Genomic DNA, 56,458 nt, shown 5'->3' on the forward strand with positions numbered 1-56,458 from the left:
GCCCTATGTCGCCCGCCGCGCCTGGGACTCGGCCGTCTGGCTCGCCGAGGGCGTGCTGCGCCGCTCCGTGCCCCTGCCCGGCACCATGCGGCTGCGCCCGCGTGCGCAGGGATAATCCGCGCCGATCCGACGGTCCCCTCACCAAGAAAGTGTTTCCGCGATGAAGAAGATCCTCGTCCTGAACGGCCCGAACCTGAACCTGCTGGGCACCCGCGAGCCGCAGATCTACGGCGCCGACACGCTGGCCGACGTCGAGCGCGGCCTGATCGAGCAAGGCGCACGCCAGGGCGCCGAGGTGAGCTGCTTCCAGAGCAACCACGAAGGCGCGCTGATCGACCGCATCCACGCCGCGCGCCTGGACGGCACGCACTGGATCATCATCAATCCGGGTGGCCTGACCCACACCAGCGTGGCGCTGCGCGACGCGCTGGCCGGCGTGGCCATTCCGGTGGTGGAGGTGCACATCAGCAACATCCACAAGCGCGAGGAGTTCCGCCACCACTCCTTCATCACCGCCATCGCCGAGGGCATGATCTGCGGCCTGGGCGTGAAGGGCTACAAGGCGGCGCTGAACTGGATTCTCGAGCGCGGCTGATCTGCGGCGGCCTCCAGCCGCCGCACAGATCGACCTCGAACATCGACCTCGAAAAAAGGCCGCCGGTCGCGAGACCGGCGGCCAATCCTTTTCCAGGAAGCAACGAAAAGGAATCCGGCCGAGGCCGGATCAGCAACTCAGACGTTCAGGAGTTCAGACGTTCAGGCATTCAGCTGCTGCTCGAGCTGGTGCAGCACCTGATAGCAGGGCAGCACCTGGGCCAGGCTGCTGTTGGGCTGGCGGCCTTCCTTGATGGCGGCGAAGAACTCGCGGTCCTGCAGCTCGATGCCGTTCATCGACACATCCACCTTCGACACGTCGATCTTCTCCTCCTTGCCGTTGACCAGGTCGTCATAGCGGGCAATAAAGGTGCCGGTGTCGCCGATGTAGCGGAAGAAGGTGCCCAGCGGGCCGTCGTTGTTGAACGAGAGCGACAGCGTGCAGATCGCGCCGTTGGCGGCCTTGAGCTGGATGCTCATGTCCATCGCGATGCCCAGGGTCGGGTGGATCGGGCCCTGGATAGCGTTGGCCTTGACGATCGGCGAGCCACATTGGTAGGCGAACAGATCGACCGTGTGCGCGGCGTGGTGCCACAGCAGGTGGTCGGTCCACGAGCGCGGCTGGCCCAGCGCGTTCATGTTGGTGCGGCGGAAGAAGTAGGTCTGCACATCCATCTGCTGGATGTTGAACTCGCCGGCCTCGATCTTCTTGTGCACGTACTGGTGGCTGGGGTTGAAGCGGCGGGTGTGGCCGCACATGGCGACCAGGCCGCTCTTCTCGGCCAGCGCCACGGCTTCCTCGCCGTCGGCCAGCACGTCGCACAGCGGGATCTCGACCTGCACATGCTTGCCGGCCTTCAGGCAGGCCAGCGTCTGGCTGGCGTGCATCTGCGTGGGCGTGCACAGGATGACCGCGTCGACTTCCGGCATCGCCAGGCTGTCGGCCAGATCGGTGGTGACGTGTTTGACGCCGTACTTGGCGGCGACCTCGCGGGTCTTCTCCAGATCGCGGCTGATCAGCGAGACGACCTCGACGCCGTCGATGTTCTTGATGCCGTCCAGGTGCTTGATGCCGAAGGCACCGGCGCCGGCCAGCGCCACCTTGATGGTCTTGCTCATGGGGATAGTCCTGTCGTGTGGGGGGGCGAGCCGCGGGGGCTCAGCTCGGGTTCTCGAGAATCGCGTGGCCGACAGCGGTGTTGCTCGCCGGCACGTGATAGAAGCGGTGCGCCAGACGCGGCTTCGGTCCGACCGGCGCCCCTTCGGGCGCGCCGAAGGCCGGCACGTCGGCCATCGCGCCGCGCGCGATCAGCCACATCACCAGCTCGATGCCTTCGCTGCCGGCTTCGCGCACATAGTCGATGTGCGGCGTGGCGGCGGCGGCCTCGGGGTCGTCGATCATCTTGTCGAGCCAGGCGTTGTCCCACTCGCGGTTGATCAGGCCCGCGCGCGCGCCCTGCAGCTGGTGGCTCATGCCGCCGGTGCCCCAGATCTGCACGTTCAGGTCAGCGTCGAAGCTCTCGACCGCCTTGCGGATCGCGCGACCCAGGTTGAAGCAGCGCCGCCCCGACGGCACCGGGTACTGCACCACGTTGACCGCGAACGGGATCACCGGGCAGGGCCAGGCGTCGGGCTGGCCGCACATCAGGCTCAGCGGCACCGTCAGGCCGTGGTCGACGTCCATTCGGTTGACGATGGTGAGGTCGAAGTCATCCTGGATCACCGACTGCGCGATGTGCGAGGCCAGCTCCGGGTGGCCGATCACCTGGGGCACCGGGCGCGGCCCCCAGCCCTCGTCGGCCGGGTTGAAGGCGGCGGCGGTGCCGATGGCGAAGGTCGGGGTCAGGTCCAGGCTGAACGCGGTCGCGTGGTCGTTGTAGACCAGGAAGATCACGTCGGGCTTGTTGTCCTTCATCCACTGCTTGGACGGCTCGTAGCCCTTGAACAGCGGCTGCCAGTAGGGCTCGTGGGTCTTGCCCAGGTCGATCGCCGCGCCGATGGCCGGCACGTGCGAGGTGTAGACGGAGGCGGAAATGCGGGCCATGGTCAGGCGTCCTTCTTCTGGTGCGATTGGCCCTGAGGCTGGCGGTGCGCCTGGGCGTCGCCGTCCTCGCCGATGACGCGATTGCCCTCGGCCGAGCGGCCGCCCGACAGCATCATCTGCATGTATTCCTCCTGCGTCATGCCGGTCATCGTCGCGGCCATGTACTGGAAGCTCTTGCCATCGGTGGCGCCGATCTTGGCCAGGAAGTAGATGTTGCCGCCGGTGCGCATGCACCAGTTCAGGTCGCGCGCCAGCACGGCCTGCTTCTGCTCCTCGGTCATCGCCCACTCGTCGAGATAAGCGCGCTCGTCGGCCTTGAAGCGCTCGCGGTTCTCGGCCTTCATCAGGCTCATGCAGAACTGGTTGAGCCAGTAGCCGCGGCGGCTCTGCTCGGCGTCGAAGATGATGGTGCCAGGGATGTCCTGGTAGGGCTTGTCGAGTGCCATGGCGTCAGGCTCCTTGCCCGTGGACTTGAGCTTCTTCGGGCCAGTACAGGCGCATCGGGTTGTCGACCAGCAGCTTCTTCTGCAGCTCGGGCGTCGGCGCGATGGCGGGGATGAAGTCCACCAGCAGGCCGTCGTCGGGCATGTGGTCCTTCAGGTTGGGATGCGGCCAGTCGGTACCCCAGAGCACGCGATCCGGGAATTCCTCGACCACGCGGCGCGCGAAGGGCACCACGTCGCGGTAGGCGGCCTGCTCGCCGTCCAGCGCCTTGGGGCCGGTGGCGGAGAGGCGCTCCGGGCAGCTCACCTTGCTCCAGACGTTCGGATGCTCGCGCATGAACTTCAGGAACAGCGCGAACTCGGGGCCGTCGATGGGCTGGGTGACATCCGGGCGGCCCATGTGGTCGACGACCACGGTGGTCGGCAGCGCGGTGAAGAAGTCCCAGAGTTCCGGCAGGTCCACCGCCTCGAAATAGATGACGACATGCCAGCCGAGCTTGGCGATGCGCTCGGCGATCTCCAGCAGCTCGTCCTTGGGCGTGAAGTCCACCAGGCGCTTGACGAAGTTGAAGCGCACGCCGCGCACGCCGGCGGCGTGCATCGCCTGCAGCTCGTCATCGGTCACCGAGCGCCGCACGGTGGCCACGCCCCGCGCCTTGCCGCCGCTGGAGACGCAGGCGTCGATCATCGCGCGGTTGTCGGCGCCGTGGCAGGTAGCCTGCACGACGACGTTGCGCGCGAAGCCCAGGTGGTCGCGCAGCGCGTAGAGCTCGTGCTTGGACGCGTCGCAGGGCGTGTACTTGCGCTCGGGCGCATAGGGGAATTCGGCGCCGGGGCCGAAGACGTGGCAGTGCGCATCGACCGCACCGGCCGGCAGCTGGAACGTCGGCTTGGCAGGACCGGTGTACCAGTCCAGCCAGCCGGCGGTCTTCGTGAAGTCACCCGTGGTGGGCTTGCTCATGGGAATTCAGTCCTTGGGTTGAACCGGGAGGAAAATGCGCGAGGCTGCCGGCCTCAGTCCAGCGAAGCCTTGGCGCGCTGGATCACGCCAGCCCACTTGGTCGATTCCGACTGGATGAAGCTGCCGAACTGCTCGCGTGTCGTCGGAAAGAGGTCATAGCCGAAGGTGGCGTAGCGCTGGGCGATCTCCGGCTCGGCCAGGGCCTTCTCGAGGTCGCGCTGGATGCGATCGGCCACCGCCTTGGGCAGGCCCTTCGGCGTGGCGATGGTCGTCCAGCCCGAGACCTCGTAGCCGGCCGGTCCGCCCGACTCGGCCACCGTCGGCACGTCCGGGAAGGCCGGATGGCGCTTCAGGCCGGTGGTGCCGATGAACTTGATCTTGCCGGCGCGCTGCAGCGGCCCGGCGGTGGCCATCGTGCCCAGAGCGAAGTTCAGCTCGCCGTTGGCCACGCCGGTGTAGAGCTGCGAGGTCTCCTTGTAGACCACATGCTGCATCTCGGTGTTCGTCATCGCCTCCAGCAGCGCGGTGCCCAGATGCACCGGATTGCCGACCGACCAGGAGCCGTAGTTCAGCTTGCCGGGATTGGCGCGGGCCTCGGCCAGGATGTCGCCGACATTGCGGTACTTGCTGTTCGCCGCGGTGGTCAGGAAGAAGTTGGCGCGGAACAGCGGCAGCACCGGCTCGAAGTCCTTCGGGTCGTAGGGCAGCTTCTTGAACAGGTGCGGATAGGCGACCAGATGCACATTGTCCAGATGCATCAGGTCATGGCCGTCCTTGGCGCCCTGGCGGAAGGCATCGATGGCGATGAAGCCGTTGGCACCGGGCCGGTTCTCGACGATGACCGGCTTGCCCCAGGTCTTCTGCAGCTTTTCAGCCAGCAGGCGCACCACGCCTTCCGGGCCGGAGCCGACCGGGAAAGGCGTGATGATGCGCACCGGCTTGGTCGGCCAGTCGGTGGCGGCGGCCGCCGAGGCCGCGGTCTGGGCCTGCGTCGGCAGCGCAAAGGCGGCGCTCACGCCAGCGACGGCGGCCAGCTTCAGGAAGGCCTTGCGGCTCGGGCGGGTGAATCGATCGGTCATCGTTGTCTCCTGGAAGGGGGTGGATGGCGCGGCGGGCCGGATCTGGGTCCGTTTCGTGTCGTCGCGTCAGGGGGCGGATGGCGCCCGGCTCAGTCGATGTAGCGCAGGCCGGCCTTGGCCAGCGGCTCGCGCATCTTGTACATGTCCAGGCCGAGCACGCCGCTGGCGAGCATGTCGCGCTTCTCGCCCTCGAAGCTCTCGCGCTTGGCGGCGGCAGCAGCCACCTCGACCACGCGGGCAGCCGGCACGCAGCACACGCCGTCGTCGTCGGCGACGATCGCGTCGCCCGGGTTGACCATCATGCCGGCGCACACCACCGGGATGTTCACCGAGCCCAGCGTGGCCTTGATCGTGCCCTTGGAACTGATGGCCTTGGACCAGACCGGGAAGCCCATCTCCTTGAGCGTCTTCACGTCGCGCACGCCGGCGTCGATGATCAGCGCGCGCGCGCCCCGGGCCATGAAGCTGGTAGCCAGCAGGTCGCCGAAGTAGCCGTCGGTGCACTCGGCGGTGACGGCCGCCACCACGATGTCGCCCGGCTGGATCTGCTCGGCCGCGACATGCATCATCCAGTTGTCGCCCGGGTGCAGCAGCACGGTGACCGCGGTGCCCGAGACCTGGGTGCCGACCTGGATCGGGCGCATGCAGGGCTTGAGCAGGCCGACGCGGCCCATCGCCTCGTGCACAGTGGCCGATCCCAGCGCGGCCAGACGGTCGGTGGCCTCGCGGTCGGCACGGGTGATGTTGCGGTAGACGACGCCGAGTTCGTACATGACGGGAAAGCTCCTGAGGGCGGAATTCGTTCGGGACCAGACCGACAGGCCTGATGAGGCTGCGCCGGATTCTGGCGGCGCCCGGCCATGCCGTACAGGCAGAGAATCGACTATCAGCTATCGCACAGCAGCATCACTCATGCGGGAATTTCCCGAGATCATGCGCACCGCACAGCCAGCGTCCTGACAGGAAGACATGCGACATTGCGCGCCACGGAGACACTTCCCGCACTGTGAGAGACAATTTCACCCGGGAAAGAAAGACCCCGACAGAACTGACCCGTGCAGAGCGCGGGTCGCGCTTCATCCGAAGCCCCCACAACGGAGATAGTTGAATGACCACGAAGCAGCCGACCATCGTCTACACGCTGACCGACGAGGCCCCCTTCCTGGCGACGGCCTCGTTCCTGCCGATCGTCCGCACCTTTGCCGCCCAGGCCGGCATCGACGTGACCACCAGCGACATCTCGGTCGCCGGCCGCATCCTGGCGAACTTTCCCGAGTACCTGACCGAGGAGCAGCGCGTCGCCGATCACCTGGCCGAGCTGGGCAAGCTGACGCTGCGCCCGGACGCCAACATCATCAAGCTGCCCAACATCAGCGCCTCGATCGCCCAGCTCAAGGCCGCGATCAAGGAACTGCAGGCCAAGGGCTACGCGATTCCCGACTATCCCGAGAACCCGCAGAACGACGAGGAAAAGGCGCTGAAGGCGCGCTACTCGAAGTGCACCGGCTCGGCCGTCAACCCGGTGCTGCGCGAGGGCAACTCCGACCGCCGTGCCCCGAAGGCCGTCAAGGAATACGCGCGCAAGAACCCGCACAGCATGGGCGAGTGGAGCCCGGCTTCGCGCACCCATGTCTCGCACATGCACCACGGCGACTTCTATCACGGCGAGAAGTCGATGACGCTCGACCGCGCCCGCACCGTGCGCATGGAGCTGATCACCAAGTCGGGCCAGACCCTCGTGCTGAAGGAGAAGGTCGCGCTGCTGGACCGCGAGGTCATCGACTCGATGTTCATGAGCAAGAAGGCGCTGTGCGACTTCTACGAGGCGCAGATCGAGGACGCCCGCAAGACCGGTGTGATGTTCTCGCTGCACGTCAAGGCGACCATGATGAAGGTGTCGCACCCGATCGTGTTCGGCCACTGCGTCAAGATCTTCTACAAGGACGCCTTCGCCAAGCACGCCGAGACCTTCAAGCAGCTCGGCGTCAACGTCAACAACGGCATGGTCGATCTGTACACCAAGATCGAGAAGCTGCCGGCCTCGCAGCGCGACGAGATCAAGCGTGACCTGCACGCCTGCCACGAGCACCGCCCCGAGCTGGCGATGGTGGACTCGGCCAAGGGCATCACCAACTTCCACTCGCCCAACGACGTGATCGTGGACGCGTCGATGCCGGCGATGATCCGCGCCGGCGGCAAGATGTACGGCGCCGACGGCCGCCTGAAGGACGCCAAGGCGGTGATGCCGGAATCGACCTTCGCCCGCATCTATCAGGAGATGATCAACTTCTGCAAGTGGCATGGCAACTTCGACCCGAAGACCATGGGCACGGTGCCGAACGTGGGTCTGATGGCACAGCAGGCCGAGGAATACGGCTCGCACGACAAGACCTTCGAGATCCCCGAAGACGGCGTGGCCAACATCACCGACATCGAGACCGGCGAGGTGCTGCTGAGCCAGAACGTCGAAGAAGGCGACATCTGGCGCATGTGCCAGGTCAAGGACGCCGCGATCCGCGACTGGGTCAAGCTGGCGGTCAACCGTGCGCGCAACTCCGGCATGCCGGTCGTCTTCTGGCTCGACAGCTACCGCCCGCACGAGGCGCAGCTGATCCGCAAGGTCAAGATGTACCTGCACGAGCACGACACCACCGGCCTGGACATCCAGATCATGAGCCAGGTGCGGGCGATGCGCTACACGCTGGAGCGCGTGATCCGCGGCCTGGACACCATCAGCGCCACCGGCAACATCCTGCGCGACTACCTGACCGACCTGTTCCCGATCATGGAGCTGGGCACCTCGGCCAAGATGCTCTCCATCGTGCCGCTGATGGCCGGTGGCGGCATGTACGAGACGGGCGCCGGCGGCTCGGCCCCGAAGCATGTGCAGCAGCTGGTGGAAGAGAACCACCTGCGCTGGGATTCGCTGGGCGAGTTCCTGGCGCTGGCGGTCTCCTTCGAGGAGCTGGGCATCAAGAACAGCAATGCCCGCGCCAAGCTGCTGGCCCGGACGCTGGACGCGGCCACCGGCAAGCTGCTGGACAACCGCAAGTCGCCGAGCCCGCGCACCGGCGAGCTCGACAACCGCGGCAGCCAGTTCTACCTGTCGATGTACTGGGCGCAGGAGCTGGCCGCGCAGACCGAGGACGCCGAGCTGGCCGCGAAGTTCGCGCCGCTGGCCGCGCGCCTGAGCGCCGACGAGGCCCGGATCGTCGAGGAGCTCAACAGCGTGCAGGGCAAGCCGGTCGACATCGGCGGCTACTACAAGCCCGACATGGCCAAGACCTCGGCGGTGATGCGCCCGAGCGCGACCTTCAACAGCGCGCTGGAATCGCTCGGCGCCTGAATCCGGCCCTGAGCCGCTGAAGCCGGTGGTTCCGCCGGCTTCCTGACGGCCCCGCCTGGGTTTTCCCGGCCGGGGCTTTCTGCCGTGGGGACAAGGATTCCTGACAGGGCTGTAAGTTGCCGTGGTTAGGCTCATGACTGCACAAGTGCTGCCACGGAGAAGAGCCCATGAAATACGTCCTGATCGGAGCCGGCCCGGCCGGCGTGCGCGCCGCCGAGACCCTGCGCAAGGAAGATCCCACCAGCGAGATCACGCTGGTCGGTGGCGAGCCGGGCGCGCCCTACGCGCGCATGGCCATTCCCTATGTGCTGAACAAGTCGATCACCGAGTCGGGGGCGCTGCAGCGCAAGGCCGACCTGCACTACGACATCCAGGGCATCCGCTACCTCAACCGCAAGGCGCTGAAGGTCCATGCACGCGCCGATGGCGGCACGGTCGACCTCGACGACGGCAGCTCGCTCGACTACGACCGCCTGCTGGTGGCCACCGGCTCGTCGCCGTCGCTGCCGCCGATTCCCGGCACCGACCTGCCCGGCGTGGTCACCTGCTGGACGCTGGCGGACGCACGCGCCATCGCCGAGAAGCTCCAGCCCGGCAACCGCGTGGTGATGGTGGGCGCGGGCTTCGTCGCCGGCGTGTGCATGAAGTCGCTGGTGGGCACCGGCGTGAAGCTGTCGGTCATCGCCGGCCGCGCCGGCCAGATCCTGCGCACGATGATGGCGCCGACCGGCAGCAGCATGATGCAGCGCTGGCTGGAGGAACGCGGCGTCGACGTCATCACCACCGGCCGCACCGAGCGCATCGAAACCGGCCCGAGCGGCCCGCGCCTGGTGATGGACACCCGGGTGATCGAGGCTGACCTGATCATCCTGGCCACCGGCGTGAAGCCGAACGTCTCCTTCCTGGAGGGCACCGGCGCGCAGATCGACCAGGGCGTCGTCGTCGACCACTTCATGCGCACCACCGTGCCGCATGTCTACGCCGCCGGCGACGTGGCGCAGGGCCGCGACTTCTCCACCGGCGAATGGGTGGTGCATGCGCTGCAGCCCACCGCCACCGAGCACGGCCGCATCGCCGCGCTGAACATGGCCGGCAAGACCCTGCCCTACCGCGGCAGCCTGAGCATGAACGTGCTCGACATCGGCGGCCTGATCTCGCACACCTTCGGCCAGTGGCAAGGCGTGGAAGGCGGCGAGATGGTCGAGGAGGTCGACGAGGAGAACTTCCTCTACACCCGCCTGTGCTTCAAGGGCGAGCGCATGGTCGGCGCGATCACCATCGGCAACTGCAACCATGTCGGCGCGATCCGCGGCCTGATCCAGACCCGCCGCCCGCTTGGCGAGTGGAAGGACAAGCTGATGCACAACCCGCACAAGGTGATGGCCGCCTTCGTCGACCTGGGCCAGCACCGGGCGCTGCCCGCCACCGCGGCCGCCTGAGACCGCTCTGCGGCCTCACCGGCCTGTCGACAGCGGCGCGGCCCCCGACAGACGGCGATCGATCTCGCGGCACAGCGCCACCGGGTCCGGTGCGGGCATCGACGCGAACCGGGCCGCGATCCCGGCGCAGCAGGCACGCACCGAGGCGGATCCGGTCAGCGCCTGCAGGCGGCCCGCCAGCGTGCGCGCGCTCAGGCGCCGCGCCGGCAGGCTCTGGCCGGCACCGAGCGCCACCACCCGGTCGGCGTTGTCGAACTGGTCCCAGGCAAAAGGCGTGACCAGCTGGGGCGTGCCGGCCCGCAGCGCCTCGGCGGTGGTCCCGATGCCGCCGTGGTGCACCACCGCGGCGACCCGCGGCAGCAGCGCCGCCAGCGGCACATAGGGCTGCCACAGCACGGTCGGTGGCAGCTCGGACGGCAGCTGAGCGCGGTCAGACGTCAGCAGCACGGCGCGATGGCCAGTGCGCACCAGCGCCGCCAGCGCACTGGCAAAGAAGCCGCTCGCCTGCAGGTTGCCCGTGCCGGCGGTGAACACCAGCGGCGCCTTGCCGGCAGCGAGAAAGGCCGCCAGCTCGGGCGAGAAGGCTGCCGGCGTCGCGTCTGCGGCCTCAAAAAGCGGGAAGTCGCCCTCGATGAAGGGGCGTGGCCAGTCCGGTGGACTGGGCGCGAACCAGGACGGAAAGAGCGAGACCGTCAGGTCCGGCGCCTGGGCGATGTGCGGCAGAAAGGACGTGCCGATGCCGGGCAGCCCCTGCGCGCGGCGCACAGCGTCAAGCGGCGGACAGGCCACCGGATCGATCCAGCGCCGGTCGACGAAGCGCCAGAGCGCCTGGCGCCAGCGCATCGGCACCCAGCGTGGCACCGCCAGATCGCCCATGCGCAGCGGGTCGTGGCAGGTGCGCAGGCTCGACGGCGCCAGATGGACCGCGACGAGGGCCTGCAGCGCGCCGGTCTCGCGCGCGATCGCTGCACCCGGCACCGTGAACGGGTGCGCGATGGCGACGCGCGGCGCCGCCCCTCTCACCGTCCTCAGGGTCTGCAACGCCTGTTCCAGATCGCGCCGGTAGTCGGCCAGCAGCGCCGCGAAGCCTTTCTTCGGATCCCAGAGATCGGGATGGCGCAGCACCCGCAGATAGTCCTCGTCGGTGCCGATGCCGACCACGGGCAGCCCGGCACCCCGCACCCGGTCGCAGTGATAGGCATGCGTGAGGACCGTCACCTCGTGCCCGAGCGTCTGCAGCGCCTGGCCCAGCCACAGGAAAGGGTGCAGGTCACCGGTGCTGCCGACGGTGAGAAGAAGGTAATGCGGGGTGGACATGCACGGTTTCTATCATTTTCAGCCGGTATCCCGCCTGACAACGCTCAGCGTGCGCAGGCCTGCCGTACCGCACGCTCCCACTGCGCCATGCGCTCCTCGGCGCGCTCGCGTGGCAGCGTCGGGTGGAAGACGCGCTCGGCCTGCCACAGGGCCGAGAGCTCGGCCGGATCGCGCCAGACGCCGGCCGACAGCCCGGCCAGGAAGGCCGCGCCCAGCGCGGTCGTCTCGATCACCTTCGGACGCAGCACCGGGATGCCGAGCAGGTCGGACTGGAACTGCATCAGCAGGTCGTTGACGCAGGCGCCGCCGTCGACCCGCAGCTCGCTGACCGGCTCGCCGCCGGCGGCCACCGCGTCGCGGCTCATCGCCTGCAGCAGCGCGGCGCTCTGGAAGGCGATGCTCTCCAGCGCGGCGCGCGCGATGTGGGCCATCGTGGTGCCGCGGGTCAGGCCGACGATGGTGCCGCGCGCGTCGGCGTCCCAGTACGGCGCGCCCAGCCCGGTGAAGGCCGGCACCAGGATGACGCCGCCCGCATCGGGCACGCTGGCGGCCAGCGCCTGCACCTCGTGGCTGGACTCGATGGCGCGCAGGCCGTCGCGCAGCCACTGCACCACCGCGCCGCCGATGAAGACGCTGCCCTCCAGCGCGAACTCCGGCGCCGCCGCTCCGCCGGTGCGGCAGGCGCTGGTGGTCACCAGGCCGTTCTCGCTGGCGCGGAAGCGCTCGCCGGCGTGCATCAGCATGAAGCAGCCGGTGCCGTAGGTGTTCTTCGCCTGCCCCGGCGACAGGCAGGCCTGGCCGAAGAGCGCGCTCTGCTGGTCGCCGGCCATGCCGCCGACGGGAATGGCCGCGCCCAGCAGCTCGGGCAGCGTCTCGCCGAACACATGGCTGCTCGGGCGAACCTCGGGCAGCAGGCTGGCCGGAATGTCGAACAGGGCCAGCAGCTCGTCATCCCAGCGCTGGGTGCGGATGTCGAGCAGCAGGGTGCGCGCGGCGTTGCTGACATCGGTGGCATGCACGCGCCCGCCGGTGAGCTGCCACAGCAGCCAGCTGTCGACCGTGCCGAAGGCCAGCTCGCCGCGCTCGGCCGCCGCGCGCGCGCCCGGCACCTGGTCGAGCAGCCAGCGGATCTTGGTCGCCGAGAAGTAGGCGTCGATCACCAGCCCGGTGCGCTCGCGCACCCAGGCGGCGTGGCCGGCCTCGCGCAGCTGCGCGCACAGCGGCTCGGCGCGGCGGTCCTGCCAGACGATGGCCGGATGGATCGGCCGGCCACTGCGCCGCTCCCACACCAGCGTGGTCTCGCGCTGGTTGGTGATGCCGATGCTGCGGATGTCGCCGGCCTGCAGCCCGGCGCGCTGCAGCGCCTCGCGTGCGGTCTCGAGCTGGCTGTGCCAGATCTCTACGGGGTCGTGCTCGACCCAGCCCGGGCGCGGGTAGTGCTGGCGGAACTCGCGCTGCGCCATCGCATGGATGCGGCCGTGCTCGTCGAAGACGATGCTGCGCGAGCTCGACGTGCCCTGGTCCAGGGCCAGCAGATAGGTCATGGGAAGTCTCCTCGGAGGGTCGTTGTCGTCGGGTCGTCGGGGCGTCGCCGCGGCCTTCAGCGCGCGATGTCGAGCTGCACGCCGGCCTCGGCCAGCAGCGCCGCGTAGGGGGCGAGCGGCTCGGCGTCGGTGAACAGGCGGTCGAGCTGCGGCATGCGCGCCATCTCGACCATCGCCGGCCGGTCGAACTTGGAATGGTCGGCGGCCAGCCAGACCTCGCGGCTCTGCCGGATGATGGCCTGCGCGACCTTGACCTCGCGGTAGTCGTAGTCGCGCAGCGTGCCGTCGGGCTCGATGCCGGAGATGCCGATGATGCCGATGTCGACCCGGAACTGATGGATGAAGTCGACCGCTGCCTCGCCGACGATGCCGCGGTCGCGGTGGCGCACCACGCCGCCTGCGACGATGACCTCGCAGTCGGGGTTGTCCGCCAGGATGGCCGCGACATTCAGGTTGTTGGTGATGACGCGCAGGCCGCGGTGGCGCAGCAGCTCGCGCGCCACCGCCTCGGTGGTCGTGCCCAGGTTGATCAGCAGCGAGCAGCCCTCGGGCACCGCCGCGGCCACCGCGCGCGCGATGCGCTGCTTGGCCTCGGCATGCAGGTCCTGGCGCTGGCGGTAGGCGATGTTCTCGGTGGTCGACATCGGCAGGCGCACGCCGCCGTGGAAACGCGCCAGCAGGCCGGCCTCGGCCAGCAGCTTCACGTCGCGGCGCACCGTCTGCAGCGTCACGCCGAAGCGCTCGGCCAGCGCCTCGACCGTCATCACGCCGCGGGCGCGGACCTCGTCGAGCAGTTCGGATTGGCGGGGGTTCGGAGTCATGCGCGGGATTGTGCATGGCCCCCAGACGAAAGGAAACCGTGCCACCACTTCTTGAAAACGAACAAAGAATAATATAAAAAGAAAACAAAGGAACATTCAAAGGAGCTTCTTTGTCCCCGAATCCCACGAGTCCCGCCCTCGACGTGCTGGTCGTCGGCGGCGGCATCAATGGCGCCGGCATCGCCCGCGATCTGGCCGGCCGGGGCTGGCGGGTGCTGCTGGCCGAGGCCGAGGACCTGGCCCAGCACACCTCGTCGTCGTCGACCAAGCTGATCCACGGCGGCCTGCGCTATCTCGAGCACCGGGAATTCAGTCTGGTGCGCAAGGCGCTGCAGGAGCGCGAGGTGCTGCTGCGCAGCGCGCCGCACATCATGTGGCCGCTGCGCTTCGTGATGCCGCACGACCCGTCGATGCGCCCGGCCTGGATGATCCGCCTCGGCCTGTTCCTCTACGACCACCTGGCGCGGCGCGAGGTGCTGCCCGGCTCGAACGCGATCGACCTGCGCACGCATGCGGCCGGCGCGCCGCTGAAGGCCGGCTGCACCCGCGGCTTCGTCTACTCCGACGGCTGGGTGGACGACGCGCGCCTGGTGCTGCTCAACGCGCTGGACGCCCGCGAGCGCGGCGCCGAGGTGCTGACGCGCACCCGGGTGGTGTCGGCCCAGCGCGGCGCGCAGGGCTGGCGCGCGGTGCTGCAGCCGGCCGACGGCGGCGCGGCACGCACGGTCGAGGCCCGCATGCTGGTCAATGCCGCCGGCCCCTGGGCGGAGCGCTTTCTTCGCGGCGTGGCCCGCCCGGCCGCCGGCGAGACGCTGGCGACCAGGAGCCTGCGCCTGGTCAAGGGCTCGCACATCGTCGTGCCGCGCTGCTTCGAGCACGACCACGCCTACATCTTCCAGAACCCCGACCGGCGCATCATCTTCGCGATTCCCTACGAGCGCGACTTCACGCTGATCGGCACCACCGACCAGGAGATCGAGGGCGACCCCGCGCAGGCGCGCATCAGCGAGGGCGAGATTGCCTACCTCTGCGAGCAGGCCAGCCGCTACTTCACCCGCGCGGTCACGCCGTCCGACGTGATCTGGCACTACGCCGGCGTGCGTCCGCTGCTCGACGATGCCTCAGGGGATGCGTCGGCCGTCACCCGCGACTACCTGCTGGAGAGCCACACCGACGGCGGCGCGCCGCTCCTGAGCGTCTGGGGCGGCAAGATCACCACCTTCCGCAAGCTCGCCGAGGATGCCGCCGACGAGATCGGCCGGCTGCTCGGCCAGCGCCGCCCGGCCTGGACCGCCGCGGCGCATCTGCCCGGCGGCGACCTGAGCGCCTGGATCGGCCCGCCGCAGCGCCCCGACACCGACTTCGAGCGCTTCGTCGTGCAGCTGCGCGCGCGCCACGCCTGGCTGGAGGCGCCGCTGGCACGCCGGCTCGCGCGCGCCTACGGCAGCCGGGTCGAGGGCGTGCTGGGCACGGCCACCTCGATCGCCGGTCTGGGCGCGGAGATCGCGCCCGGCCTGCACGAGGCCGAGCTGGATTTCCTGGTCCGCCACGAGTGGGCCCGCAGCGCCGAGGACGTGCTGTGGCGGCGCAGCAAGCTCGGGCTGCACTTCAGTGCGGCCGAGCGCGAGGCGGTGGGGCGGTGGATGGCGGGGCGGACTTGAAACGCCCGCGCCATCAGCGCCCCAGATCCTTGGCAGTCTGACCGGCGATGCCCCAGTTCGTGCTGGGCACCTCCTGGATCCAGACGCGGATCGTCTCCTTGGGGGCGCCGACGGCCTCGTGCAGCGCCTGGGTGACCTTCTCGATCACCGCACGCTTCTGCTCCTCGGTACGGCCCGCGATCATGTGGATCTGGGCAAAGGGCATGGTGTTCTTCTCCTGGTGGGCGGCGCCCGATGCGGGGCACCGCAAGGTTCGGCCCGAGATTCACTCGGGCTTGATGTTGGCGCGCTTGATCACGGCGGTCCAGCGCGCGGTCTCGTCGCGGATGGTGGTGGCGAACTGCTCGGGCGTGGTCGGGTGGGTCTCGCCGCCGATCTGAGCGAAGCGCTCCACCGCGTCGGGCGTCTTCAGGCCCTCGGTCACCACGCGGTTGAGCGCGGCGACGACATCCTTGGGTGTGCCGGACGGCGCGATCAGGCCGAACCAAGTAGGTACGTCAAAGCCCGGAAAGCCTTGCTCGGCCACGGTGGGCACGTTGGGCAGCAGCGTGGCGCGCGTTCCGGATGTGACCGCAATCGCCTTGAGCTTGCCCGACTGCACATGCTGCACTGCGCTGGTCAGCGAGCTCTCCACGCTGAGCATCACGTTGCCGGCCAGCAGGTCCTGCACGGCAGCCGAGGTGCCCTTGTAGGGCACGTGCTGCAGGTCGATGCCCGCCAGCGACTGCAGGTACTCGCCCGCCAGGTGGTTGGCCGTGCCGATGCCCGAGCTGGCATAGCTGAGCTTGCCGGGATTGGCCTTGGCATAGGCGATCAGGCCCTTGAGGTCGCTGAAAGGCGCACTCGGGTTGGCGAGGATGGCGCCCTTGGCAATGCCGATCATCGTGATGGGCACCAAGTCCTTGGCCACGTTGTAGGGCAGCTTCTCGTACAGTCCCGGAGCGATGGCCAGGCTGCTGATGGCGCCCACGCCCAGCGTGTAGCCGTCGGGCGCAGCCTTGGCAACCACGTCGGTGCCGAGGTTGCCGCCCGCGCCGGCGCGGTTCTCCACCACCACGGTCTGCTTGAGCGCGTCGCCGATGATCCTGGCCACCTGGCGACCCATGATGTCGGTCGGCCCGCCGGGGGCGAAAGGCACGATGAGCTTGATGCTTCTGCTGGGGTAGGCGTCAGCGGCCAGAGCCGGGCCGGCACTCAGGGCGGCCAGACCCGTGGCCGCGATAGCGAGCAACGTGTGGCGCCGATCGGCGCGAGTCGGGTGGATCATGGATGTCGCCTCATACTGTAGTCTTGTCGTGCAGCGGCCACGGCCCTTGGACACAAGGCGTGGCGAGGCCAGGCAGGCCTTACCCTGGCAGAGAGAGCCCGCGCTGCTTGGCCAGCGTCAGCGCGGTGTCCTCGATCATGTCCTCCTGGCCGCCGACCATCTTGCGCCGGCCCAGCTCGACGAGGAGGTCGCGCGCCGGGATGCCGTACTTGGCGCTGGCGCGCTTGGCGAACAGCAGGAAGCTGCCGTAGACGCCGGCGTAGCCCAGGGTGAGCGCGTCGCGGTCGATGCGGATGGGGAAGTCCATGATCGGAACGACGAGGTCCTCGGCCACGTCCTGGATCTTCCAGACGTCCACGCCGGTCTGCACGCCCATGCGGTCGAGCACGGCCACCAGCACTTCCAGCGGCGTGTTGCCTGCGCCCGCGCCCAGGCCTGCGGCGGCCGCGTCGATGCGGGTGGCGCCGGCCTCGATGGCCGCCACCGAGTTGGCCACGCCCATGGCCAGGTTGTGGTGGCCGTGGAAGCCCAGCTCGGTCTCGGGCTTGAGCGCCTCGCGCACCGCCGAGAGCCGCGCCTTCACGCCCTCGGGCAGCAGGTGGCCGGCCGAGTCGGTGACGTAGACGCAGTGGGCGCCGTAGCCTTCCATCAGCTTGGCCTGCTCGACCAGCTTCTCCGGGCTGGCCATGTGGCTCATCATCAGGAAGCCCACGGTGTCCATGCCGAGCTGGCGCGCGGCCGTGATGTGCTGCTCCGACACGTCGGCCTCGGTGCAGTGCGTGGCCACGCGGATCGTGTGCACGCCCAGGCCGTGGGCCATCCTGAGGTGCTCGACGGTGCCGATGCCCGGCAGCAGCAGCGCCGAGACCTTGGCCTGCGTCATCAGCGGGATGACGGCGCCGAGGTATTCCTCGTCGGTGTGCGCCGGGAAGCCGTAGTTGACGCTCGATCCGCCCAGGCCGTCGCCGTGGGTGACCTCGATCAGCGGCACGCCGGCGGCGTCCAGCCCCTGCGCGATGGAGGTCATCTGATCCAGCGTCATCAGGTGGCGCTTGGGGTGCATGCCGTCACGCAGCGTCATGTCGTGCAGCGTGATCTTCTTGCCTTGCAGTGTCATGGTGCGGTCTTTCTCAAGCGATGGCGGCAGCGGCCGGGGCGACGGGCCTGAGCGTCAGCCGGCCGGCGAGCATCTCCTCGGCGAACATCTCTGCGGTGCGCGCGGCCGCGGCCGTCATGATGTCGAGGTTGCCGGCGTACCGGGGCAGGTAGTCGCCCAGGCCCTCGACCTCCAGGAAGATCGAGACGCGCCGGCCGTCGAACACCGGCCCGTTGACCAGCCGGTAGCCCGGCACGTACTTCTGCACCTCGCGGATCATGGCCTGCACGCTCTCGACGATGCCGGCCTCGTTGACCGGCCCGGCCGCCTCGTCGATCAGGCAGTGCACCGTGTCGCGCATCATCAGCGGCGGCTCGGCCGGGTTGACGATGATGATCGCCTTGCCCTTCTTCGCGCCGCCCACGCGCTCGACCGCGCCGGCGGTGGTGCGGGTGAACTCGTCGATGTTCTTGCGCGTGCCCGGCCCCACCGAGCGGCTGGCGACGGTGGCGACGATCTCGCCATACGCCACCGGCTGCACCCGGCTGACGGCCGCCACCATCGGGATGGTCGCCTGGCCGCCGCAGGTGACCATGTTGACGTTCATCTCGCCCTGGCCCACATGCGCCTTCAGGTTGACCGGCGGCACGCAGTAGGGGCCGATCGCCGCGGGCGTCAGGTCGATCATCAGCGCGCCGAGTTCATTGACCTTGCGCGAGTTCTCGGCGTGCACATAGGCGCTGGTGGCGTCGAAGACGATCTGCACGCCGTCGGCCTGCAGGTGCGGGATCAGGCCGTCCACGCCCTCGGCAGTGGTCTTCAGGCCCAGCTCGCGGGCGCGCTGCAAGCCGTCGGATTCCGGGTCGATCCCCACCATCCACACCGGCTCCAGCACGGGCGATCGCTGCAGCTTGGCCAGCAGATCGGTGCCGATGTTGCCCGGGCCGATCAGGGCACACTTGATTTTCTTGCTCATGGAACGGTTCATCGCAGATCCTCCGACTCGGTTCAGACGAAGCGCATCGACACGCTGCCCAGATCCTGGAAACGGGCGCAGACATGGTCGCCCGCCTCGACCGCGATCGCCTCGGTGACGCCGCCGGTCATGATGAAGGTGCCGGCCGGGATCTCCTGGCCGCGGGCGCCGAGGTGATTGGCCAGCATCGCCACCGCCGCGGCGGGGTGACCCAGCACGGCGGCGCCGGCGGCCATCGCGACGATGCGGCCGTTCTTCTCCAGCACCACGCCGAGCGTGCGCAGGTCCAGCGCATCGACCGGGCGGGCCTGGCCGCCGACGACGAAGCGCGCCGCCGAGGTGTTGTCGGCGATGACGCTCTTGAGGTCGAACTTGAAGTCGCGGTAGCGGCTGTCGATCACCTCGACCGCCGGCAGCACGAAGTCGATCGCCGCCATCACCGCGCCGACATGGCAGCCGGGGCCGCGCAGCGGCGCCTTGGTGACGACGCAGATCTCCGCCTCCACCTTCGGATGGATCAGGTCGGCGGTGGTGATCTCGCCGCCGTCAGGACGGGCCATGTCATCGGTGACGAAGCCGAAGACCGGCACGTCCACGCCCATCTGCTTCATCTTCGCGAAGGAGGTCAGGCCGGCCTTCAGGCCGGCGAGGCGCTGGCCACGCGCCAGCCGCAGGCGGCGGATGCCGTCCTGGATGGCATAGGCATCGTCCCAGTCCAGATCGGGATGCTCGTCGGTGATCTTGACGACATCGCGGGTCTGCTGCTCGGCGCGGTCCAGATGGGCGGCGAGCTGCTCGAGGGTGAAGGCATCGAGGGTCATGGTGCGGAGAGGTTCTGTGCTTCGGGGGCGGGGCGGGCTCAGACGAAACGCACCGAGGTGCTGCCCAGGCCGCCGACGCTGCAATGCAGGCTGTCGCCGGGGCGCACCGGCACCAGCGGGCTCTGCGAGCCCGACAGGATCACGTCGCCAGCCTTCAGGCTGATGCCGCGCCGGCCCAGCGTGTTGGCCAGCCAGGCCACCGCGTTGACCGGCGAGCCCTGCACCGAGGCGCCGCAGGAGGTGCTGACGATCTCGCCGTTCTTCTCGAGCACCATGCCGGCCAGTGCCAGGTCGAGCTGGCGCGGGCTGCGGCGCACGCCGCCGAGCGTGAAGACGCCGCAGGAGGCGTTGTCGGCGACCGTGTCCTGGATGCGGATCTTCCAGTCGCGGATGCGGCTGTCGACGATCTCGAAGCAGGGCATCACGCAGTCGGTGGCGCGCAGCACATCCGCTGCGGTCACGCCCGGGCCCGTCAGGTCCTTGGCGAGGATGAAGGCCACTTCGGCCTCGGCCTTCGGGGCAATCAGCTTCGAGGTGTCGACCGCCTCGCCCTCGCTGAACACCATGCCCGAGAGCAGGTGGCCGAAGTCGGGCTGGTCGACGCCGAGCATGTCCATGACGACCTGGCTGGTCACGCCGATCTTCTTGCCGATGACCCGCTCGCCGGCGGCGCACCGGCGCTCGATCATGCGCAGCTGGATGAGGTAGGCGTCGTCGAGCGTGATGCCGGGGTGGCGCTGGGTGAGCGGCTCGACCGCTTCGCGGGCAAGCAGGGCCTGGTACAGCTCATCGCCGAGCTGCTGGATCTGGTGGGCGTCCATGACGTTCCGATGTGTTGACCATCAGCGCGCCGGCCAACGGCGGCTGTCATGGAGCTCACGATAGGTGCGTCACTCGATACTGTCCAATACCAGAAATTCTTGCATTGATACCTTTATAGTATTGATTCACCTCAACGGGGATTCACGGCCGCCTGCTCGCGCGAGAAGTCGCGCACCACCGCGAGAAAAGCCGCCAGGATCGGGGACGGATCGTCGCGCCGATAGAGACAGCTCAGCTCGATGTCGCGCAGCACGTCGCAGCGCAGCGGCCGGTAGCTCACGCCCGGCAGCCGCAGGCTGGCGGTCGAGGCGGTCGTCACGCACAGCCCGAAGCCCGAGGCCACCAGCGCCACGCTGGTCAGCACGTCCTCGACCTCCTGCTCGACCCGCAGCCGCGCCCCTTCGGCGCGGAAGGCGGCCTCGACCTCCTGCGCCAGCCCGCGCAGCGGCGCCTTCGGATAGAGAATCAGCGGCAGATCATCCATGTCGGCGATGCGCAGCTCGTCGCGCGCGCACAGCGGATGCGATTCGGGCAGGGCCACCACCAGACGCTCGCGCAGCACCGTCTCGACCACCAGGTCGTCGGACGGCGCCACCAGCCGGTTGAAGCCAACGCTGATGCGCCGCTCGCGCAGCGCTTCCAGCTGCTGCGCCTTGCCCAGGTTCAGCAGCTCGATCTTCACCTCGGGCCGGTCGGCATGGAATCGCGCCAGCAGGCGCGGGATCACGTCGAGCACGCCCGAGCCGAAGATGCCCACCTCCAGCCGCCCGCTCAGGCCCTGCCCGGCCAGCCGGGTGCGATCGCGCGCACGCTGCGCCAGCCGCAGCAGGTTGGGCACCTCGTCGAGCAGCGTCTGGCCGGCCTCGGTCAGCTCCACCCCCTTGGGCGTGCGGATGAACAGCGGCGTGCCCAGCTCGTCTTCCAGCGCGCGGATCTGGCGCGTCAGCGGCGGCTGCGCCATGTGCAGCCGCTCGGCGGCACGGCCGAAATTGCGCTCCTCGGCCAGCGCCAGGAAGTAGCGCATCTGTCTCAGGTCCATGCGTGCAGCTCCAGCGATTCCGATACCCGAACAGTATTGTTCTTGGAATCTTCAGTATTGGACAGTATGGATTGCCCGCCGTATGGTCCGGCCAACGAACAGATCGCGAATGGATCGCGGACAACAAGGAGACAGACATGGCAATGACCGGCGTGCTGCGCCCGGGCCACGCGGTGGTGCGGGTCCTCGACCTGGAGGAATCGGTGCGTTTCTACACCGAGGTGATGGGGCTCAAGGAAACCGGCCGCGATGCCTCGGGGCGGGTGTACTTCAAGACCCATGCCGAGCACGATCACAGCAGCTTCGTGATTCGCAAGGCCTCCACCGCCGGCATGGACTGCTTCGGCTTCAAGGTGCTGGATGCCGCGACGCTCGACCGGCTGGAGGGCCGGCTGCGCGAACATGGCGTGGCCACCGAGCGCCGGCCCGCCGGCGACATGCTCGACACCGGCGAACGGGTGCGCTTCCAGATCCCGACCGGCCACATCATCGAGCTCTATGCGGACAAGACCCGCATCGGCAACGGCCTGGGCTTCGTCAACCCGGAAGTCTGGTTCCCGGATTTCAAGGGCATCAACCCGGTCCGCATGGACCACAGCCTGCTCTACGGCACCGATCTGGACGGCAGCCGGCGCCTCTTCGAGGAGGTGTTCGGCTTCTCGCTGACCGAGCGGGCCTTGCTGGAAGACGGCCAGACCGACCTCGCGGTGTTCCTGACCTGCTCGACCAAGGCCCATGACATCGCCTTCGTGCGCCATGCCGAGCCCGACAAGCTGCATCACGTCAGCTTCCTGCTGCAGAGCTGGGAGCAGGTGCTGCGCGCGGCCGACATCCTGTCGATGAACCGCGTCTCGATCGACATCGGCCCGACCCGCCACGGCATCACGCACGGCGCGACGATCTATTTCTTCGACCCGTCCGGCAACCGGCTCGAGACCTTCGCCGGCGGCTACGACTACTACCCCGACATGCACCCGATCACCTGGACCTGGGACGAGGTCGGGGCCGCCATCTTCTATCACGACCGCAAGCTCAACGAGCGCTTCCTGACGGTCGTGACCTGAACGGCCCAGGCGCCCTCCTCCCCGTCTTCGCCCCACTTCCCTGCTGCCCCCATGAAACAGTTCCTCAACTTCATCAACGGCGAGTTCGTCGCCACTGGCCGAACCTTCGAGAAACGCGCACCGGCCAACAACCAGGTGATCGGCCAGGTCCATGAGGCCGGCCAGGCCGAGGTCGATGCGGCGGTGGCCGCCGGCCGCGCGGCGCTGAAGGGCGAATGGGGCCGGATGAGCGTGGTGCGCCGCGCCGAGCTGCTGCACGCGGTGGCCGACGAGATCAACCGCCGCTTCGACGAGTTTCTGGCCGCCGAGCTGGCCGACACCGGCAAGCCGCACAGCCTGGCCAGCCACATCGACATCCCGCGCGGCGCGGCCAACTTCAAGGTCTTCGCCGACATCGTCAAGAACGTGCCGACCGAGAGCTTCCAGATGACCACGCCGGACGGCGGCACGGCCATCAGCTACGCCGCGCGCTCGCCGCTGGGCGTGATCGGCGTGATCTGCCCGTGGAACCTGCCGCTGCTCCTGATGACCTGGAAGGTCGGCCCGGCGCTGGCCTGCGGCAACACCGTGATCGTCAAGCCCTCGGAGGAGACGCCAGCCACCGCCACGCTGCTGGGCGAGGTGATGAACGCGGTGGGCATTCCCAAGGGCGTCTACCAGGTGCTGCACGGCTTCGGCCCCGGCTCGGCGGGCGAGTTCATCACCCGGCATCCCGGCATCAACGGCATCACCTTCACCGGCGAGACCCGCACCGGCGAGGCCATCATGGCCGCCGCCGCCAAGGGCGTGCGCCCGGTGAGCTTCGAGCTGGGCGGCAAGAACGCCGGCATCGTGTTCGCGGATGCCGACTTCGACAAGGCGGTGGCCGGCATCACCCGCTCGGCCTTCGAGAACTGCGGCCAGGTCTGTCTCGGCACCGAGCGCGTCTACGTGCAGCGCCCGATCTTCGAGAAGTTCGTGCAGGCGCTCAAGGACAAGGCGGAAAGCCTGAAGATCGGCCCGAGCGAGCTGCCGGGCGTCGGCCTGGGCCCGCTGATCTCGGCCGAGCACAAGGCCAAGGTGCTGGGCTACTACGCCCAGGCCGTCGAGCAGGGGGCCACCGTGGTGACCGGCGGCGGCGTGCCCGACATGCCGGGCGAGTACGCGCAAGGCCATTTTGTCCAGCCGACGATCTGGACCGGTCTGCCCGAGACGGCCAGCGTGATCCGCGAGGAGATCTTCGGCCCGTGCTGCCACATCGCGCCGTTCGACACCGAGGAAGAGGCCATCGCGCTGGCCAACGCCACCGACTACGGCCTGGCCACCACCGTCTGGACGCAGAACCTGGGCACCGCGCACCGGGTGGCCAACGCCATCGAGGTCGGGCTGTGCTGGGTCAACTCCTGGTTCCTGCGCGACCTGCGCACCGCCTTCGGCGGCGCCAAGGCCTCGGGCATCGGCCGCGAGGGCGGCGTGCACTCGCTGGAGTTCTACACCGAGACGAAGAACATCATGATCCGGCTGTGAGTCGCGCGGTCCGGGGCCGATCAGTCGGCATCGCCCTCGCTCTCGCCGGAGGGCGGGCGCCCGGCGGCCACGTCGGCATGGCGCGGTGACAGGTTGTCCAGGATCTGGTGCAGCGATTCGTTGAGCCGGCGGATCTGCGTCGGCGTCAGGCCCTCGAAGCTGCGCTGGAAGATGTGGCGGGTGGCGAGCTGGCCGCGCTCGATGGCCTGGCGGCCCTGCGCCGTCAGCGTCACCACCGTGACGCGCGCGTCCAGCTCGGAGGTCGCGGTGTCCACCAGGCCCTCGGCCTTCATGCGGTAGACCAGCTTGGTGACGGTGGAGAGCTTGGCGATGGCATGCAGCGAGATCTCCGACATGCTGCTGGTGCCGCGCTCAGCCAGGATCAGCAGCGCCCGCCAGCTCGGGATGTCCAGCCCGATGGGCTTGAGCGCCCGCTCCATCTCCATCGTGTAGACACCGTAGACCCGGGCCAGCCAGTAGAGCGGAAACTCCTCCTTGACGAAGTCGGGGCTGTCGGGACGGTGGCGGGGCATGGCGGGCGATCGGACGGGCAGGCGCGCTGCGGGGCACCGATGCTAGCGCACCCGCCCGCCCGCGCCTCACTCCGCGCCTCACTCCGCGGCGATGCCCGCGCGGTGCGCCAGCGCGCGGTAGCGCGCCGTCTCCTCCTCGATGCGCCGGCGGGTGCTGGCGGCATCGACGAACTGCGGCTCCATCGCCTGCACCTGGAGCTGCTCACGCAGCGCCGGCCGAGCCAGCGCCGCACGCAGCGCCTGCTCCAGCCGGGCCGGCGCCCCCTCGGGCAGCTTCGCCGGCACCGCCAGCGCATACCAGGCCTCGAAGGCCGCCTGCGGCAGCTTCAGCTCGGCCACGCTGGGCACGGCAGGCAGCGCCGTGGCGCGGTGTGCGCCCAGCACCGCCAGCGCCCGCAGCCGACCGGCCCGGATCAGCGGCGCGGCGGCCGCCACCGTGTCGATGCCCAGCTGCAGCTCGCCGCCCACCAGGCCGGACAGCGCCGGCGCGCTGCCCTTGTACGGGATGTCCTGCAGCTTCACGTCCGCCGCCAGCCCGAGCAGCGCGCCGGCCAGATGCGGCGCCGAGCCGCTGCCGAAGGTGGCGTAGTTGAGCTGGCCCGGGCGGCGACGCGCCTCAGCCAGCAGATCGCCCAGCGTGCGCCACGGCGAGCTGGCCGCCACCAGCAGCACCAGCGGCGCGCTCGCCACCGTGGCCACCGGCAGCAGGTCCTGGCCGATGCGGTAGGGCAGCTGCGCGCGCAGCGCCGGGTTGACGGTGAAGGTGCTCGATCCCGACAGCAGCACGGTGTGGGCGTCGGTGGCACGCGCCACCGCCTGCGCGCCGATCACGGTGGCGCCGCCGGGGCGATTCTCCACCACCACCGGCTGGCCGAGCTCGCGCGCCAGTTCCTGGCCCAGCGCCCGGGCGACGATGTCGGTGCCGCCGCCCGGCGCGAAGGGCACGACCAGCTTGAGGGTCTGCGTCGGCCAGGCGACGGTGGTGGCGGTGGCGGTCGGGGCGGCGACCGCGGCCACCGGCCCCAGCGTCGCCACGCAGGCCAGCCCCAGGCGCGACAGCAGCGCACGACGCGGCATCACGGAGACAGTGCGGTTCGGGTTCGACATGCTCGATCCTTTCATGACAGCGTCGATGCGGTCGGCCAGGGCGCCTGCCCCGGCTCGCCCAGGTCCCACAGCAGGCCGGCCATCAGGCGCAGGCCCTGGCGCATGGCGGGGGCGAGCAGATGCTCGTCAGGCGCGTGCTGGTTGCACGAGGGATGCGAGTGCGGCACCCACAGCGTCGGCAGCCCCAGCAGGTCGGCGAAGACCTCGTTGGGCAGCGAGCCGGCCAGATTGGGCAGCACATGCGGCGCCTGGCCGGTGCTGCGCTGAATCGATCCGGCCGCCCAGCGCACCCAGGGCGCGTCGGGCGACATGCGCGTGGCCGCGCCCGACAGCGTGACCTCGACCTCGATGTCCGGCAAACCCTGCTCGGCCAGATGCTGGCGCACGATGGCGACCAGGTCCTGCCAGGGCGTGCCGGCGATGAAGCGCAGCTGGCAGTGCGCCACCGCCTCGGGCGGGATGGCGTTGACCGGCCGCTGCGGCGAGCCCGCGCCCAGCGCCAGGACTTCGAGCGTGTTGGTCGCCATCAGCCGCTGCGCCGGGCTCAGCGCGGTCTCGCCCCAGCCGGGATCGATGACCGGATCGGCCGGGCCGCCGCCGATGGGCACCTCGGCCAGCGCGGCCAGCACCGCCGGCGGCACCTCGGGCGCCCGCAGCGCCGCCACCTTCAGCCGCCCCTGCCCGTCCACCATCGAGGCGATCGCCGCGGCCAGCACCGTGGCCGGATTGCGCAGCACCCCGCCCCAGTTGCCGGAATGGCAGCCGCGCTCGCGGCAGCGCAGCCGGAGCGTGAAGTTGACCGCGCCGCGCGAGCCCAGGAACAGCGTCGGCCGCCCGGCCTGCACGCGCGGCCCGTCGCTCGACAGGAACAGATCGGCGCGCAGGCGTTCACGCTCGCGCTCGCAGAAGGCGCGCAGCCCCGGCGAGGCGGCCTCCTCGCCCATCTCGACCAGCCAGGTCAGGTTGAAGCCGAGCCGGCCCCCCCGCGCCTCGAGCACCGCCGCCAGCGCGCCCAGGTTGAGCGTGTGCTGGCCCTTGTTGTCCGCGGTGCCGCGGCCATACCAGTGGTCGCCGTCGATGGCGAGCCGCCACGGGTCGCGCCCGGCGCCCCAGCGCCCGGCCTGGCCCGAGACCACGTCGCCGTGGCCGTAGCTCAGCACCGTCGGCAGCGCGGCGGACTCGACCCGGCAGGCGCTGAGCAGCGGCGGCGCCCCGGCCACCGGGTTGTCATGCAGCCGCACCTCGAAGCCCAGCGCCTCCAGCGAAGGCCGCATCTCGTCGCGCAGGTAGTCGCGCAGCAGCCCGTCAGGCGGCTGGCCGGCATCGCTCTCGGTGGCCAGCGCCACGCGCCGGGCCAGGTCCTGACGGCAGCGGCCGTCGTCCAGGTAACGCTCGGCCAGGGCGAGCGCGTCATCGCGGGTCATCCGACATTTCTCCTTGCGAAGCCAGGGAACACCGGGCCACTGTGCCGCGCGCCTGCAGTGCCGCAAAGCATGGATTTTCGAAGCCTGCATTGCCGTTCCAGCAAGGCATTGACGCCCCGGACGGCGCCGCCGCAGCGCGTCAGTCGGCCGCGCCCTCGGCCAGGCGCTGGCTCAGCTCGTCGAGGAAGCTGCGCGCGGCCGCCGGCAGCGTGCGCCCGGCCAGGGTCTGCAGCTCGATGTCGCGCAGGTCCAGGCCGCGGTCGCGCACGGGACGCACGACCAGACGGCCCTCGGCCAGCAGCGGGCGCACCGACTGCAGGCCCGCCAGCGTCGCGCCGCCGCCCGCACGCACGAAGGCCAGCAGCGCCGCCAGCGAGCCGCTCTCCAGCACCGGCTCGATCAGCAGCTGCTGGCGGCTGGCCGCCAGGTCGATCAGCTGGCGCAGCGTGGTGTCGGGCGGAGGCAGGGCCAGATCGTGGCCGGCCAGGCGCGCCAGCGTCAGCGTGCGCGCCGCCGCCAGCGGATGATCGGCCGGCAGCACCGCCACCACCGTCGAGGGCTGGCGGTGCACCACCACGATGTCGGGGGCCGGCGCGCGCGAGAAGGTCAGGCCCAGGTCGGCCGCGCCCTCGCGCAGCCGCTCGGTGACCTGGGCGGCGGCCATCACCTGCAGCTCGAAGCGGATCTGCGGATGTTCTCGGCGCCAGGCGGCGATCAGCGGCGGCAGGAAGGCAGCAGCCAGGCCCTCGGTGGCGGCGATGCGCACCCGGCCCCGGCGCAGGCCCTGCAGCGCCTGGATCTCCTCGACGGTGCGCTCGGCGTCCAGCCCGGTGCGCCGCGCGTGGGCGGCCAGCAGCTCGCCGGCGGCGGTCGGCACCATGCCGCGGGGCTGGCGCTCGAACAGCGGCACGCCCAGCGTCTCCTCCAGGCCCGCGATCTGCCGGCTCAGCGCCGACGAGGCCACATGCAGCCGCGCCGAGGCCTCGGCCAGCGAGCCGCAGCGCACCACCTCCAGGAAGTAGCGCAGCGCGGTGTCCTGCAATCGCCTCGCGTTCATCGTCGTGGCCCTCGCCGTCATGGGGACGGCGATGATACGGGCGCGCCCGGCTCAGGCCGCCAGCCGATCCTGGTGGCTGCCGCCGTGGCCGAGGTAGGCGGCGACCACCTGCGGATGGCCCTCCAGCTCGGCCGCCGGCCCGGAGAGCACCACCTGGCCGAGCTCCAGCACATGCGCGTGGTCGGCCACCCGCAGGGCCGCGCGGGCGTTCTGCTCGACCAGCAGCACCGCCACGCCACGCTCGCGCAAGCCGGCGATGATGCGAAACAGGTCGCGCACGATCAGCGGCGCCAGCCCCAGGCTGGGCTCGTCGAGCATCAGCAGGCGCGGGCGGCCCATCAGCGCGCGGCCCACCGCCAGCATCTGGCGCTCGCCGCCCGACAGCGTGGCGGCGGCCTGGCCGGCGCGCTCGGCCAGGCGCGGGAACAGCGCCATCACCTCGTCGAGCGCACGGCGCTGCTCCGGCACGGGCTGTGCCCGAAAGCGATAGCCGCCCAGGCGCAGGTTGTCGAGCACCGACATCGACGCGAACAGCGCGCGCGTCTCGGGCACCAGCGCCAGGCCGCGCCCGACGCGGCGCTCCACCGCCAGCGTCTGCACCGCCTCGCCGGCCAGGCGGATGGTGCCGCCACGCGCCGGCAGGCTGCCCATCAGCGCGTTGAGCAGCGTGCTCTTGCCCGCGCCGTTGGGGCCGATGACGGTGACGATCTCGCCGGCGCGCACCGTCAGGCTCACGCCCGAGAGCGCCTCGACGCGGCCATGCGCCACCGACAGATCATCGACCTGCAGCAGCGGCTCGCCGGCGGGGTTCGGGGTCGAGGGGGTGTTCACAGGTCGGCTCCCAGGTAGGCTTCGAGCACCTTCGGGTGCTGGCGGATCTCGTCGGGCAGGCCCTCGGCGGCCTTCTCGCCGAAGACGACGACGACGATGCGGTCGGACAGGCTCATGACGAAGTCCATGTCGTGCTCGACCAAGAGCACCGCCAGGCCCTCCTCCCGCAACCGGCCCAGCAGCGCGGCCAGCGCCTGCTTCTCCTGCAGCCGCAGGCCGGCGGCAGGCTCGTCGAGCAGCAGCACCGCCGGATCGGCGCACAGCGCGCGGGCGATCTCCAGCAGGCGCTGCTGGCCCAGCGCCAGGCTGCCGGCAGGCCGGTCGGCCCAGGCGCCCAGGCCCACGCGATCGAGCTGGCGCCGCGCCTCGGCGCGCAGGCGGGCCTCTTCGGCGCGGTCCAGCCGCAGCGCGCTGCGCAGCAGCCCGGCCGAGCCGCGCAGGTGCGCGCCGATGGCCACGTTGTCGAGCACGCTCATCGTCGGCAGCAGCTTCACATGCTGGAAGGTGCGCGACAGGCCGCGCGCGGCGATCCGGGCCGGCGTCAGGCCGGTGCTCGGGCGGCCGAGGAAGCTCACCTCGCCCGAGGTCGGCCGGTCCACGCAGGACAGCAGGTTGAACAGCGTGCTCTTGCCCGCGCCGTTCGGGCCGATCACCGCCAGCACCTCGCCGGCCTTCAGGTCGAAGCTCAGGTCGCGGTTGGCCACCAGGCCGCCGAAGCGCCGGGTCAGGCCGCGCGCCGACAGCACCACCTCGCCGCGCGCCGGCAGCGTGCGCCGGGGCAGCGGCGTCGCACCCGCCTCGGCCGTGGCCGGACGGGCCGGCTTCGGCCAGCGGGCCGCCACGAAGCCCCACAGCCCTTGCGGCGCGCGGTGCATCAGCACGATCACCAGCAGGCCGAAGACGATGGCCTCGTAGTTGCCGCCCTGCCCCAGCAGCCCGGGCAGCCAGTCCTGCAGCAGATCGCGCACCAGCGTGACCACCGCCGCCCCGGCCAGCGCGCCCCACAGGTGGCCGACGCCGCCGATCAGCGCCATGAACATCACGTCGATGCCCGCACCGACGCCGAAGGGCGCCGGGCTGACGAAGCGCTGCTCGAAGGCATAGAGCCAGCCCGACAGACAGCCCAGCAGCGCCGACAGCGCAAACACCGCCATCTTCATGCGCAGCACCGGCACGCCCATCGACGCGGCCATGGCCTGGCCGCCGTCGAGCGCGCGCATCGCCCGGCCGCTGCGCGAGTCCAGCAGCTGGTGCGCCAGCACCATCGCCAGGCCCAGCACCGCCCAGATCAGCCGCGCCATGTCGGCCGGTGCCTCCAGCCGCCACGGCCCCAGCGTGAGCATCGGCAGACCGGTCAGGCCGGTGTGGCTGCCCAGCGCCTCGCTGTTGCCGAAGACGTAATAGAGCGCCAGGCCCCAGCAGATGGTGCCCAGCGGCAGATAGTGACCGGACAGGCGCAGCGTCAGTGCCCCCAGCACCAGCGCCACCGCCAGCGTGAGCGCCAGCGCCACCGGCAGGGCCAGCCAGGGCGATCCGGTCAGCCACGCCAGGCCTTCAGGCAAGGCCGGCCCGCCCAGCGTCAGCACCGCGGCGGTGTAGGCGCCCAGGCCCACGAAGGCCGCCTGGCCGAAGCTGGTCATCCCCCCGACGCCGGTCAGCAACACCAGCCCCAGCGCCGAGAGCGCCGATAGGCCGATGTGCGACAGCAGCGTCACCTGGAAGCTCGGCAACCATGGCAGCACCGCCAGCAGCACGAACCACAGCAGCAGCGGCATCAGCGGCCGCCAGACCGGCACAGCCACCAGGCCGGCGTTCGTGTCGAGCGTTCCGCCCAGGCCGCGCAATGCGGCAACGATCGTGTTCATGCGTGTTCCTCCTCGCGATGACCGGCGGCGAGCGAGCGCCACAGCAGGATGGGCAGGATCAGCGTGAACACCACCACCTCCTTCCAGGCGCTGGCCCAGAAGGTGGAGAAGGCCTCGATCAGACCGACGCCCAGCGCGCCGGCCGCGCCCACCGGAAAGCTCGCCAGCCCGCCGACCACCGCCCCGACGAAGCCTTTCAGGCTGATCAGGAAGCCCGAGTCGTAATAGAGCGTGGTCACCGGCGCGATCAGCACGCCCGAGAGCGCCCCGATCAGCGCCGCCAGCGCGAAGCTGGTGCGCCCGGCCGCGGTCGGCGAAATGCCCATCAGCTGCGCGCCCAGCCGGCTGACCGCGGTGGCCTGCAGCGCCTTGCCCGCCAGCGTGCGCTCGAAGCCGACATACAGCGCGGCGATCAGGCCGGCCGTGACCGCCAGCACCCAGAGCGTCTGCGCCTGCAGCCGCACCGCGCCCAGCTCGAACACCGCCTCCGAGAACGGCCGGGTGCGCGCGCCCTCGGCGCCGAACATCATCAGCGCCAGGCCCACCAGCACCACATGCAGCGCGATCGAGACGATCAGCAGCACCAGCCCGTGCGCCGAGGCGATCGGCCGGAAGCACAGGTCATAGAGCCACGGTCCCAGCGGCACCACCAGCAGCAGCACGATGACCACCTGCAGCAGCTGCGGCGCCTCGCGCAGATCGACCGCGTGCAGCAGCGCCGCCAGCGCCAGGGCGCCGGTCAGCTCCAGCCCGTCGCGCCAGGACAGCGGCGCGACCTCGGGCCGGCCGCGCCCGCGCAGCGCCTCCACCAAGCGCAGCAGCAGCCGCAGGCCCGCCAGCCCGAGCAGCAGCCACACCAGCCGCAGCGGCTGGCCAGCTTGCATCGCCGCCATGCTCATCGCGCCGAAGGTGACAAATTCCCCCTGGGGCACCAGCAGCACCCGGGTGACCGAGAAGACCAGGACGATGGACAGGGCCAGCAGCGCGTAGATCGCCCCGCTGGTCACCCCGTCCTGCCCCAGCAGCAGGGCGATCTGGGTGTTCATGACATGCTCCGTCGTGTCCGCCGTGTCCGCCGCGCCATCACTTCAGCAGCGTCCACTGGCCGTTCTTCACGGTGATCAGCTCGCGACCGCGCTCGTCGAAGCCGCTGTGGTCGGCCGGGCTCAGGTTGTAGACGCCCTGGGTGGCGGGCAGCTCGCGGATCTGCTCGACCGCGTCGCGCAGCGCGCTGCGGAAGGCCGGCGTGCCGGGCTTGCCCGACTTCAGCGCGGTGGGAATGGCCGCCTGCAGCATCAGACCGGCGTCATAGACGTTGGCACCGAAGGTGGCGGGCTTGCTGCCGTGCAGCTTCTCGTAGTCGGCCACGTACTTCGCGGCGATCTTCTTGGTCGGGTGGCTGTCGCTCACCTGGTCGAGCACCAGCATCGCGCTGGCGGCCAGCACCGTGCCCTCGACCTTGCGCCCGCCCAGCTTCAGGAAGTCGGGCAGCGCCGCGCCGTGGGTCTGGTAGACGCGGCCTTTGTAGCCCTGGTCGAACAGCGTGGTCTGCGGCAGCACTGCGGAGCTGCCCGGCGCGGCGATCAGCACCGCCTCGGGCGCGGCGGCCAGCACCTTGAGCCCCTGCGCGGTCAGCGAGGTGTCCTGGCGCTGGAAGCGCTCGGTGGCGACGATCTTCAGGCCCGACTTCTCCGCCAGCGCGCTCGCCACCTTGAGCCAGTTGTCGCCGTAGGGGTCGGCGGTGCCGATGAAGCCCAGGGTCTTCACCTTGGCCGCGACCATGTGCTGCACCAGCGCGCGGGCAATCAGGTCGTCGTTCTGCGTGGTCTTGAAGACCCACTTCTTCTTGTCGTCCATCGGCAGCACCACGGCGGCGGTGCCCACCGGGGCGAACATCGGCACGCCGGCCTCGGCGGCGAACTGGATCACGCCCATCGCGTTGGGCGAGCCGCTCGGGCCGATGATGGCATCCACCTTCTCCTCGTTGATCAGCTTGCGGAAGGCCGCCACCGAGGCGGTCGGATCGCTGGCGTCATCCAGCGCGATGTACTGCACCTTCTGTCCGGCCACTTCGGTGGGCAGCAGCGGCACGGTGTTCTTCTGCGGCTGCCCCACCAGCGCGATCGGGCCGGTCGAGGAGGTCACCACCCCGACCTTGATCTGGGCCTGCGCCACGCCGGCGCTCAGGGTCAGCGCCGTGGTCGCGGCCACAGCAGAGACGACTCGGGAAAAGGTCGGGAACGTCATGGGCAAAGGGCTCCGTTGAAGGGCGTCGGTCAAGCGGATCCGGCGGACGGACCGCCGGTCGGAAAGCGTTGGCAGGGATACAGCAGATTGCGTGCCAATTCACATTTTTATCTGCTTGAAAATTCCAGCATATAGACGCGCACGAGGCCGATGTCCATGCCAATAAATGCGCATCAACCGTCCAAACAGGTGCACTTTGCGCCAGTATGCAGCGTTATCACAGCGGGTTTGCACCAACTTTGACCGACCGCAGATCAGCAAAAAATTAGTTGACGATTCACGTTTTATTTCGCTATCGTCTGGCCCATCGCAAGCCCGAACGGAGCCCATTGCATGAGCGTCCTGACCCCCATCGCCGCGCTGGCGACCGCCTCATCGGATCCCACGCCGCCGGCCCTGGCCCCCCTCTCGCCCGACCTGCTGCTGAGCGACATCCGCCGCCGCCGCGAGGAGTTCACCCGGCTGCAGCAGATCGCCCCGGACGTGATCGGGCAGTTCCGCCGCCTGGGCGTCTACCGCGCCCTCGTCCCGAAGGCCCTGGGCGGCGACGAGAAGGGGCCGCGCGAGTTCTGCGAGCTGGTCGAGACCATCGCGCAGGCCGACGGCTCGGCCGGCTGGGTCGCCAGCTTCGGCATGGGCGTGACCTACCTGGCCGCGCTGCCGCCGGCGACGCTGGCGGCGATCTACGCCGAAGGCCCTGACGTGGTCTTCGCCGGCGGCATCTTTCCGCCGCAGCGCGCGCCGAAGGTCGCCGGCGGCTTCGAGGTCAGCGGCCGCTGGGCCTGGTCCAGCGGCTGCACCGGCGCCGACGTGATCGGCGTCGGCATCGCGCCGGTCGAGGGCGACAAGACCGCGCTGCCGCGCATGGCGGTCATGCCGCGCGAGAAGGTTCAGATCGAGCGCGCCTGGAACGTCACCGGTCTGGTCGGCACCGGCAGTCATGACGTGGTGGTGGACCGGGTGGTCGTGCCGGAGGACTGGACCTTCGTGCGTGGCAGCCGCTCGCAGCGCATGGAACCGATGTTCCGCTACCCCACGCTGGCCTTTGCGGCGCAGGTGCTCAGCGTGGTGTCGCTGGGCATCGCCCGCGGCGCGATCGAGGAGCTGCGCCGGCTGGCGGTCGATCGCCCCTCGGTGACCGGCGCGCCGCGTCTGGCCGACCGGCCGCAGGTGCAGATCGAGCTGGCCCGCGCCGAGGCGCAGCTGCGCTCGGCCCGCGCCTTCTTCTTCGACGCGATCGACGAGGCCTGGGACAGCCTGCTCGCCGGCGACGAGGTGAGCCCGGAACAGACCCGGCTGCTGCGGCTGTCGGCCACCCACGCCGCGCGCACCGGCGCCGAGGTGGCGCGGGCCATCCAGATGCAGACCGGCATGACCGGCGTCTACCACGACAGCCCGATCTCCCAGCAGGTGCGCGATGCGCAGGTGCTGACCCAGCACGCCTTCATGGGCGACATCACCTACCAGAACGCCGGCGCGATGAGCTTCGGCCTGGCCCCGCTGCCGGGATTTCTCTGACCCCCCGCCGACCCGAACCCGACTCCAGGAGCCCCGACATGGCGATCCGCACCCTTTTCTGCATCGGCATCAACCAGAACTTCTTCGACGCCACGCCCGAGGAGGCCAAAGACGTCTGGCTGGCCTTCGGCAGCATGATGAACGGCATCGCCGCGCTGCCCGGCGTGACCGTGCTAGGCAACATGGACGACGACCAGAGCATGGTCGGCCCCTCCACCCAGTGGCCCTGGACCTGCTACGTGCTGGCCGACGTGCCGGATCAGGCCACCGTCCACGCGGCCTGCAACCTGTTCCGCACGATCGTCGTCGGCCAGGGGCCGTACAAGCTGTGGAAGTACGCCAAGGTCGAGGCCCGCATGGGCCGCGAGCTGGTGGTGCCGCCGCACCTGCTGCCGCCGGCCGCCGCCCCCGCGCAGGCCTGAGGCCCGCCGCCATGAGCGATCTCGCCCCCCTGATGTCGCGCCTGGACGCGCTGCAGGCTCGCCTGCAGCGCTTCGAGGACGCCGAGGCGATCCGCGCCTGCGTGCTGCGCTACATGGCGCTGTGCGACCGGCTCGACGCCACGACGCCGATGGACGCACTCGGCGACTGCTTCACCGAAGATGCGGTCTGGGCCGGCAAAGGGGCGCGCTATGGCAGCGCCTTCGGCGGTCACCAGGGCCGCGCCGCCATCGTGGCGATGCTGGGCCGCTACCGCGGCTCGATGCCCGGTGACGGCGAGACGCCGGTGCGCGCGCCGCACTTCAGCTTCAACGCGCATTTCCTGTGCAACGAGCAGATCCAGGCCACCGGCGCGGACACCGCCACGGCGGCGTGGCAGATGCTGCAGACCTCCAGTTTCTCGGCGGGTGGCTCGCACCTCAACGCCGCGCAGCTCCAGCTGCAGATGCGCCGAGACCACGACGGCGCCTGGCGCATCGCCCGCTTCGAGACCGAGAACCTGCTGAGCCGCCCGGTGACGGGCTGGCATGCCGAGGCCGCCCTGCCGGTGCCCGCGCGCCACGACTGATCGCGCGCCGCGCCCGCCCCACACCGAACGCCTTTCGAGAACCGACATGAACGCACCGATCTCCCCCATCACCTTCCAGCGCCCGAGCCGCGACCACGGCGAGCTGGTGCGCACCGACCGCGTCCACACCAGCCTCTACACCGACCCGGCCATCTTCGACGCCGAGATGGACAAGATCTTCCGCAACTGCTGGGTCTGGGTCGCCCACGAGAGCGAGCTGCCCGAGCCCGGCAGCTTCAAGACGCACTGGGTGGGCATGGAGCCGGTGATCGTCAGCCGCGACCGCAAGAACCAGATCCACGTGCTGCTCAACCGCTGCCGCCACCGCGCCGCCACCGTCTGCGAGCACAAGAAGGGCAAGACCGCCAGCTTCGTCTGCCCCTACCACGGCTGGGCCTACGCGCTGGACGGCCAGCTGCGCGGCGTGCCCTTCCCCGAGAGCTACGGCGACTGCCTGGACAAGGGCGAGTTCCCGCTGGTCAGCCTGCGCGTGGAGACCTACAACGGCATGGTCTTCGCCACCTTCCGCGAGGACATCGCGCCGCTGGTGGACTGGCTCGGCCCGGCGAAGAAGTGGATCGACCTGTTCATGAAGCAGGCCGGCGGCTATCCGGTGAAGGTGGCCGGCGAGCACCGCTTCCGCTTCCCCGGCAACTGGAAGATCCAGCTGGAGAACACCACCGACGCCTACCACTTCCCGCTGGTGCACAAGAGCTTCCTGAGCTCGATCGACGAGCAGACCAAGGAGGTCTTCGACTTCGTCAAGGGCCCCGGCTATGTGGAGGACCTGGGCAACGGCCACAGCGTGATGGTGATGATTCCGCAGCTGGTCGATCTGGAAGAGAACCTGGATGCGCCCATCCCCGAGCGCTTCGAGGCGCTGGCCGAGGCGCTGCGCCAGGAAGGCCATGACGAGCAGCAGGTGCGCCGCCTGGTGCGCGCCGTCGGCGGCACGGGCTTCAACCTGAACCTCTTCCCCAACATCGCCTGCTCGATGGCCTTCTTCCGCGTGCTGCAGCCGGTGTCGGTGAACGAAACCGAGATCCACCACGCGGCCATCGTGATGGACGGTGGCCCGGCCGCCGCCAACCAGGCCCGGCTGCGCCTGCACGAGCATTTCCAGGGCCCGATGGGCTTCGGCACGCCCGACGACAGCGAGGCCTGGGAGCGCGTGCAGCAAGGCGCCAAGGCCGGCCGCGACCTGTGGATCCTGGTCAACCGCGGCCTGCCGGGAGAGCGCCTGACCGAGGACGGCCTCGCCAGCGACGTCAGCGCCGAGACCGGCATGCGCGCCGCCTACCAGCAGTGGAAGAAGCTGATGACGGCCGAGTGAGCGCCGCCGCGCCGCTTGCGTCTCATGCCCCTCCCCACCGAACCGTTTTCCCCCCTGCTGCCATGAACCTTCCTCTGCTGCAAAGCCTCACCGCCTTCGTCTGGGCCGAGGCCGACATGCTCGACCACCATGAATACGGCGCCTGGCTCGACCTGTGGTCGCCCGCCGGCACCTACATCGTGCCGATCGACCCCGAGGCCACCGACTTCGACAACACGCTGAACTACGCGCACGACAACACCGCGATGCGCAGCGCCCGCGTGGCGCGGCTGACCAGCGGCGAGTCGGTCTCGACCCAGCCGATGGCGCGCACCGTGCGCAACGTCTCGCGCCTGCGGGTGCTCTCCGACGACGGCCTCACCGTCGTGCTGCGCGGCGTGCAGGACCTGCACGAATTCCGCAAGACCCACCGCCACCAGTACACCGCCGACGTGACCTGGACGATGGCGCGCAACGGCGAGGGCTGGCGCATCGAGCGCAAGGTGCTGCGCCTGATCAACTCGACCGACGCCCTGGCCGGCATCGGCTTCATCCTCTGAGGCGGAGTGCAGCGATGACGAGCCTCGGCACCCTTTCTTCCTCCCCGGTCGCGCTGGTCACTGGCGCCGGCACCGGCCTGGGCCTGGCCATCGCCACCGAGCTGCACCGCGCCGGCCACCGCGTGCTGCTGACCGACCGCGACGGTGCGGCCGTGGCGGCCGCTGCGGCCACGCTGGACGCGGATGGCCAGACCGCAGCCGGCCTGGCGCTGGACGTGCTCGACAAGGGCGCCTTCGAGGCGGCGCTGGCCTGGCTGGCCGAGAGCGGCTGGGGCGTGCCGCGGGTGCTGGTCAACAACGCCGCGCTGACGATGACCACGCCGGTCATGCAGATCAGCCCGGAGGAGTTCAGCCGCGTCACCGACGTGAACCTGCGCGGCTGCTTCCTGGGCTGCCAGGTCATCGGCCAGGCGATGGCGGACGCCGGCTTCGGGCGCATCGTCAACGTCGCTTCGCTGGCCGGGCAGAACGGCGGCACGGCCTCGGGCGCGCACTACGCCGCCAGCAAGGCCGGGATCCTCACGCTGACCAAGATCTTCGCCCGCGCGCTGGCCGCCCAGGGCGTCACCGTCAACGCGGTGGCGCCGGGGCCTCTGGACCTGCCCTCGGTGCACGCGATGGTGCCGGCCGACAAGCTCGCGCAGATCGTCCAGACCATTCCGGTGCAGCGCCTGGGTGACCCGCGCTTCATCGCCAAGGCCGTGGTCCTGCTCGCCGACGAGGGTGCGGCCAGCGTCACCGGCGCCGCCTGGGACCTCAACGGCGGCCTCTTCATGCGCTGAGAAGGAAGACCATGAACACCGAACTCCTCGACGTCATCGTGCGCGCGCCGGCGCTGCAGGGCCAGGGCGTGGCCGTCTTCGAGCTGGAAGATGCCGCCGGCCGCCCGCTGCCAGCCTTCACCGCCGGCGCCCATATCGATCTGCACCTGCCCGGCGGCCTGGTACGGCCCTATTCGCTGTGCGGCGACCCGGCCGACACCCGCCGCTACCGCCTGGGCGTGCTCAAGGACCCGGCCTCGCGCGGCGGCTCGCAGGCGGTGCACCAGCACCTGCTGACCGAGGGAACACGCCTGGCCATCGGAGCGCCGCGCAACCATTTCCCGCTGGAAGAAGCTGCGCCGCACAGCGTGCTGATCGGCGGCGGCATCGGCATCACGCCGATGCTGGCGATGGCCTGGCGGCTGCACGCGCTGGGCGCCTCCTTCGAGCTGCACTACTGCGCCCGCAGCCGCACCCAGGCCGCCTTCCTGGGCGAGCTGGAGGCCGCGCCCTGGGCCGCGCGGGTGCAGCTGCACTTCGACGACGAGGGGGCCGGTGATCCGGCCGCTGCGCTGAACCCGCAGGCCCGGCTGAAGGCCGCCCCGGCCGGCAGCCACGTCTACGTCTGCGGCCCCAGCGGCTTCATGGACTGGGTGCTGACCGAGGCCGAGGCCGCCGGCCTGCCCGCCGCGCAGCGCCACCGCGAGTACTTCAGCGCGCCGGTGGCGGCCGCGCCCGAAGGCGGCGAGCGCGCTTTCGAGGTCGAGCTGCGCCGAAGCCGCAAGACCGTGCAGGTCGGCGCCACCGAGTCGCTTCTGGCGGCGCTGCGCGGCGTCGGCGTGAAGGTGGCGGTCTCCTGCGAGGAGGGCGTCTGCGGCACCTGCGCCTGCACCGTGCTGGAAGGTGAGCCCGACCACCGCGACGCCTACCTCACCGACGAGGAGAAGGCCGACAACGACCAGATCCTGGTGTGCTGCTCGCGCGCGCGCTCGGCCCGCCTGGTGCTGGATCTCTGATCTCCACGGAGCCTGACATGAGCGATCTTCCTGCGCCCGTCTCCACCGAGGCCTTCCGCAGCGGCCTGTCACGCCTGGCTGGCGCGGTCACCGTCATCACCACGGCCGGCCCGGCCGGCGCGGCCGGCTTCACCGCCAGCGCGGTGTGCAGCGTGACCGACAGCCCGCCCACCGTGCTGGTCTGCATGAACCGCAGCAGCCACGCGCACCGATTCTTTGCTGCCAACGGCGTGCTGTGCGTCAACGTGCTGGCCGCCGCGCAGCAGGAGGTCTCGGCGCGCTTTGCCAGCCGCGACATCCCGATGGACGAGCGCTTCGCGCGCACGCCCTGGCAAGCCCGCGCCAGCGGCTCGCCCGGCCTGAATGGTGCGCTGGTGCAGCTCGACGGCCGCATCGTCGCCACCCACGAGGTCGGCACGCACAGCGTCTTCATCGTCGAGCTGGTCGAGATCCGCCTGGATGCGAGCGACACGCCCGCGCCGGCTGGCCTGGCCTATTTCGACCGGCGCTATCACGCGCTGGGCGCCGCCGCGGCCTGAGCCCGGCCCCCTCTCGCCACCCGCTGCAGGAGCCTTCGATGGACGACATCCCTTCCCGTCTCTCCCGCCGCCACGCGCTGGGTGCGCTGGGCAGCGCCGCGCTGCTGGCGACCTGGCCGGCAAGCAGCCGCGCCCAATCGGCATCGACGGCCACCCGTCTGCTGGTGGGCTTTCCGCCCGGCGGCACCGCCGACGTGCTGGCGCGCGCGCTGCAGACCCGGCTGCCTCACGGCGACGCGCCGCTGATCGTCGAGAACCGCCCCGGTGCCGGTGGCCGGATCGCGGTGAGTGAACTGAAGAACGCCCCGGCCGACGGCCGCACGCTGATGGTCTCGGCCGATCCGATCCTGACCATCTACCCGCATGTCTTCCCTCGGCTGCCCTACAGCACGCTGACCGACGTGGTGCCGGTGGCGCCGATCGCCTCCGAGCCGGTGGGGCTGTGCGTCGGGCCGATGGTGCCCGCGGGCGTGCGCACGCTGGCGGACTTCCTCGCCTGGTGCCGCCAGCACCCCAAGGAGGCGGTCTACACCACCGCCGCGGCCGGCACGACGATGCACTTCGTCGGCAGCCAGCTCGGGCACGCCAGCCAGGTCGATCTGCTGCATGTGCCGCACCGCGGCGGCGCGGCGGCGGTGCAGGACGTGATGGGCGGCCAGATGGCCAGCACCGTCACCTCGATGAGCCTGGCGATGCCGCACCTGGGCAGCGGCCGGCTGCGCGCGCTGGCGGTGGCCAGCCCGAAGCGCTGGAAGCGCCTGCCCGAGGTGCCGACCTTCATCGAGTCCGGCTTTCCGGCGATCCGCGCCGAGGTCTATTACGGCACCTACCTGCGCGCGGGCACGCCCGCCGCGCAGATCGAGCAGTGGCACCAGGCGATCAGCACGGTCACCCGGTCCGCACCGCTGCTGGCCCAGCTCGAACAGCTTTCCCTGGATCCGATGACGCTGCCGCAGCGCGACTTCGCCGCACTGGTGCGCGCCGATCTGGAGCGCTGGGGGCCGGTAGTGCGCGCCAGCGGCTACAGCGCCGACGACTGAAACCTCACCCTGCATGACGATGACGATGCTCTCTCCCTCCACGCCGCAGCGCCTGCTGGTGGCCGGCGCCGGCGCGATCGGCTGCACGCTGGCGGCCCGGCTGGCCGCAGCCGGCCACACGGTCGAGCTGCTGGCGCGCGGCGCCACGCTGCAGGCGCTGCGCCAGCATGGCCTGCAGCTGGACGACCTCGACGGGCACTGGCGCACGCCGGTGAAGGCGCTGGCCGAGCCCGGTGCCATCGCCGACGTGATCTTCCTGTGCAGCAAGTCGCAGGACCTGCCGGCGCTGGCCGCGCAGGTGCAGCCGGCGATCGGCGCGCAGACGCTGATCGTGCCGCTGGTCAACGGCGTGCCCTTCTGGTTCTTCCACGGCGCGGGCGGACGCTTCGACGGCCGCACGGTGCACAGCGTCGACCCCGGCGAGCGCCTGGGCACGCTGCTGCCGCTGGCGCAGGTGCTCGGCGCGGTGGTGTTCGTCACCGCCGAGGCCGAGGCGCCGGGCCGGGTGCGCTCGCGCACGCCCCACCTGCTGATGCTGGGCGAGCCCGCCGGCGGCATCAGCCCGCGGCTGCAGGCGCTGTGCGCGCTCTTGGCCGACGCCGGCATCGAGGCCCGCCCGCTCGAGCGCATCCGCGACAAGCTCTGGACCAAGCTGATCGCCAACCTGACCTCCAACCCGCTGTCGGTGGTCACCCGCACGACGCTGGCGCAGATCTACAGCGACCCGGTGCTGCTCGACACGGTGCGCGCGGTCATGCACGAGGCGATGCTGGCGGCCGCCGCCCACGGCGCGCGGCTGGAGATCGACCCGATCGAGTTCCTGCGCCTGGGCGCGGGCATGGGCGCGGTGCGCACCTCGATGCTGCAGGACTTCGAGCGCGGCCGCCCGCTGGAGCTGGCGGCCATCGGCGACGCCATCGTCGAGCTGGCCGAGCTGTACGCGCTGCCGATGCCCGCCACCCGCACGCTGCTGGCGCAGACCCGCTGGCATGCCGCCCGCCGCGCCGCCGACACCGCCCCGGCCTGCGCGCTGAAGGCCGCCTGAGCGCGGCCTCGCGGCAAGCCCCACCCCCACGACCGACCCACGACCCCGAACCGGACCCCACGCCATGGACATGCACCCTGCCCCGACGGACCTGCTGCCCGCCCACCGGGACGCCACCGAATGGGCGCTGCGCCAGCAGCTCGCCGACTGCTACCACCTGGTCGATTTCTTCGGCTGGACCGAGACCATCTTCAACCACATCTCGGCGCGCCTGCCCGGCACCGAGCACTACCTGGTCAACCCCTTCGGGCTGAACTACGACGAGGTCACGCCGGAGAACCTGATCAAGGTGGACGTGAACGGCCGCAAGGTCGAGGACTCACCCTTCGACGGCAATCCGGCGGGCTTCGCGCTGCACGGCGCCATCCACGCCGCGCGCGCCGACATCCACTGCGTCATCCACACCCACACCACCGCGGTGTCGGCCATCGCGCTCAAGCGCGCCGGCTTCGGCCATGACGACTTCTACGGCGCGCAGCTCACCGGACGCGTGGCCTACCACGACTTCGAGGGCATCACGCTGTTCGCCGACGAGAAGCCGCGCATGCTCGCCAGCCTCGGCGCCGACAAGCACATCCTGGTGCTGCGCAACCACGGTGTGGCGGTGGGCGAGATGGACATCCCGCGCACCTTCTTCCTGCTGTGGACGGTGCAGCGCGCCGCCGAGATCCAGGGGGCCGCCGGCAGCATTCCGGGCGACAACGTGGCGCTGCCGCGCACGATCAGCCAGCGCTGCGCGGACCTCACGCAGCAGCTCATCCACGGCAACGACTTCGCCGAGAAGTTCTTCGCCGCGATGGTGCGCCAGATGCGTGCGCGCCAGCGCCGCCTGGGCTGAGGCGGCGTCCGATGATGACCCGCCACGAGATGCCCGGCGCCCTGGCGCTGCGGGCGCAACTGCGCGAGGGCCGCTGCAGCGCCCGCGACATCGTGCAGGACCATGTCGCGCGCATCGAGGCGCTCGATCCGGCGATCCACGCCTGGCAGGCCTTCGACGCGCGGCTGCCGCTGGCGCGGGCGGACGCGCTCGACGCTGCGCCCGGCGGTGCAGCGGCGCAGGGACCGCTGGCCGGCCTGCCCGTCGGCCTGAAGGACCTGATCGACACCCGCGACTGGCCGACCGGCTTCGGCTCGGCCGTCTTCGCCGAGCGCCGCCCGGCCGAGGACGCACCGCTGGTGCGCCAGCTGCTCGCGCTGGGCGCGGTGCCGATGGGCAAGACGGTCACCACCGAGTTCGGCTATTTCCAGCCCGGCCCGACCGCCAACCCCTGGAACCCGGCGCACACGCCCGGCGGCTCGTCGAGCGGCTCGGCCGCGGCGGTGGCCGCCGGCATGGTGCCGCTGGCCTTCGGCACGCAGACCGCCGGCTCGCTGATCCGGCCGGCGTCCTACTGCGGCGTCTGGGCGCTGAAGGCCACGCACGGCCGGCACGGGCTCGTCGGCGTGCAGGGCCTGTCGGAATCGCTCGACACGCTGGGCTGGATGGCACGCAGCGCCGACGACCTAGAGCTGCTGCGCGCCGCGCTCGACGGCGAGCCCTGGCGGCCACTGCCCGAGACCGCGCCCCGCCTGGCCTGGAGCCGCACCCGCGAGTGGCCGCTGATGCAGCACGGCGGCGCCGCCGCCTTCGAGGCCGGCATCACGCGGCTGGCGCAGGCCGGCGTGCTAGCGCGCGAATGGTGGCCGCCGGACCCGCTGGGCGGCCTGTTCGAGGCCCAGAAGACGATCATGGCGCACGAGGCGGCGCAGCATCTGGCTGCGCTGCTCGCGCAGCACGGGCCGCACTTGAGCGCGCCGCTGCGCCAGCTGCTCGAGCACGGCACGGGCCTGGGTGCGGCCGAGGTCGCCGCCGCGCAGGCGCTGGCTCGCCAGGGCCGCGAGGTGCTGGACGCGCTGCTGGGCGAGGTGGACGCGCTGGTGGCACCGGCCGCGCCCGGCGAGGCACCGGCCGGGCTGCAGGCCACGGGCGACCCGGCCTTCAGCCGCGTCTGGAACCTGCTCGGGCACCCGTGCGTCAACGTGCCGGGCCTGCTCGGTCCGCAGGGCCTGCCGGTCGGGCTGCAGCTCGTGGGGCGGCGCGGGGCGGCGGGCGAACGCGCGCTGCTGGCCGCGGCAAGAACGGTGGGGGAGATCATTCATGGGATGATTTCCGGGCATGAGTGCCGCCCCCCGATCACCCGCCCCGCTGGCCCCTGACGACGCCGAGGACGCCGCCGCCGCCCGCGACCGCATCGCCCAGGCCGAACAGGCGCTGCGTGCGCTGCTGGACCCGGGCGATGCCGTGCTGACGGCGGCGCTGCACGAGCCGGCCCACGCCCTGCTGCAGGCGCTGCAGCAGCTGCGCGATCAGGATCTTCTGCCGGGCTCGGCCACGCACCGGGCGCTGCAGCAGCGCCTGCTCGGCCCCCTGACGCCCGTGCAGCGCACGCTGGTGAGCGCACCGGACCACGGCCACCAGCTGGTGCTGGCCGGACCGGGCTCGGGCAAGACGCGGGTGATCGCGCACCGCATCGCCTGGCTGCTGCAGGCGCGGCAGGTGCCGGCGCGCCAGATCGTCGCGCTGGCCTTCAACCGGGGCGCCGCGGCCGAGCTGCGCCAGCGCCTGCACGCCCTGGCCGGCGAGCCCGCACGCGGCGTGACCGTGCTGACCCACCACGCGATGGCGCTGCGGCTGATCGGCCGCCCGCTGGCCGACAGCGAGCACGAGGGCGTGCCCATCGATTTCGCCCGCATGCTCGACGAAGCGGTGGCCTTGCTGCAGGCCGAGCCCGAGCGGCCGCGCCCGACCCATCTGTTCGTCGACGAATACCAGGACATGAGCCCGGCGCAGTACGCGCTGGTGGGCGCGCTGGCCGGACCACGCACCCAGCTGATGGCCGTCGGCGACGATGACCAGACCATCTACGGCTTCGGCGGCGCCAGCATCGAGTTCATCCGGCGCTTTTGCGACGACTACGCGCCGGTCCGCACCACGCTGCTGCTGGAGAACTTCCGCTCGACCGCGCCGATCCTGGCGGTGGCCGAGCGGCTGATCGCGCCGGTGACCGAGCGCATGAAGGGCGCGGATGCCCCGGTGCGCCGCGCCGCATCGCGCCAGGACGAGCCGCCAGGCGCGCCGGTTCGGCTGATCGACGCGCCCGCCGACGCCGGCCTGCAGGCCGCGCGGGTGCTGGACGAGGTGCGCCGGCTGCTGGCCGAGGACGCCGCGCTGCGTCCGGGCGAGATCGCGGTGCTGGCGCGCACCCGGCGCAGCCTGGCCGCGGTGCAGGCGCTGTGCCTGCTCGAGGGCCTGCGCTGCGAGGTGGCGCCGCGCCCGCAGGCCACCCACCGGCTGACGGTGCTGCACACCCGCGAGGGCCGGCGGCTGCTCGATCTGCTGGAGCGGCCCGGCGTGGCGCATCGTCGCGCCGCCGCACCGATGCGCTGGGCCGGCCTGCAGGCGCGCCACCGCCCCAGCCACCCGATCTGGCAGGACCTGCTGCTGCTGGCCACCGAGCTGGCCCAGGTCGCGCCCGCACGCGCCCGCCCGGCCGAGCTGATCGAGCAGCTGCACACGCTGGCCCGCGAGCCGCGCCGCGCCGCCAGCCCGCAGGCGCTGCGCCTGATGACCGCCCACGCCGCCAAGGGGCTGGAGTTCCGCCATGTCATCGTCATGGATGGCGACGACTGGCTGGCCGGCGACGACGAGCGCCGCCTGCTCTATGTCGCCGCCACCCGCGCGGTCGAGACGCTGGTCCTGATGCGCGCACGCCCCTCGCGCCACGGCCTGATGGACGACATCGGGCTGGAGGCGCTGCAGGAGACGGGCGGACTGGCGCTTCTGGCCGAGCTGAGGCCGGCGACCCCGCCGGGCACGGCGTCAGCGCACCGGCGCATGCTGCCGGTCAGCCCGGCCGACATCGACCTGGGGCACGCCGGGCGCATGCCGCCGGGTCATGTGCTGCACACGCGGCTGGCACGGCTGGAGGCCGGCGACCCGGTGCGGCTGATCGGCCGGCGCATCGAGAACGCCCGCGGCGAGTGGGTCGGCCAGCTCTCGCGCCGGGCCGGGGGGCTGGAGCAGCGGGCGCGGGCGCCCGGCCTGCCCGGCCGGGTCACCGCGATCCTGGTGCGCCAGCGCGCGCAGGCCAGCGAGGCCTTCCGCGCCGACCTGCACTGCGAGCGCTGGGAGGTGCCGCTGATCGAGGTGGTGGTGGACACGCCGGACTGAGCCGCGCGCCGGCGCCGACCGACCGCCCGGCTCTTCAGAGCTGGCGCACCTTCACCGAGCGGCCCTTGACCTTGCCCGCGCTCAGGCCGCGCAGCGCCTGCGGCGCGATCTCGCGCGCCACCGCCACATAGGTGCTGAACTCGTTGATGCTGATCTTGCCGATCTGCGCGCCGCTCAGGCCCAGGTCCTTGGTCAGGGCGCCGAGCACGTCGCCGGCGCGGATCTTCTCCTTGCGCCCGCCCAGGATCTGCAGCGTCACCATCGGCGGCAGCAGCGGCGGGGCGTCCTCGGCGGCCTGCAAGCTCGCCAGCGGCAGCCACTCGAAGGTGCGGCCCTGGGCATGCTCGATGCGGCCGACGCGGCCCATCTCGTCCAGGCTGGCCAGACTGAGGGCCAGGCCGGTCTCGCCGGCGCGGCCGGTGCGCCCCACCCGGTGGGTGTGGACCTCCACCTCGGGGCTGATGTCCACATTGATCACCGCTTCGAGCTGGGCGATGTCCAGGCCGCGGGCGGCCACGTCGGTGGCCACCAGCACGCTGCAGCTGCGGTTGGCGAAGCGCACCAGCACCTGGTCGCGGTCGCGCTGGTCCAGGTCGCCATGCAGTTCGAGCGCCGAGATCCCCTGGGCCTGCAGCACCGCCACCAGATCGCGGCACTGCTGCTTGGTGTTGCAGAAGGCCAGCGTGCTCACCGGGCGGTGGTGCTTGAGCAGCAGGCTCGCCGCGTGCAGGCGCTGGGTCTCGGTGACCTCGATGAAGAGCTGGCGGATCTGATCGGGCGCGGGCGCCTCCTTCAGGGTCACGGTCTGCGGCTGGCGCATGAAGCGCGCGGCCAGGGCCTGCACGCCCTCGGGGTAGGTGGCCGAGAACATCAGCGTCTGGCGCTGCGCCGGGCAGTGCTTGAGCACCTGCTTGATCTCGTCGGCGAAGCCCATGTCGAGCATGCGATCGGCCTCGTCCAGCACCAGCGTGCCCAGCGCATCCAGCGCCAGGCTGCCCCGGTCCAGGTGGTCGAGCACCCGGCCGGGCGTGCCCACCACGATGTGCGCGCCATGCGAGAGGCTGACGAGCTGCGGCTGCACCGGCGAGCCGCCGCACAGCGTCAGCACCTTGATGTTGTCCTCGGCCCGGGCCAGGCGGCGCACCTCGCCGGCCACCTGGTCGGCCAGCTCGCGGGTGGGGCACAGCACCAGGGCCTGCACCGCGAAGCGGCGCGGGTTCAGGTTGGCCAGCAGCGGCAGCGTGAAGGCGGCCGTCTTGCCGCTGCCGGTCCTGGCCTGGGCGATCAGGTCACGGCCGGCCAGGCTCAGCGGCAGGCTGGCGGCCTGGATGGGCGTCATCCGCTCATAGCCGAGCGTCTGCAGATTGGCCAGCACGGCGGGCGACAGCGGCAGCTGGGCGAAGTCGCTGGCGGCCGGGGCGGCGGAGGGCGTGGGGAAGGCAGTGTTCGGTTCGGTCATGCGCGATTGTCGGTGCAGATGCGGCTTCAGCTGCCCGGACCGAGATGTTCGGCCAGGAAAGCCTCCTGCACGGCCAGGAACTGGCGCATCGGCCGCCCCATCACCCACTGGTGACCGACGCCAGGCTGCTCGACATGCTGCACCCGGCCGCCGCTGGCGCGCAGCGCCTCGGCCATGTCGCGGCTCTGCGAGGCAGGCACGACCCGATCGTCGGCACCGTGCACCAACAGCACCGGCACGCGGATGCGATCGGCCTGACGCAGCGGCGAGGCCTGGCGCAGCGCCTCGCGGTCGCCCCAGTAGCGGCCGATCATCCGCTCGGTGGCCGCCTCTCCGCCGATGAAGCGGCTGGCGTGAAGGATCAGGCCCGGCAGATCGGACACGCCGGCGAAGCTGATGGCGCAGCGGTAGCGCTGCGGCGCCTGGGCCGCGCCCATCAGCGCGGCATAGCCGCCATAGCTCGCGCCGGCGATGGCGATGCGATGCGGGTCGGCCAGCCCCTGGGCCACCGCCCAGTCGGCCGCGTCGCTCAGGTCGTCCTGCATCTCGCGGCCCCAGCGGCGCAGGCCCGCCAGCAGGAAGCTGCGACCGCGCCCGGTGGAACCGCGGAAGTTCACCTCCAGCACCGTGTGGCCGCGGCTGGCCAGGAACTCGCTCCACAGGTCGATCTCGTCGCCGCTCTCGGCCTGCGGGCCGCCATGGGGCATCAGCACCAGCGATCCCGGCACGGTGCGGCCGGGCGGGCGCGTCAGCAGCGCCTCGATGCGCAGGCCGTCGCGGGCGACGAACTCGACCGGGCGCTTGCCCACCAGATGCGCGGTCAGCCGGTCCGGATACTGCTGCAGCAGCAGCGTCAGCGCGGGCGCGTCGCCGCGCTCGCCCAGGTAGTACTCGCCGGGCTGGGTGCCGCCGCTGCTGTGCACCAGGTAGCGCAGGCCATCGGCACTGAAGGCGGTCAACCGGTTGAACCGCTCCGGCAGGGCTGCGTCGATCTCGCGGGCCAGCGCCTGCAGCGGTGCGTCCCACACACCGGCCGCTGCACCCAGCCGGCGGGCACGGCCGGACGACAGCACACCAGCCAGCGCGCTGCTGCCCGGGCGGTGCAGCGGCTCCCCCCCGAGGTCGAAGCCCGGCTGCGCCTGCAGCAGGCGCGGCTGCGGCGTCTCCTGATGCAGATCGACATCGAAGACCGCCATGTGATCCTGATGCTCGGCCAGCACCCTCAGCGTCCAGGGATCGTCGTCGAAGCCCAGCGGCTGCACCGCGTCGACTTCGGCACCCTCCAGCGCCCAGAGCGTGCGCCAACGCCCGCCGTCCGGATCGCAACCAAGAATCTCCAGGCGCCCGTCGACCTGGCGCCAGCCGATGCGCACCCGGTGCTGCGCATCGGTCATCCAGCGCAGCACCTGGCGCTGGGCCGGATGAACCTCGACGAAGCCGCCCTCGACCACATCCAGCCGCACCACCGCCGGCTCGGGCCGGTCCGGCACCGGCGGCCGCTCGACCAGCACATGGCGATCGTCTTCGGGCAGCAGGTCGACGATGCGGCCCTGGATCTGCGCATCGCTGCCCCCCTGGCTGGCCGGCGGGGTCAGCAGCTTCAGGCCGCTGCCGTCCGGGCGCACCGACAGCAGGCGCCATTCCTCGCGGCTCACCCCCTGGCGACGCATCAGCACCCGGGTCTGCACCAGCAGGCGATCGGGGCCGGACCAGGCAATGTGCGCCATCGCCACGCCGGGGAGCTGGCGCAGCACCAGCACCGGGCGGTCACCATCGACCGGGCGCGACACCAGCGCACTGACGCCATCCAGATGCACCAGTCCGGCGAGCTGGCGGCCATCGGGCGACAGCGCGAGCTGGCTCATGCGCGGCGGCTCGGCAAAGGCCGCCACAGGCAGCGGCTGCATGGCACCGGTCGCATCGGCAGCCCCCGCCCGGGTCGGCCACAGGCCGGGCGGCAGCATCGCGGCCACCCCCAGCGCGGTCATCCGGCCCAGACTGTCGCGTCGTGTCAGGCTCGGACCGCAGGAAAAGAAACGGCTCATCAGACGCTCCGGCGGTGACGGGCCGGCACCAGCGCCGGGCCGTCGGGCGTGTCGACGCGGTGGAAATCGATGCGGTAGAGCGCCTGCAGCGCCTGGCGCACCCGCTCGTCGCCGGCATCGGCGGGCAGATCGCGGATGCCGCCCTCCGGCCCGAGCAGCCACAGCCGCCCGAAATGGCCGAGCGCCAGCTGCACGTCATGCAGCACCGCCAGCAGCGCATGGCCGCGCATTCGGGCAAAGCCGGTGATCGCCTCCATCAGCTCGAGCTGCAGGCCGGGGTCGAGCGCGGCCAGCGGCTCGTCGACCAGCAGCAGTCCGGCCTCCACGTCCCAGAGCTGGGCGAAGACGCGCGCGAGCTGCACCCGCGCCTGCTCGCCGCCCGACAGGGTGTCGAAGCGCCGGCCCAGCAGGTGGCCGGCACAGGCCTGCGCCATCGCCTCGGCGACGATGTCTGCGCCCTGCGGGTCCGGGTCGAGCGCGGCGCGGCCGAGCGCGACCACCAGCTCCGCATTCAGCCCGAAGGCCACCGCGTGCGACTGCGGCAGCACCGCGCGCCGGCGCGCCAGCCCGGCCCCCGACCAGCCTGTCAGATCGCGACCCTCGAACCGGACCTGGCCCCCTTGCGGCGTCAGCTCGGCCGCGATCAGCCGCAGCAGCGTGGACTTGCCGACCCCGCTGGGGCCCAGCAGCGCGACACGCTCGCCGACCTCCAGCCGCAGATCAAGCGGCCCGAGGCGGCGCTCGGCCCCGATGCAGGCCTGCAGGCCGACGATTTCGAGAAGACACGGCGTCATCATCATCCTTGACATCACGGCGCCGGACATTCAGGCCACCCCGCCCTGGCGGCGCATCGCGCCGCGCAGCATCGCCACGAAGAAGGGCCCGCCCAGCAGCGCGGTGAAGATGCCCACCGGAATCTCGGCCGGCATCGCCAGCGTGCGCGCCAGGGTGTCGGCCAGCAGCAGCAGACCGGCGCCGATCAGCGGCGCCAGGACCAGCACCCGGCGCTGGTCGGAACCGGCCAGCGTGCGCGCCAGGTGCGGCGCGATCAGGCCGACGAAGCCGATCATGCCGCACCAGGCCACCGCCAGCGCGCACACCAGCGCCACCAGCACGATGACGCGTCCGCGCAGACGCTGCACCTCAATGCCGACATGCGCGGCCGCCACCTCGCCCAGGGCCAGCGCGTTGAGCGCCTGCGACAGCCGCAGCGCCTGCCAGAGCGCCGGCAGCATCACGGCGACGAACAGGCCTGCCAGCGCCCAGCTCGCGCCGGCCAGCGATCCCAGGGTCCAGAACGACAGGCTGCGCAGCTGCTCGTCGGTGGCCAGATAGGTGGCCAGCCCGATCAGCGAGGCCGCCACCGCATTGATCGCCAACCCGCACAGCAGCAGGCCGGCCACCGAGCCGGGCGTGATCCGGCGGGCCAGCCGGTCCAGCGCGAACACCACCAGCAGCGCGCCACAGAAGGCCGCCACCGGCAGCACATAAGGCCGCCAGGCCGGCGGCAGCGGCAGCTCGATGCCGGCGAACAGCACGATCACCATCGCCGCCGCGCAGGCCGCGCCGCTGCTGACGCCCAGCAGGCCGGGATCGGCCAGCGGATTGCGGAACAGCGCCTGCGTCAGTGCCCCGCCCAGCCCCAGGCCGGCGCCGACCAGCAGCGCGAAGACGATGCGCGGCAGCCGCAGGTGCCACAGCACATGGGCGCCCGCGCCCGGCGTCTCGGCGCCCAGCGGGGCCAGCCAGTCATCCAGCCCGACCGGCACCGCCCCGAAGCGCGCCGCCAGCAGCACCACCAGCCCCAGCGCGGCCGCCACCGCCCAGGGCAGCACCCGGCCGCGCAGACGCCACAACCCGTCCGACCGCACCGGGGACGAAGACGGGGGAGCCGGCAGCGCGCTCATGCCAGCGCTCGTCGCAGCGAGACATCGAGCTGGCGCAGCGCCTCGGGCAGGCGCGGGCCGAAGCCCAGCAGCAGCATCGTCTCCATCGCCACCACCCGGCCGGCACGAGCGGCCGGCGTCTCGGCCAGACCGGGCTGGCGCAGCAGCCCGGCCGCGCCACCGGCGGCCTTCAGGGCCGATTCGGTGGTCAGGATCAGGTCCGGCCGGGCCAGCAGCGCGCCCTCCGGGGTCAGCGGCTTGTAGCCGGAAAAGCCGGCGATGGCATTGTCGACGCCGGCATAGTCCAGCATCGCCTGCGCGGCGGTCTCGCGCCCGGCCACCATCATGCTGGCGTGCGACATCACGAACAGCACGCGCGGCGGCGGCGCCTTCGGCCGCGCGACGATGGCGCCGCGCACCTGGGTCCAGTCGCGCTGCAGCCGCTCGGCCAGCGCGGTGGCGCGGGCCGGCTGGCCCAGCAGCGCACCGACCTGGCGCACCCGCTCGACCACGCCCTCGAAGCGATGGCGCGAGGGCAGCATCTCCACCGCCACGCCGGCCGCCGCGATCTGGCGCAGCACCGCCGGCGGCCCGGCCTCGTCGGTGGCCAGCAGCCGGGTCGGCGCCAGCGACAGGATGCCCTCGGCCGACAGCGCGCGTGCATAGCCGATCGAAGGCAGCCGGCCCAGCGCGGCCGGAAAGGTCGAGGTGGTGTCGACGCCGACCAGCAGCGGCTGCAGCTCCAGCGCGCAGACCGTCTCGCTGAGCGCGCCGCCGGCACAGACCACCCGCTCGGCCGGACGCGCCGCACCCGCCCGCCCGGGCCACAGCGAGACTGCCGCCGCCGCCGCAGCCGTCAGCCCCAGCCACTGGCGACGCGCGTTCATGCCAGCGCCTCGGCTGCGGCCAGCGGCGGCAGCGCCGCCACCAGCGCCTGCCAGTCGGCGCGCTCCGGGCGGCCCGGCTTGCGCTCGCCGAAGAACATCGCCACGGTCTCGCCCGCGGCATCGAAGAGCTCGAGCGAATGCACCGGCCCGTCCTCGGTCGGCTTGCTCACCCACCAGGCGCTGGCGATGTGGTCCTCGCGCAGATGCAGGTTGAAGCCGGCGTCCAGCACATTCAGCCACGGCCCCATCACCGCGACGCGGTGCACCGGGCCGGTGTGGATCTGGATCATGCCGGGATTGCCGACGAAGACCATGATCGGCACGGCGGCGGCGGCGGCCTGCTCGAGCAGCTGGCGCGCCGCGCCCACCTCGACCGGCCGGGCAAACGCCGGCCCGGCCAGACGCAGCGCCTGGGTGCGCTGCAGCCCGAAGCGCCGCATCAGGCCGAAGAACTCGTGGGGGTCGCGCATGCCGGCCCAGGCCTGGCGCCAGGCGGCGACATCGACCTGTGCGTCCTCCCGCGCCGGCTCGGGCGCGGCGGGGGGCCGCGGCTGCAGCGCCGCCTCGGCCTGCGCGTCGGCATGACGCTCGACCAGCGCGGCGAAGGCCGCACGGTCGCTGTGCGGCTTCAGGAAGACCTTGTGGATCGCCACGCCCTGCGCGTCGAAGAACTGCAGGCTCTGCTGCAGCGTGCCGTCGGTCTGCGTCTCCTCGACCGCGAAGCCATGGGCCCAGCGGCCGTAGAACACCCGCAGGTCGATCTCGCCGCCCAGCACCAGCCCGACATGGCCCTGGCCCTGCACGCTGGCATGGCGGTAGACGCCGAGCTTCTCGTGCACGCAGGACGCGTTGCGCGTCAGCGCCATCACCTCGCCCAGCGGCTCCAGCGCAGCCACCAGCGCGGGCCAGTCGGGCCGCAGCCGGCGCGCGCGCATCGGCGACTCGGCCGGATCGAAGGCCTCGGCATGCGCAGCCACCAGGCAGCCTTCGGGCAGGCCCAGACGCTCGGCGATGTCGCGGTGGCGCGCCGGCTGGGGCGCGCGCCGGGCCTCGGCGAAGGCCTGGCGGATGGACGGAAGATTGGTCGGATTCATGGTGAGCACCATCAGGAAGGTTCAGAAGTCCGCCTGCAGCGCGAGCTGCGCGCTGCGGCCCGGCGCGGTGTAGCCGTCGATCACGCTGCTGCTGGCGGCCAGGCCGCGCACGTCGGACCAGCGCCAGTAGGTCCGGTCGGTCAGGTTCAGCACCGCGGCCTGCAGGCGCAGCGTCGGGCTGATCTGCCAGTGCCCGCGCAGGTCGAGCACCTCGGCGCGGCCGGGCGCGAACAGCGTCGCGCCATCGATGCGGCTGCGCGACTTGGCCGCCAGGTGCGTCCAGTGCAGGCCGGCGCTCCAGCGGCCGGCGTCATATTCGGCCGAGGCCTTGAGCTGCCAAGGATCGACCGAGTTCAGCGCCGAGCTGCTGCCCGCGCGGGTCTTGCTGCCCCGGGCGCCGGCCGCGGCCGCCTGCAGCTTCCACGGCCCCGCCGGATCCCAGCTCGCGCGCGCCTCGACGCCGCGAATGCGCGCCCGGTCGAGGTTGATCGACTGAAACACCGTCGGATTGGCCACCGTGCCGCTGCCGCTGACCGCGACCTGCTCGATGAAGTCGCGGTAGCGGTTGTCGAAGGCCGCCAGCTGCCAGCGCAGGGCCTGGGCCTGGCCACGCAGGCCCAGCTCGATGCCGCGCGAGCGCTCCGGCCGCAGCGCCGCATTGCCCACCGTGGTGTAGCCCGAAGCCGGGTTGCTGAAGCCGCTGTTGACCTGATCCGGCTCGGGCGAGCGGAAACCCGTGGCCCACTGCGCATAGGGCTGCAGCGCCGGGTCCAGGCGCCAGACCGCTCCCAGGCGCGGCGACCAGGCGCTGCCGCTCAGCGCCGTCACGCTGCCGCTGTAGCCCTCGGCCGACGGATCGAGCCGATAGCGGTCATGGCGCAGGCCCGGCATCCAGGTGATGTCGCCGGTCTCGATCTCGCTCTGCACGAAGGCGCCCAGCAGGGTGTGATCGGTGTCGGGGAAGGGCCGCGCCGGGAAGGTCTCGCCGGCGGGCGGCACCATGCCGTCGCGCAGCGCGGTGATGCGGGTGCGGCTGAGATCGACGCCGAAGCTGATGCGCTGCGGCATCTCGCCCCCCGTCTGGATGCGGCCTTCGCTGCTCAGGCCCACGGCCCGCTCGCGATAGCGGTTGTCGCGGGTGCGATCGGCCAGCGTGGCGCGGTCCTCGGCGCTGTACTGGCGCGTCTCGGCCTGCTGCAGGTGCACGCGGGTGTCGAGCTCCGTCAGGCCGGTGGTCCCACCGGTGCGCAGCTGATGGCCCAGGCTCAGGCGGTCGCGGTCGGTGTGGTCGCGGGTGGTGGTCGACAGCGAGCTGCTGCTGACGGCGCTGAGCACCTGGGTGTCGACCTGGCGGCGGCGCGACTCCAGCGCCGCCTCCCAGCGCTGGCTGGCGACCAGCTCGCCGTCCATCTTCAGCAGCGCACTGGTGCTGCGCACGTCGGCCGGGTTCGGCGTGGTGCGGTTGACCGTGGCCGTGTCGTTGCGGCCCTGGTTGTCGAGCTCGTGGCCACGGCGATGGGTCAGCGCCACCAGGCCGCGCAGCTGCGGCGTGCCGGCGGCCACCGCGGCGGTCAGCATGCCGGACGAATCGGCGCTGTCGGCGCCCAGACGCACGAAGCCGCCCAGTCCGCGCGCACCACGCTCGCCGCGCAGCAGATCCTGCGGCGCGAGGGTGCGCAGCACCAGCGCGCCGGCCAGGCCGTCGCTGCCCAGCTGCGCCGAGGTCGGCCCGCGCAGGATCTCGGCCGAGGCCAGCAGCTCCGGCTCGATGAAGTCGCCCCGGCCGGTCACGAAGGGCCCGAAGCTGAAGCTCTGCGGCAGCCGCACGCCGTCGAGCAGCATCAGCACCTGATTGCCCTCCAGACCGCGGATGTTGATGCCGGCATTGCCCGCGCGCCCGGTGCCCGAGCCCGCGGCGGTGAACCGCCCGGGCTGCTGCTGCACCGACACCCCGACCTCGTCGGCGACCAGCCCCTTGAGATCACGGGCCTGACGACGGGCGATCGCCTCGGCATCCTGCACGGTAGCGGTGAAGGGCAGCTCGTCGGCCTCCAGATCGGTGCGGCTGCCGGTGATGGTGATCTTGGGCAGCGTCGCGGCAGCAGCGGCCTCGGCGCTCGCAGTGGCGCCAGCGGCGACGGACTGGGCCACGCCGGGCAGCGGCAGCGCCAAGGCCAGACTCAGCGCGAGCAGCCGGGGCTCGAAGGCGCCGGCACGGTCAGTCGGGGTCTTGTCAGGAGACATCGTTCGTCGGGCAGGATGAAGGTCGTCGGGACCGGCATCTGGCGGGCGAGCGGTGTCTGGCTGGCTCGATGCGAGGGCTGAGGAAAAGAAACGAAAGGGGCGCCGCAGCGGCGCGTGGATCGATCAGTGGATCGAAATGTAATGCGAATTGATCTCATTAGCAAGTAGATCAATGCATTTGATCAGCCGGGCAGATCCCGATGGTCATGCCACCGACACCGGCGCAGCATGACGACCGCCTGGAACGGCGCAGTCCGGCACGGCCCGCCATTTGCTTGCCTGCGGATATCGCCCGCGCCCACGCGCCTTCTTCCTGCCCTGATGCACCGCCATGGTGTCTTTTCTGCCCCTGCCGATGACCGGACCGACCATCCGCCAGCACTGCAGCCATGACCTCGACGAGCATGTCGAGCACCTCGACGGCTGGCAGCTGCGCTATGAGCAGCTCGGCCGCGGCCGCTTCGAAGGTCGCTTCGCCGAGGTGCGGCTGGACGGGCTGCAGGTCTTTCGCGAGCACACCAGCCAGCCGGTGCGCCAGCGCGGCACGCTGATGCCCGCCACGCTCGGCTTCGCCTTCGTCGATGCCGAGGGCGAGATCGGCAACGGCGCCTACGACGGCCACCCGATCGGCCCGGAGGAGCTGCTGTGCAGCCATGACGGCGACATCGACCTGCGCACGCCGCCGGACTGCTGCCTCACCGGTCTGGTCGTCGACGCGGCGGTGCTGCGCATGCAGCTCGGTGAGAGCGCCGACGCGGATCTGGCCGCGCTGCCCCCCGGACGCATCGCGCCGCTGCTGCCGGCCGGCTCGGCCGGACTGCGGCTGCGCCGCGGCGTGCATCGGGTGCTGGCGGCGGCGCTCGACGCGCACGACGGGGCGGCGCGCCTGCCCGACGCGGCTGACCGCCTCGAGCTGCTCGAGGCGCTGG

Annotated in this window: 51 protein-coding genes and 1 pseudogene (1 of these 52 cut by a window edge); 21 read left to right on the plus strand and 31 right to left on the minus strand. The window is 71.3% G+C overall.

All coding sequences use genetic code 11. The features are described 5' to 3' along the window. Together BW996_RS22085 and aroQ are read left to right on the plus strand one after the other, a co-directional pair. Nucleotides 1-115, plus strand: a pseudogene (locus tag BW996_RS22085) (sugar phosphate isomerase/epimerase); the annotation flags it as partial. A gap of 45 nt (nt 116-160) precedes the next feature. After that, on the plus strand, nt 161-595 hold the full coding sequence (gene aroQ / locus BW996_RS07195; protein WP_037481914.1) for a type II 3-dehydroquinate dehydratase: 435 nt from the start codon (nt 161-163) through the stop codon (nt 593-595). A gap of 161 nt (nt 596-756) precedes the next feature. Here the strand turns inward: aroQ and BW996_RS07200 are convergent, their stop codons facing one another. From BW996_RS07200 to ligK, 6 genes are all read right to left on the minus strand, one after another. Further along, complete coding sequence (locus tag BW996_RS07200; protein WP_037481912.1) at nt 757-1,713, minus strand: Gfo/Idh/MocA family oxidoreductase; 957 nt, start codon at nt 1,711-1,713, stop codon at nt 757-759. Nucleotides 1,714-1,753: 40 nt separating this feature from the next. Next, the gene (locus tag BW996_RS07205; RefSeq protein ID WP_037481910.1) at nt 1,754-2,638 is read right to left on the minus strand and encodes a class III extradiol dioxygenase subunit beta; all 885 of its coding nucleotides are present in this window, start codon (nt 2,636-2,638) and stop codon (nt 1,754-1,756) included. Between the two features lie 2 nt (nt 2,639-2,640). Next, nucleotides 2,641-3,084, minus strand: a complete 444-nt coding sequence (ligA, locus tag BW996_RS07210) for a protocatechuate 4,5-dioxygenase subunit alpha (protein ID WP_037481909.1) — start codon at nt 3,082-3,084, stop codon at nt 2,641-2,643. A gap of 4 nt (nt 3,085-3,088) precedes the next feature. After that, entirely contained in the window at nt 3,089-4,042 is a 954-nt protein-coding gene (locus BW996_RS07215; RefSeq protein ID WP_037481907.1) for an amidohydrolase family protein, read from the minus strand. 53 nt (nt 4,043-4,095) lie between these two features. Then, on the minus strand, nt 4,096-5,121 hold the full coding sequence (locus BW996_RS07220) for a Bug family tripartite tricarboxylate transporter substrate binding protein (protein ID WP_037481905.1): 1,026 nt from the start codon (nt 5,119-5,121) through the stop codon (nt 4,096-4,098). Between the two features lie 89 nt (nt 5,122-5,210). Then, nucleotides 5,211-5,894: a 4-carboxy-4-hydroxy-2-oxoadipate aldolase/oxaloacetate decarboxylase gene (gene ligK / locus BW996_RS07225; protein WP_037481904.1), complete on the minus strand. Its 684-nt coding sequence runs from the start codon at nt 5,892-5,894 to the stop codon at nt 5,211-5,213. Nucleotides 5,895-6,229: 335 nt separating this feature from the next. Between ligK and BW996_RS07230 the strand changes: the two genes are divergently transcribed. Continuing rightward, nucleotides 6,230-8,467, plus strand: a complete 2,238-nt coding sequence (locus BW996_RS07230) for an NADP-dependent isocitrate dehydrogenase (RefSeq protein ID WP_037481902.1) — start codon at nt 6,230-6,232, stop codon at nt 8,465-8,467. A gap of 167 nt (nt 8,468-8,634) precedes the next feature. Then, nucleotides 8,635-9,906, plus strand: a complete 1,272-nt coding sequence (locus BW996_RS07235) for an NAD(P)/FAD-dependent oxidoreductase (RefSeq protein ID WP_037481900.1) — start codon at nt 8,635-8,637, stop codon at nt 9,904-9,906. A 15-nt stretch (nt 9,907-9,921) separates the two neighbouring features. On the opposite strand, the gene BW996_RS07240 is transcribed toward BW996_RS07235, so the two are convergent. Genes BW996_RS07240 through BW996_RS07250 form a run of 3 tightly spaced genes read right to left on the minus strand, consistent with a single transcriptional unit; the run spans nt 9,922 to nt 13,588 of the window. After that, nucleotides 9,922-11,223 (minus strand): glycosyltransferase, encoded by a 1,302-nt coding sequence (locus BW996_RS07240; RefSeq protein WP_037481899.1) that lies wholly within the window; start codon nt 11,221-11,223, stop codon nt 9,922-9,924. A 44-nt stretch (nt 11,224-11,267) separates the two neighbouring features. After that, on the minus strand, nt 11,268-12,767 hold the full coding sequence (gene glpK / locus BW996_RS07245; protein ID WP_037481897.1) for a glycerol kinase GlpK: 1,500 nt from the start codon (nt 12,765-12,767) through the stop codon (nt 11,268-11,270). 56 nt (nt 12,768-12,823) lie between these two features. Beyond that, nucleotides 12,824-13,588, minus strand: coding sequence for a DeoR/GlpR family DNA-binding transcription regulator (locus tag BW996_RS07250; protein WP_037481896.1), 765 nt, complete (start codon nt 13,586-13,588; stop codon nt 12,824-12,826). 110 nt (nt 13,589-13,698) lie between these two features. On the opposite strand from BW996_RS07250, the gene glpD reads away from it, so the two are divergent. Continuing rightward, the gene (glpD, locus tag BW996_RS07255; protein WP_037481894.1) at nt 13,699-15,249 is read left to right on the plus strand and encodes a glycerol-3-phosphate dehydrogenase; all 1,551 of its coding nucleotides are present in this window, start codon (nt 13,699-13,701) and stop codon (nt 15,247-15,249) included. 13 nt (nt 15,250-15,262) lie between these two features. On the opposite strand, the gene thmT is transcribed toward glpD, so the two are convergent. The 7 genes from thmT to BW996_RS07290 form a co-directional block, all read right to left on the minus strand. Next, complete coding sequence (thmT, locus tag BW996_RS07260; protein WP_076458818.1) at nt 15,263-15,499, minus strand: 2-hydroxymuconate tautomerase; 237 nt, start codon at nt 15,497-15,499, stop codon at nt 15,263-15,265. Between the two features lie 15 nt (nt 15,500-15,514). After that, nucleotides 15,515-16,516: a Bug family tripartite tricarboxylate transporter substrate binding protein gene (locus tag BW996_RS07265; protein ID WP_037481890.1), complete on the minus strand. Its 1,002-nt coding sequence runs from the start codon at nt 16,514-16,516 to the stop codon at nt 15,515-15,517. Between the two features lie 79 nt (nt 16,517-16,595). Beyond that, entirely contained in the window at nt 16,596-17,633 is a 1,038-nt protein-coding gene (gene dmpG, locus BW996_RS07270; protein ID WP_037481887.1) for a 4-hydroxy-2-oxovalerate aldolase, read from the minus strand. Nucleotides 17,634-17,646: 13 nt separating this feature from the next. Beyond that, complete coding sequence (locus tag BW996_RS07275) at nt 17,647-18,588, minus strand: acetaldehyde dehydrogenase (acetylating) (RefSeq protein WP_037481884.1); 942 nt, start codon at nt 18,586-18,588, stop codon at nt 17,647-17,649. A gap of 32 nt (nt 18,589-18,620) precedes the next feature. After that, on the minus strand, nt 18,621-19,409 hold the full coding sequence (gene dmpH / locus BW996_RS07280; RefSeq protein WP_037481882.1) for a 2-oxo-3-hexenedioate decarboxylase: 789 nt from the start codon (nt 19,407-19,409) through the stop codon (nt 18,621-18,623). Between the two features lie 38 nt (nt 19,410-19,447). After that, the gene (dmpE, locus tag BW996_RS07285) at nt 19,448-20,230 is read right to left on the minus strand and encodes a 2-oxopent-4-enoate hydratase (RefSeq protein WP_037481880.1); all 783 of its coding nucleotides are present in this window, start codon (nt 20,228-20,230) and stop codon (nt 19,448-19,450) included. Nucleotides 20,231-20,361: 131 nt separating this feature from the next. Beyond that, nucleotides 20,362-21,270: a LysR family transcriptional regulator gene (locus tag BW996_RS07290; RefSeq protein WP_037481878.1), complete on the minus strand. Its 909-nt coding sequence runs from the start codon at nt 21,268-21,270 to the stop codon at nt 20,362-20,364. 137 nt (nt 21,271-21,407) lie between these two features. Here BW996_RS07290 and BW996_RS07295 point away from each other — a divergent pair, with 137 nt between their 5' ends. Further along, nucleotides 21,408-22,334 carry a catechol 2,3-dioxygenase gene (locus BW996_RS07295; protein ID WP_037481877.1) on the plus strand — a complete coding sequence of 309 codons (927 nt, stop codon included), beginning with the start codon at nt 21,408-21,410 and terminating at the stop codon, nt 22,332-22,334. Between the two features lie 51 nt (nt 22,335-22,385). Further along, nucleotides 22,386-23,840, plus strand: coding sequence for a 2-hydroxymuconic semialdehyde dehydrogenase (locus BW996_RS07300; protein WP_037481874.1), 1,455 nt, complete (start codon nt 22,386-22,388; stop codon nt 23,838-23,840). A gap of 20 nt (nt 23,841-23,860) precedes the next feature. Here BW996_RS07300 and BW996_RS07305 read toward each other — a convergent pair whose 3' ends face one another. The 8 genes from BW996_RS07305 to BW996_RS07340 all read right to left on the minus strand — a co-directional run bounded on the left by BW996_RS07305 (nt 23,861) and on the right by BW996_RS07340 (nt 32,904). After that, nucleotides 23,861-24,373 (minus strand): MarR family winged helix-turn-helix transcriptional regulator, encoded by a 513-nt coding sequence (locus tag BW996_RS07305; protein ID WP_051631919.1) that lies wholly within the window; start codon nt 24,371-24,373, stop codon nt 23,861-23,863. A gap of 78 nt (nt 24,374-24,451) precedes the next feature. Further along, nucleotides 24,452-25,480 carry a Bug family tripartite tricarboxylate transporter substrate binding protein gene (locus BW996_RS07310; RefSeq protein ID WP_037481678.1) on the minus strand — a complete coding sequence of 343 codons (1,029 nt, stop codon included), beginning with the start codon at nt 25,478-25,480 and terminating at the stop codon, nt 24,452-24,454. 11 nt (nt 25,481-25,491) lie between these two features. Further along, complete coding sequence (locus tag BW996_RS07315; RefSeq protein WP_037481681.1) at nt 25,492-26,904, minus strand: M20 family metallopeptidase; 1,413 nt, start codon at nt 26,902-26,904, stop codon at nt 25,492-25,494. A gap of 139 nt (nt 26,905-27,043) precedes the next feature. After that, on the minus strand, nt 27,044-27,961 hold the full coding sequence (locus tag BW996_RS07320; RefSeq protein WP_037481684.1) for a LysR family transcriptional regulator: 918 nt from the start codon (nt 27,959-27,961) through the stop codon (nt 27,044-27,046). 51 nt (nt 27,962-28,012) lie between these two features. Continuing rightward, complete coding sequence (locus tag BW996_RS07325; RefSeq protein WP_175619096.1) at nt 28,013-28,792, minus strand: ABC transporter ATP-binding protein; 780 nt, start codon at nt 28,790-28,792, stop codon at nt 28,013-28,015. Continuing rightward, nucleotides 28,789-30,567 carry a branched-chain amino acid ABC transporter ATP-binding protein/permease gene (locus tag BW996_RS07330; RefSeq protein ID WP_076458832.1) on the minus strand — a complete coding sequence of 593 codons (1,779 nt, stop codon included), beginning with the start codon at nt 30,565-30,567 and terminating at the stop codon, nt 28,789-28,791. Before BW996_RS07330 ends, BW996_RS07325 begins: the two co-directional genes overlap by 4 nt. 86 nt (nt 30,568-30,653) lie before the next feature. Next, on the minus strand, nt 30,654-31,703 hold the full coding sequence (locus tag BW996_RS07335; protein WP_037482286.1) for a branched-chain amino acid ABC transporter permease: 1,050 nt from the start codon (nt 31,701-31,703) through the stop codon (nt 30,654-30,656). Nucleotides 31,704-31,740: 37 nt separating this feature from the next. Then, the gene (locus tag BW996_RS07340; RefSeq protein WP_037482289.1) at nt 31,741-32,904 is read right to left on the minus strand and encodes an ABC transporter substrate-binding protein; all 1,164 of its coding nucleotides are present in this window, start codon (nt 32,902-32,904) and stop codon (nt 31,741-31,743) included. Nucleotides 32,905-33,237: 333 nt separating this feature from the next. Between BW996_RS07340 and BW996_RS07345 the strand changes: the two genes are divergently transcribed. The 13 genes from BW996_RS07345 (at nt 33,238) to BW996_RS07405 (ending at nt 45,914) form a co-directional block, all read left to right on the plus strand. Then, nucleotides 33,238-34,422: an acyl-CoA dehydrogenase family protein gene (locus BW996_RS07345; RefSeq protein ID WP_051631953.1), complete on the plus strand. Its 1,185-nt coding sequence runs from the start codon at nt 33,238-33,240 to the stop codon at nt 34,420-34,422. A gap of 38 nt (nt 34,423-34,460) precedes the next feature. Continuing rightward, nucleotides 34,461-34,844 (plus strand): hypothetical protein, encoded by a 384-nt coding sequence (locus BW996_RS07350; protein ID WP_051631954.1) that lies wholly within the window; start codon nt 34,461-34,463, stop codon nt 34,842-34,844. An 11-nt stretch (nt 34,845-34,855) separates the two neighbouring features. After that, entirely contained in the window at nt 34,856-35,431 is a 576-nt protein-coding gene (locus tag BW996_RS07355) for a nuclear transport factor 2 family protein (RefSeq protein WP_241461976.1), read from the plus strand. Between the two features lie 46 nt (nt 35,432-35,477). Then, a complete protein-coding gene (locus BW996_RS07360) occupies nt 35,478-36,764 on the plus strand; it encodes an aromatic ring-hydroxylating oxygenase subunit alpha (protein ID WP_051631955.1) in 1,287 nt (428 codons plus the stop codon). Nucleotides 36,765-36,826: 62 nt separating this feature from the next. Then, the gene (locus BW996_RS07365) at nt 36,827-37,303 is read left to right on the plus strand and encodes an aromatic-ring-hydroxylating dioxygenase subunit beta (protein ID WP_037482291.1); all 477 of its coding nucleotides are present in this window, start codon (nt 36,827-36,829) and stop codon (nt 37,301-37,303) included. 14 nt (nt 37,304-37,317) lie between these two features. Further along, complete coding sequence (locus tag BW996_RS07370; protein WP_037482294.1) at nt 37,318-38,085, plus strand: SDR family NAD(P)-dependent oxidoreductase; 768 nt, start codon at nt 37,318-37,320, stop codon at nt 38,083-38,085. A gap of 11 nt (nt 38,086-38,096) precedes the next feature. Beyond that, complete coding sequence (locus tag BW996_RS07375; RefSeq protein WP_037482295.1) at nt 38,097-39,080, plus strand: PDR/VanB family oxidoreductase; 984 nt, start codon at nt 38,097-38,099, stop codon at nt 39,078-39,080. Nucleotides 39,081-39,097: 17 nt separating this feature from the next. Continuing rightward, on the plus strand, nt 39,098-39,619 hold the full coding sequence (locus tag BW996_RS07380) for a flavin reductase (RefSeq protein ID WP_037482298.1): 522 nt from the start codon (nt 39,098-39,100) through the stop codon (nt 39,617-39,619). Between the two features lie 38 nt (nt 39,620-39,657). Then, the gene (locus tag BW996_RS07385) at nt 39,658-40,659 is read left to right on the plus strand and encodes a Bug family tripartite tricarboxylate transporter substrate binding protein (protein WP_037482300.1); all 1,002 of its coding nucleotides are present in this window, start codon (nt 39,658-39,660) and stop codon (nt 40,657-40,659) included. Between the two features lie 25 nt (nt 40,660-40,684). Further along, a complete protein-coding gene (locus BW996_RS07390) occupies nt 40,685-41,704 on the plus strand; it encodes a ketopantoate reductase family protein (RefSeq protein ID WP_037482365.1) in 1,020 nt (339 codons plus the stop codon). Nucleotides 41,705-41,768: 64 nt separating this feature from the next. Beyond that, complete coding sequence (locus tag BW996_RS07395; protein WP_206539513.1) at nt 41,769-42,542, plus strand: class II aldolase/adducin family protein; 774 nt, start codon at nt 41,769-41,771, stop codon at nt 42,540-42,542. Between the two features lie 11 nt (nt 42,543-42,553). Next, the gene (locus BW996_RS07400; RefSeq protein WP_081838122.1) at nt 42,554-43,900 is read left to right on the plus strand and encodes an amidase; all 1,347 of its coding nucleotides are present in this window, start codon (nt 42,554-42,556) and stop codon (nt 43,898-43,900) included. Then, a complete protein-coding gene (locus tag BW996_RS07405; protein ID WP_051631956.1) occupies nt 43,860-45,914 on the plus strand; it encodes an ATP-dependent helicase in 2,055 nt (684 codons plus the stop codon). Before BW996_RS07400 ends, BW996_RS07405 begins: the two co-directional genes overlap by 41 nt. Before the next feature lie 34 nt (nt 45,915-45,948). Here the strand turns inward: BW996_RS07405 and dbpA are convergent, their stop codons facing one another. From dbpA to BW996_RS07440, 7 genes are read right to left on the minus strand one after another with little or no spacing between them, the layout of a single operon-like run. After that, nucleotides 45,949-47,373, minus strand: coding sequence for an ATP-dependent RNA helicase DbpA (gene dbpA, locus BW996_RS07410; RefSeq protein WP_051631957.1), 1,425 nt, complete (start codon nt 47,371-47,373; stop codon nt 45,949-45,951). A gap of 26 nt (nt 47,374-47,399) precedes the next feature. Continuing rightward, nucleotides 47,400-49,418, minus strand: a complete 2,019-nt coding sequence (locus tag BW996_RS07415; RefSeq protein ID WP_081838123.1) for a S9 family peptidase — start codon at nt 49,416-49,418, stop codon at nt 47,400-47,402. Continuing rightward, on the minus strand, nt 49,418-50,212 hold the full coding sequence (locus tag BW996_RS07420; protein ID WP_037482373.1) for an ABC transporter ATP-binding protein: 795 nt from the start codon (nt 50,210-50,212) through the stop codon (nt 49,418-49,420). The genes BW996_RS07415 and BW996_RS07420 overlap by 1 nt, the downstream gene beginning before the upstream one ends. A gap of 30 nt (nt 50,213-50,242) precedes the next feature. Continuing rightward, nucleotides 50,243-51,325: a FecCD family ABC transporter permease gene (locus tag BW996_RS07425; RefSeq protein WP_081838124.1), complete on the minus strand. Its 1,083-nt coding sequence runs from the start codon at nt 51,323-51,325 to the stop codon at nt 50,243-50,245. Next, nucleotides 51,322-52,191, minus strand: coding sequence for a heme/hemin ABC transporter substrate-binding protein (locus BW996_RS07430; protein WP_037482304.1), 870 nt, complete (start codon nt 52,189-52,191; stop codon nt 51,322-51,324). The genes BW996_RS07425 and BW996_RS07430 overlap by 4 nt, the downstream gene beginning before the upstream one ends. After that, a complete protein-coding gene (locus tag BW996_RS07435) occupies nt 52,188-53,285 on the minus strand; it encodes a hemin-degrading factor (protein WP_037482376.1) in 1,098 nt (365 codons plus the stop codon). The genes BW996_RS07430 and BW996_RS07435 overlap by 4 nt, the downstream gene beginning before the upstream one ends. Nucleotides 53,286-53,306: 21 nt before the next feature. Further along, a complete protein-coding gene (locus tag BW996_RS07440) occupies nt 53,307-55,529 on the minus strand; it encodes a TonB-dependent hemoglobin/transferrin/lactoferrin family receptor (RefSeq protein ID WP_051631959.1) in 2,223 nt (740 codons plus the stop codon). Nucleotides 55,530-55,884: 355 nt separating this feature from the next. Between BW996_RS07440 and BW996_RS07445 the strand changes: the two genes are divergently transcribed. Next, on the plus strand, nt 55,885-56,458 hold the 5' portion of the coding sequence (locus BW996_RS07445) for a helix-turn-helix domain-containing protein (protein ID WP_139330789.1). It continues 407 nt past the right edge of the window; only the first 574 of its 981 coding nucleotides appear in the window; its start codon is at nt 55,885-55,887; its stop codon lies beyond the right edge, outside the window.

The sequence above is a fragment of the Sphaerotilus natans genome (genome assembly GCF_900156335.1).
GTDB lineage: Bacteria > Pseudomonadota > Gammaproteobacteria > Burkholderiales > Burkholderiaceae_C > Sphaerotilus > Sphaerotilus natans.

Coding starts and splice junctions, on each gene's coding strand:
- BW996_RS07350 (WP_051631954.1), top strand. CDS start 34,461: ATGGCGATCCGCACCCTTTTCTGCATCGGCATCAACCAGAACTTCTTC.
- BW996_RS07235 (WP_037481900.1), top strand. CDS start 8,635: ATGAAATACGTCCTGATCGGAGCCGGCCCGGCCGGCGTGCGCGCCGCC.
- BW996_RS07300 (WP_037481874.1), top strand. CDS start 22,386: ATGAAACAGTTCCTCAACTTCATCAACGGCGAGTTCGTCGCCACTGGC.
- BW996_RS07370 (WP_037482294.1), top strand. CDS start 37,318: ATGACGAGCCTCGGCACCCTTTCTTCCTCCCCGGTCGCGCTGGTCACT.
- BW996_RS07390 (WP_037482365.1), top strand. CDS start 40,685: ATGCTCTCTCCCTCCACGCCGCAGCGCCTGCTGGTGGCCGGCGCCGGC.
- BW996_RS07240 (WP_037481899.1), bottom strand. CDS start 11,223: ATGTCCACCCCGCATTACCTTCTTCTCACCGTCGGCAGCACCGGTGAC.
- BW996_RS07395 (WP_206539513.1), top strand. CDS start 41,769: ATGGACATGCACCCTGCCCCGACGGACCTGCTGCCCGCCCACCGGGAC.
- BW996_RS07380 (WP_037482298.1), top strand. CDS start 39,098: ATGAGCGATCTTCCTGCGCCCGTCTCCACCGAGGCCTTCCGCAGCGGC.
- BW996_RS07320 (WP_037481684.1), bottom strand. CDS start 27,961: ATGAACGCGAGGCGATTGCAGGACACCGCGCTGCGCTACTTCCTGGAG.
- BW996_RS07205 (WP_037481910.1), bottom strand. CDS start 2,638: ATGGCCCGCATTTCCGCCTCCGTCTACACCTCGCACGTGCCGGCCATC.
- BW996_RS07385 (WP_037482300.1), top strand. CDS start 39,658: ATGGACGACATCCCTTCCCGTCTCTCCCGCCGCCACGCGCTGGGTGCG.
- dmpG (WP_037481887.1), bottom strand. CDS start 17,633: ATGACACTGCAAGGCAAGAAGATCACGCTGCACGACATGACGCTGCGT.
- dmpH (WP_037481882.1), bottom strand. CDS start 19,409: ATGACCCTCGATGCCTTCACCCTCGAGCAGCTCGCCGCCCATCTGGAC.
- BW996_RS07405 (WP_051631956.1), top strand. CDS start 43,860: ATGAGTGCCGCCCCCCGATCACCCGCCCCGCTGGCCCCTGACGACGCC.
- BW996_RS07425 (WP_081838124.1), bottom strand. CDS start 51,325: ATGAGCGCGCTGCCGGCTCCCCCGTCTTCGTCCCCGGTGCGGTCGGAC.
- BW996_RS07440 (WP_051631959.1), bottom strand. CDS start 55,529: ATGTCTCCTGACAAGACCCCGACTGACCGTGCCGGCGCCTTCGAGCCC.
- BW996_RS07420 (WP_037482373.1), bottom strand. CDS start 50,212: ATGACGCCGTGTCTTCTCGAAATCGTCGGCCTGCAGGCCTGCATCGGG.
- BW996_RS07345 (WP_051631953.1), top strand. CDS start 33,238: ATGAGCGTCCTGACCCCCATCGCCGCGCTGGCGACCGCCTCATCGGAT.
- BW996_RS07340 (WP_037482289.1), bottom strand. CDS start 32,904: ATGACGTTCCCGACCTTTTCCCGAGTCGTCTCTGCTGTGGCCGCGACC.
- BW996_RS07200 (WP_037481912.1), bottom strand. CDS start 1,713: ATGAGCAAGACCATCAAGGTGGCGCTGGCCGGCGCCGGTGCCTTCGGC.
- BW996_RS07230 (WP_037481902.1), top strand. CDS start 6,230: ATGACCACGAAGCAGCCGACCATCGTCTACACGCTGACCGACGAGGCC.
- BW996_RS07315 (WP_037481681.1), bottom strand. CDS start 26,904: ATGACCCGCGATGACGCGCTCGCCCTGGCCGAGCGTTACCTGGACGAC.
- ligA (WP_037481909.1), bottom strand. CDS start 3,084: ATGGCACTCGACAAGCCCTACCAGGACATCCCTGGCACCATCATCTTC.
- BW996_RS07365 (WP_037482291.1), top strand. CDS start 36,827: ATGAACCTTCCTCTGCTGCAAAGCCTCACCGCCTTCGTCTGGGCCGAG.
- glpK (WP_037481897.1), bottom strand. CDS start 12,767: ATGACCTATCTGCTGGCCCTGGACCAGGGCACGTCGAGCTCGCGCAGC.
- BW996_RS07310 (WP_037481678.1), bottom strand. CDS start 25,480: ATGTCGAACCCGAACCGCACTGTCTCCGTGATGCCGCGTCGTGCGCTG.
- BW996_RS07305 (WP_051631919.1), bottom strand. CDS start 24,373: ATGCCCCGCCACCGTCCCGACAGCCCCGACTTCGTCAAGGAGGAGTTT.
- BW996_RS07435 (WP_037482376.1), bottom strand. CDS start 53,285: ATGAATCCGACCAATCTTCCGTCCATCCGCCAGGCCTTCGCCGAGGCC.
- BW996_RS07275 (WP_037481884.1), bottom strand. CDS start 18,588: ATGAGCAAGAAAATCAAGTGTGCCCTGATCGGCCCGGGCAACATCGGC.
- BW996_RS07360 (WP_051631955.1), top strand. CDS start 35,478: ATGAACGCACCGATCTCCCCCATCACCTTCCAGCGCCCGAGCCGCGAC.
- BW996_RS07430 (WP_037482304.1), bottom strand. CDS start 52,191: ATGAACGCGCGTCGCCAGTGGCTGGGGCTGACGGCTGCGGCGGCGGCG.
- aroQ (WP_037481914.1), top strand. CDS start 161: ATGAAGAAGATCCTCGTCCTGAACGGCCCGAACCTGAACCTGCTGGGC.
- BW996_RS07355 (WP_241461976.1), top strand. CDS start 34,856: ATGAGCGATCTCGCCCCCCTGATGTCGCGCCTGGACGCGCTGCAGGCT.
- BW996_RS07290 (WP_037481878.1), bottom strand. CDS start 21,270: ATGGACCTGAGACAGATGCGCTACTTCCTGGCGCTGGCCGAGGAGCGC.
- ligK (WP_037481904.1), bottom strand. CDS start 5,894: ATGTACGAACTCGGCGTCGTCTACCGCAACATCACCCGTGCCGACCGC.
- BW996_RS07400 (WP_081838122.1), top strand. CDS start 42,554: ATGATGACCCGCCACGAGATGCCCGGCGCCCTGGCGCTGCGGGCGCAA.
- BW996_RS07265 (WP_037481890.1), bottom strand. CDS start 16,516: ATGATCCACCCGACTCGCGCCGATCGGCGCCACACGTTGCTCGCTATC.
- BW996_RS07335 (WP_037482286.1), bottom strand. CDS start 31,703: ATGAACACCCAGATCGCCCTGCTGCTGGGGCAGGACGGGGTGACCAGC.
- dmpE (WP_037481880.1), bottom strand. CDS start 20,230: ATGGACGCCCACCAGATCCAGCAGCTCGGCGATGAGCTGTACCAGGCC.
- BW996_RS07295 (WP_037481877.1), top strand. CDS start 21,408: ATGGCAATGACCGGCGTGCTGCGCCCGGGCCACGCGGTGGTGCGGGTC.
- BW996_RS07375 (WP_037482295.1), top strand. CDS start 38,097: ATGAACACCGAACTCCTCGACGTCATCGTGCGCGCGCCGGCGCTGCAG.
- BW996_RS07250 (WP_037481896.1), bottom strand. CDS start 13,588: ATGACTCCGAACCCCCGCCAATCCGAACTGCTCGACGAGGTCCGCGCC.
- dbpA (WP_051631957.1), bottom strand. CDS start 47,373: ATGACCGAACCGAACACTGCCTTCCCCACGCCCTCCGCCGCCCCGGCC.
- BW996_RS07415 (WP_081838123.1), bottom strand. CDS start 49,418: ATGAGCCGTTTCTTTTCCTGCGGTCCGAGCCTGACACGACGCGACAGT.
- BW996_RS07220 (WP_037481905.1), bottom strand. CDS start 5,121: ATGACCGATCGATTCACCCGCCCGAGCCGCAAGGCCTTCCTGAAGCTG.
- BW996_RS07215 (WP_037481907.1), bottom strand. CDS start 4,042: ATGAGCAAGCCCACCACGGGTGACTTCACGAAGACCGCCGGCTGGCTG.
- BW996_RS07330 (WP_076458832.1), bottom strand. CDS start 30,567: ATGCCGCTGCTGCTGTGGTTCGTGCTGCTGGCGGTGCTGCCATGGTTG.